Raw genomic sequence first — 55,978 nt, 5'->3', positions numbered from 1 at the left:
GCGCTGGAGCCCACCACCGTGGTCGACCTGAGCGGCGACGTGCCCGAGGTGCTGCGCCGCGGGCGCGGCGACCCGGCCGAACTGGGCTTGTGACGGTGCGCAAAGTCCTGAATTGATAGCTACCTGCGCAGTATCTGCGGCGATCAGAGCCTGATTTCTTCGAAAATCCTGTGTGGGAGCGGGCTTGCCCGCGATGCGGCATCGCGCACGTGTAGCGCTGCTTCGCGGGCAAGCCCGCTCCCACAGGCCCGCGATGCGGCCGCTGCCGGGCCCGCCGCCACGCAATGAGACAATCCAGCCCGTGGACATCGCCAACATCATCCAGACCATCGCCATCTACGCCCTGCCGGTGCTGTTCGCCATCACCGTGCACGAGGCGGCCCACGGCTACGTGGCGCGCCATTACGGCGATGGCACGGCCGCCTTCCTGGGCCGCGTCACGCTCAACCCGCTCAAGCACATCGACCCCATCGGCACCATCGCCATGCCGCTGTTCCTGTACGTGGCCACGGCAGGCAGCTTCCTGTTCGGCTATGCCAAGCCGGTGCCGGTGAACTTCGGCAACCTGCGCAACCCCAAGCGCGACATGATCTGGGTGGCGCTGGCCGGGCCAGCCAGCAACTTCATCATGGCGCTGGGCTGGGCCATCGGCCTGATCGTGCTGGCCGGCCTGGGCGTGCAGGAGCGCTTCTTCGTCGAGATGTGCCGCGCCGGCGTGCTGGTGAACGTGGTGATGTTCGCGCTCAACATGTTTCCGCTGCCGCCGCTGGACGGCGGTCGCATCGTCACCGGCCTGCTGCCGCCGCGGCTGGCCATTCCGTACAGCCGCGTCGAGCCCTGGGGCTTCTTCATCGTCATGGGCCTGATCGTGGCGGGCGTGCTCTCCACGCTGTGGATGCGCCCGGTGATGAGCCTGACCTACGGCGCGCTGAATCTGCTGCTCTCGCCCATCACGGCGCTGCTGCGCTGACGGCGCGCCGCCTCTTTCCTGTTTGCTCCTGTTTTCATTGCAGATGACTACCCGCGTCCTCACCGGCATCACCACCACCGGCACCCCGCACCTGGGCAACTACGTCGGCTCCATCCGCGCGGCGGTGCGCGCCAGCCGCCAGCCGGGCGTGCAAAGCTTCTATTTCCTGGCCGACTACCACGCGCTCATCAAGTGCGACGAGCCCGCGCGCATCCAGCGCAGCACGCTCGAGATCGCCGCCAGCTGGCTGGCCGCCGGACTGGACCCGGAGCACGTGACCTTCTACCGCCAGTCCGACATCCCCGAGATCCCGGAGCTGACCTGGCTGCTCACCTGCGTCACCGGCAAGGGCCTGCTGAACCGCGCCCACGCCTACAAGGCCATGCTGGACAAGAACGCCGCCGCGGGTGCCGACCCGGACAGCGACGTCAGCGCCGGCCTGTTCATGTACCCGGTGCTGATGGGTGCCGACATCCTGATGTTCAAGGCCCACCACGTGCCGGTGGGGCGCGACCAGATCCAGCACATCGAGATGGCGCGCGACATGGCGGCCAGCTTCAACCACCTGTACGGTGAACACTTGGTGCCGCCCGAGGCGCTGATCGACGACAACGTGGCCCTGCTGCCCGGCCTGGACGGCCGCAAGATGAGCAAGAGCTACGACAACACCATCGCCCTGTTCGGGCCGCGCGAGCAGCTGCGCAAGCAGATCATGGGCATCGTGACCGATTCGCGCGCACCGGGCGAGCCCAAGGACACCGAAGGCTCGGCGCTGTACCAGATCTACCGCGCCTTCGCCGACGATGCCGAGGCCGCGGCCTTTGCGCAGGCGTTTGCCGACGGCATCGCCTGGGGCGACGCCAAGCAGGCGCTGTTCGAGCGCATCGACGCCGAGATCGGCCCGATGCGCGAGCGCTACGAGCACCTGATGGCGCACCCCGAGGAAGTCGAGCGCCTGCTGCTGCGCGGCGCCGAGAAGGCGCGCGCCATCGCCACGCCTTTCATGGCGGCCTTGCGCCATGCCGTGGGCCTGCGGCCACTGCAGGCCACAAGCGGCGCCAAGCCGGCACAGCCAGCTACCAAAACCGCAGCAAGCTGCAGCTTCAAGCAATACCGCGAAGCCGATGGGCGCTTCTATTTCAAGCTGGTCGACGCCGCCGGCCAGTTGCTGCTGCAAAGCCGCGGCTTCGAATCGCCACGCGATGCCGGCCAGGCCGTCAAGCGCCTGCAGACCGAAGGTGCCGCGGCGCTGGCAACCCTGGCCGACCGGCTGGAGCTGCCCGCCGACGGCCCCGCACCGACGCTGCGCGAAGCCCTGCAGGCCCTGCAGGAAGCCCAGCAAGCGTGAACTATTGGGTACGCTGCCGTGCCCGGGCCCGCCTCACCCCGCCTCATGGCGCGACGGCTCAGGCACAATGGTTCGCACTAGAGAAAAAGTATTAGGAGAACCGGTTTGGCCATCTACGTTATCGATGATCACCCGCTGATGCGCGAAGCGGTGGTGATGCTGCTGCGGCGCGTTCGCCCCGGTTCCGATGTGGTGGAGCTGTCGCAGCTGTCCGAGCTGGACCGCGCGGTGGCCAGCAAGGGCGAGCCCGAACTGTTCTGCCTGGATCTGAAGCTGCCCGACACCGTGGGCATCTCCGGCGTCAAGCTGCTCAAGGGCCTGTTCCCCGACGTGCCGCTGGCCGTCATCTCGGCCACACCCGCCGCCGACGTGGAGGAATGGTGCCGCGAAGCCGGCGCCGATGTCTACATCGAGAAATCCGCCGGCGCCAGCGAGATCGCCACCGCGCTGCGCGCCATGCTGCTCACCGACAGCCAGTTCGGCGATCTCGAAGACGGCGAAGGCAAGGTCGACACCAAGCTGTCCAAGCGCCAGAAGCAGCTGATCTTGATGCTGGACGAGGGCCTGTCCAACCGCGACATCGCCGAGCGCCTGGGCATCAGCGAGCACACGGTGAAGGTGCACCTGTGGCGCCTGTTCCGCCGCCTGGGCGTCAAGAGCCGGACGCAGACCCTGCACTTTGCCCGGATGAATGGATTGCTGAGTTCCTGAAGCCCGGTGTCGCAGCCCGGGGCTCGGGCGGCACCAGCACGCGGAACACCGTGCCCAACCTCGGCTGCGAGCGCATCGACACCGGGTATCCCTGCCGGCTCGACAGCCGCTGCACGATGGACAACCCCAGGCCGAAGCCCTCCTCGGTACCGGCGGTCCTGACCTTGTAGAACTCGCCGAAGATCTGCCCCTGCTCGTGCGCGGCGATGCCGATGCCGGTGTCCCACACCTCGAACAGCACCGCATCGCCACGCCGGCGTGCCGCCAGCAGAATGCCGCCCTGCAGGGTGTAGCGGATGGCGTTGGCCACCAGATTGCCCAGGATGCGCCGCAGCAGGATCGGATCGGACTGCACCGTGAGCTGCGGCGACCGGATGCGCAGCGCCAGCCCCTTCTGTTGCGCCATCGGGCTGAACTGCACCTGCAGGTCGGACAGCAGTTCGGGCACGTCGATGGCGCGCACGTCGATGTCGAAGCGCCCCGCATCCAGCTTGACGAGGTCGAACAGCGAATCGAACAGCGCGTTGATGGCCTGGGTGGACTGCAGGATTTTCGGCCCCAGCTCGTGCACGAGCTCGGGCTCGTTGCTCAGCCACTCGGCGTAAATGCCCAGCGCGCTGACGGGCTGCTTCAGGTCGTGCGCGGCGCCGGCCAGGAAGCGGTCCTTGAAGCGCGAGGCCTCTTCGGCCAGGCCCTTCTGCTCGCGCAGCGAGTGGATGAGGCGCGCGTTGTGGTAGCTCAGGTCGATGCTCTCGCGGTACAGCTCGTGCAGCTGGCGCGCCATGCGCAGCAGCATCAGCCAGTAGACGCCCAGCACGGCCGGAAACCAGAAGTCGCGCCCCTGCGTCATGTGCTCGGGCCACACCACGATGATGGTGCCGACGCTGGCCGCCACGCAGGCCAGGAAGGTCCAGAGGAAAACGCGCGTGACTTGCAGGTGCGCCGACATCCAGGCCACGGCCACGCCGCCGACGCCTGCCGTCAGCATCCAGCACACCACTTCCGATTCGGGCGGCAGGCGGCCGTGGAACACCAGCGGCCACACGCCCCAGCTGATGGCGTTGAGCGGCCAGAACCAGCGGTGCCGGTGCAGATAGGCCAGCTGGTGGTCGATCTGGCCCTCGCGCGCCAGGCGCAGGAAGCCGCGCACCACGCGGTAGCGCACCACGGCCACCGCCAGCGAGGTGCCCAGCACGGCATACAGCACCGTGCGCAGCGCGTGCGACCAGCTCAGCCAGGCCAGCACCGCCACCACGGCCAGGGCCGCCCACTGCGAGGTGTCCACGCCGCGCATCACCGTGGCCATCTTGGTGGCCTCGACCCAGTCCGCCTCCGACACGCGGACGATGGCGTCGGCCGTCCGCCGCGCTGTCGTCGACGCCGAGTTCATGGTGCCCGCGCCCGCAGCCGCTGGCGCCCGGTCACGGCGCGGCGGCGCCGAAGCCCGCCGGCACGGCCACGTCGCCGCACTGCGCGCGGTGGCGCAGCGCGTGCTCCATCACCACCAGCGCCAGCAGCGCCTCGGCAATCGGCGTGGCGCGGATGCCGACGCAGGGGTCGTGGCGGCCCTTGGTGATCACCTCCACCGGCTGCCCCTCGGTGTTGAGCGAGGCGCGCGGCACCAGGATCGAACTGGTGGGCTTGATGGCGATGGCCACTTCCAGGTCCTGCCCGGTGCTGATGCCGCCCAGCACGCCACCGTCGCGGTTGCTCTCGAACGTGCCGCCGGGCAGCAGCGAATCGCCGTGCGCGCTGCCCTGGTGCGCCACGCTGGCAAAGCCGTCGCCGATCTCCACGCCCTTGACGGCGTTCAGGCCCATCAGCGCGTGCGCGATGTCGGCGTCCAGCCGGTCGTAGATCGGCTCGCCCAGGCCGACGGGCATGTGCCGCGCCGTCACGCGCAGGCGCGCACCGCAGCTGTCGCCGCGCTTGCGCAGGGCGTTCATGTAGTCCTCGATGGCGCTCACATCGGCCACGGGGGCGAAGAAGGGGTTGTTGGGCACGTGCTCCCAGCCTTCGAAGCCGATGGCCAGCTCGCCCACGTGGGTCATGCAGCCGTGGAAGGTGGTGCCGTGGCGTTCCTTCAGCCACTTGCGCGCCACCGCGCCAGCCGCCACCGTGGGCGCCGTCAGGCGCGCCGACGAGCGCCCGCCGCCGCGTGGGTCGCGCACGCCGTACTTACGCCAGTAGGTGTAGTCGGCGTGGCCGGGGCGAAAGCTCTGCGCGATGTCGCCGTAGTCCTTGCTGCGCTGGTCGGTGTTGCGGATCAGCAGGCAGATCGGCGTGCCGGTGGTCAGGCCCTGGTACACGCCAGAGAGAATCTCGACCTGGTCCGCCTCGTTGCGCTGGGTGACGAACTTGCTGGTGCCGGGACGACGACGGTCCAGCTCGGGCTGGATGTCGGCCTCGCTCAGGGGCATGCCGGGCGGGCAGCCGTCGATGACGCAGCCGATGGCCGGGCCGTGGGATTCTCCGAAGTTGGTGACGGCAAACAGGTTGCCGAGGGTGTTGCCGCTCATGCGCCGGATTATCGCCATCCGGCGGCGGCCGCAGCCGCCAGCTCAGCCCAGCCGCAGGTAGCGCGGCAGCAGCAGCGCCGCCTTGCGCAGGAATTCGTGCTCGTGCTGCGGCACCTCGATGGGCTCGAAGTCGAAATGGCACAGCGTGCCCTGCAGGTCGGCGCCGCTGTGCGTCAGCGGCAGGCCGATGTAGCTGTTCAGGATGCCCTGGTACGGGTGGCCGTTCAGCCGCGCGTCCTGCCCCGAATGGTCGATCAGCATGCAGCCGTCGCGCAGCACGAACTGGCAGAAGCTGCTCGTCAGCGGCACGGCCAGCAGCGCCTCGGGCGCGATTTCGCCAAGCTTGTCGAACAGGCCCACATTGTGCAGCGTGGCGTCGCGCAGCTGGTAGAAGCCAGTGAAGCGGTGCGGCACGCGCTGGTTCAGAAAGCGCAGGCCGGCGGCCAGGCCGTCCTGGTCCATGCAGGCGCGCAGGGCGAGCAGTGTGTGTCCATCTCGGGCTTGGCCATCCGCCGTGCCCTTCAGGCACGCTGCCGGCAGCGGGCGGGCAATATCGATATTGATAGCTGCCGGCGCCCGCTACAAGCCATTTTCAAAGCGATTTGGCTTGAAAGCATTGCATGGCGGGCGCAACCCACTATCAAAACAATACCAACGGATCAGGGCAGATTGGGCTCGGTGTGCTTCGAGCCGTCTTCCGGCCAGTCCTTGATGTAGGCCTTGAGCATGCGGTTCTCGAAGTTCTGCCGGTCCACCACCGTCTTGGCGACGTCGTAGAAGCTGACCACGCCCACCAGCTGGCGGTTCTCGATCACCGGCAGGTAGCGCGCGTGGTGGTCGAGCATCATGCGGCGCACCTCGTCCAGCTCGGTCTCCAGCGTGCAGATCAGCGGGCCGTCGTCCATGGCGCGGTAGACCGACGTGGTGCCGAAGCTGCCGCCGTTGCGCACCGTGGCCGCGATCACCTCGCGGAAGGTGAGCATGCCCACCACCAGCCCGTGCGACATCACCACCAGCGAGCCGATGTCCTTCTCGCTCATGATCTTCGCCGCGTCGGCCACGCTGTCCTCGGGCGTGATGGTGTAGAGCGCGTGGCCCTTCACCCGCAAAATATCGCTGACTTTCATTGCTGCTGCTCCGGTGTCGCCCGCGGGCGACTTTGGCCGGTGAATATAGCCCACAATGTCCGCTCGCCAAGGAGACAAGCCCATGCCCGGCCATGCCGATCCCGCCTTCGACACGCTGGCCATCCACGCCGGCGCCCAGCCCGACCCCGCCACCGGCGCGCGCGCCGTGCCCATCCACCTCTCGACCTCGTTCGTGTTCGATTCCAGCGACCACGCCGTGTCGCTGTTCAACCTGGAGCGCTCGGGCCACGTCTACAGCCGCATCAGCAACCCCACCTGCGCGGTGCTGGAGCAGCGTGTGGCGGCGCTGGAAGGCGGTATCGGCGCCATTGCCACCGCCAGCGGCCAGGCCGCGCTGCACCTGGCAGTCTGCACGCTGATGGGCGCGGGCGGCCACATCGTCGCCAGCACGGCGCTGTACGGCGGCAGCCAGAACCTGCTGCACTACACACTGCGCCGCTTCGGCATCGAGACCACCTTCGTCAAACCGGGCGACCTGGACGCATGGCGCGCCGCCATCCGCCCCAGCACGCGCCTGCTGTTCGGCGAGACGGTGGGCAACCCGGGGCTGGAGGTGCTCGACATCCCCGCCGTCGCGCAGATCGCGCACGACGCCGGCGTGCCGCTGCTGGTCGATTCGACCTTCACCACGCCGTATCTGCTCAAGCCCTTCGACCATGGTGCCGACCTGCTGTACCACTCGGCCACCAAGTTCCTCAGCGGCCATGGCACGGTGATCGGCGGCGTGCTGGTCGATGGCGGCAGCTTCGACTGGGACAAGGCATCGACAAGCGCCGCTGATGGCAGCGCGGGCAAATTCGCCGAACTCACCGAACCCTACGACGGCTTTCACGGCATGGTGTTCAGCGAGGAGAGCACCGTCGGCGCCTTCCTGCTGCGCGCGCGCCGCGAGGGCCTGCGCGACTTCGGCGCTGCCTTAAGCCCGCATTCGGCGTGGCTCATCCTGCAGGGCATCGAAACGCTGCCGCTGCGCATGGAACGCCATATCGCCAACACCGAAGCCGTGGTGCGCTTTCTGGCCGAACACTCCTTCGTCGCGCGCGTCGGCCACCCGCTGCTCGAATCGCACCCCAGCCACGCCATTGCCAACCGGCTGCTCAAGCACGGCGCCAAGGGTGCCGGCAGCGTGTTCAGCTTCGACCTGAAGGGCTCGCGCGAGCAAGGCAAGAAGTTCATCGAGACGCTGAAGCTCTTCAGCCACCTGGCCAACGTGGGCGACTGCCGCAGCCTGGTGATCCACCCCGCCAGCACCACGCATTTCCGCATGAGCGACGAGGCGCTGGCCGGCGCCGGCATCGGGCCGGGCACCATCCGTCTGTCGATCGGGCTGGAAGACCCGGCCGACCTGATCGACGACCTGAAGCGCGCCTTGAAAGCCGCGCAAAAGGCAGGAGCCTGACCATGCTCATCCAAGTCAACGGCGCCCCCGTCTACGCCTACACCGGCGGCAAGAGCTTCGATGCCGCCAAGCCCACCGTGGTCTTCATCCACGGCGTGCTGAACGACCACAGCGTGTGGATTCTGCAAAGCCGCTACCTGGCGCACCACGGCTGGAACGTGCTGGCCATCGACCTGCCCGGCCAGGGCAAGAGCGGCGGCCAGCCGCCCGCCAGCGTGGAAGAAGCGGCCGATGTCGTCCTCGCCCTGCTGGGCGCCGCCGGCATCGACCAGGCGGCGCTGGTGGGTCACAGCTTTGGCAGCCTGATTGCGCTGGAAGCCGCCGCGCGCTCGCCCGCGCACGTGAGCCACCTGGTGCTGGTGGGCACGGCCTTCCCGATGGCGGTGTCGCCGGCGCTGCTGGAGGCCTCGGTCAAGGCGCCCGAGAAGGCGATCGCCATGGTCAACACCTTCTCGCACAGCACGCTGTGCCCGCCGCCATCGGCGCTGGGGCCGGGCACCTGGCTGTACGGCGGCTCGCGCGCGCTGATGCGGCGCATGCTGGCCAGCAACACCGAGACCAACGTGTTCTACACCGGCTTCAAGGCCTGCGACAGCTACGCGGGCGGCGAGCAGGCGATGGCCGCGGTGCACTGCCCCACCCTGTTCCTGGTCGGCCGGCACGACCAGATGACGCCGCCGAAAGCCGCCAAGGCGCTGGCCGCGCACGCGCGGCTGTCGAAGATCGTCGAGGTGAACGCCGGCCACGCGCTGATGACCGAGGCGCCGGACGAGGTGCTGTTCGCGCTGCGCGACTTTCTGGCGGCCTGATCCTGTTTCGCGTCAAAAAAGACAGCTGCGCGCGCGCGGTGCGATGACGGAATGACCTCGCGGCGCTTCGATGACGGCGGCTGCGCCGCCATGATGCCAGCCAGGTGCGAGGCATTCCGCGCCTCACTGGTGTCATTTCGTCATTTCGTCATCACGCCGCGCAGCGGCGAAGTCATGGCGTCAGCCGTCAAAGGCCAACGCCTGGAGCACGAAACGGGCAGAGCTTGAAACGGCATGAACTGCGCAGGCGACACCATATACTCCCACACCACCACCCCGCCAGCGCCCGTTTTACTGGCGCTGGAGACATATACCCCACTATTTCACTGCCATCACGGCCGGGCGCAGCGCCACGCGCCGCGGCGCGCGTCACCCCGCCGGCGGCTTGGGCATGGGCGCGGCGGTCTCGCGCGGCGGCAGGATATCGGCCACCGTCATGCCGGCCAGAAAATCGTGCTCCCACCAGCCCGACAGCGCCTGGTCGGGCTTGAGCAGCAGCCGCTCGACCAGCGGCCGCAGCGGCTGCTGCGCGGGGTCGAACAGCAGCACGTGGCGCGGCTCCTCGTTCTCGGTGTGGGTGCCCAGCTGGCCCACCCAGTCCAGTTCGTCCAGCGCCTCCATCACCGGCGACAGTTGCAGCGTGTCCACCTTCAGCCAGTTGGCCAGCTGCGGCAGCGTCAGCCCGCGGGTCTGCGTGTCGCGCACGCGGGCCAGCGATTGCAGCACCTCGGTGGCGAGCTGAAAGTCCCACCCCGGCCCGCCGCCGCGGCGCGCCACGCCGCCCAGCAGGCTGGGCAGGTAGGCCGCGATGACGGCGCCGAACAGCACGATCAGCCACGACATGTAGATCCACAACAGCAGGATCGGCACCGTGGCAAAGGCGCCGTAGATCAGCGAATAGGTGGGAATGCGCGACAGATACAGCCCCAGCCCCCACTTGGCCAGCGCCATGCACACGGCCACGAACAGCGCGCCGGCCAGCGCGTGCTTCCACTTCACCGGCGTGTTGGGCACGAAGCGGTACAGCAGCGTCAGGCCGAACGTCATCAGCAGGAACTGCACCGTGTCCAGCGCCAGGTTCACGCCGCCGCCGATGTCGGGCAGCCAGCCGCGCGAGGCCGTGAGCACGTAGGAGCTGATGGCCAGGCTGGCGCCCATGACCAGCGGCCCCAGCGTGAGCGCCGCCCAGTACACCAGCACGCGCTGGCCCAGCGGGCGCTTGACCGTGACGCGCCAGATCTGGTTGAGCGTCTGGTCGATCGTCAGCACCAGCGACACGGCGGTGAAGGTCAGCACCGCAAAGCCCACCAGGCCCAGCTCGCTCGCCTTGCCGGCGAACTGCGTCAGGTAATCCAGCACGTTGCGCGCGATGCTGGCAGGGATCACGCTGCTGGCCAGCCACTGCTCCAGCGCCTCGCGCATCTGCGCAAAGACCGGAAACGCCGTGAACACCGACAGCACCACGGCAAAGAACGGCACCAGCGCCAGCGTGGTGGTGAAGGTGAGCGAGCTGGCCGTCAGCCCCAGGCGGTCCTGCTGAAAGCGCTCCCACAACGTGGCAGCGGTGGGCAGCACGGGGAAGTCCGTCACGTCGGTGACGAAGGACTGCGCGCGCGTCTTGAGCTGTTCCAGCTTCGACTTCATGCTGGGTATGATGCCACCGCCCATGCCGCCCCCCGCCGCCGCCGCACCCGCCACGCCCTCGCCCGCCGTCCGCGCCACCCGCAGCGTGGCCGTGGCCAGCCTGCTGGCGCTGTTCGCGCTGTGCCTGGCGTGGGAGCTGTGGCTGGCGCCGCTGCGGCCCGGTGGCTCGTGGCTGGCGCTGAAGGCACTGCCGCTGCTGCTGCCGCTGCCCGGCCTGCTGCGCCTGCGCATGCTGAGCTACCGCAAGACCGCGCTGTTCATCTGGCTGTATTTCGTCGAAGGCGTCGTGCGCGCCACCAGCGACCGCGCGCCCTCGGCGTGGTATGCGTGGGGCGAGGTGCTGCTGACCATCGTTCTGTTCGCTGCCTGCGCCGCGCATGTGCGGCTGCGCCAGCGGCAGGCGCGCGCGGCAGGGCTATCGGCAGCCTGCCCTCTTGACGGTTGCCAAAAGCATGACGGCGCGTGCCGCGCAAAGAAAGCCCCCTCTCCCTCTGGGAGAGGGTTGGGGTGAGGGCCGGCAGCGTGTCATGTATGACGGAATGGCCAACAGATTGATGAGACCTGTGGGAGCGGGCTTGCCCGCGATGGGGCGCCATGCTTCATGGATGCGCCCATCGCGGGCAAGCCCGCTCCCACAACATGATTTCAAGCCATTCAGGGCTCCAGCGCCCGTCCATCAAGCGCGAGCAGCTACTTATTTTGAAGCGCCATGACCACTGATACAGCTCTTCTCGACACCCTGCGCCAGGCCGTCGGCACCGGCCACGTGCTGACCGGCGATGGCCTGATCGGCTACGAGCAGGACTGGCGCCAGCGCGCGCGCGGCCGGGCGCTGGCGGTGGTGCGACCGGGCAGCACCGACGAGGTGGCGGCCGTGGTACGCGCCTGCGCGGCGGCCGGCGCCAGCATCGTACCGCAGGGCGGCAACACCGGGCTGGCGGTGGGCAGCGTGCCCGACGACAGCGGCACGCAGGTGGTGCTGAGCCTGCGCCGCATGGACGCCGTGCGCGCCATCGACGCCGCCAACCTGACGATCACGGTGGAGGCTGGCGGCATCCTGCAGAACCTGCAACAAGCCGCCGAGCAGGCAGGCTTCCTGTTCCCCCTCAGCATGGCCTCGGAAGGCAGTTGCACCATCGGCGGCAACCTGGCCGCCAACGCCGGCGGCACGCAGGTGGTGCGCTACGGCAATGCGCGCGAGCTGTGCCTGGGGCTGGAAGTGGTGACCGCGCAGGGCGAAGTGTGGAACGGCCTGAGCGGCCTGCGCAAGGACAACACCGGCTACGACCTGCGCGACCTGTTCATCGGCAGCGAAGGCACGCTGGGCATCATCACCGCGGCGACGATGAAGCTCTACCCGCTGCCCGCCGCCCGGCTCATCGCCTGGGCCGCCGTGCCCTCGATGCAGGCCGCCGTAGATCTGCTGGGGCTGGCGCACCAGCACCTGGGCGCGGGGCTGACAGGGTTCGAGGTGATGAACCAGTTTGCGCTCAGCCTGGTGGACAAGCACTATCCGCAGCAGCGCGTGCCGCTGTTCCGCACGTCGCCGTGGTGCGTCTTGCTGGAAAACTCGGATCACGAGAGCGAAGACCACGCCCGCACGCTGTTCGAGCGCCTGCTCGAAGCCGCGCTGGAAGCCGGCTGCATAAACGACGCCGTGGTGGCCGAGAGCCTGTCGCAGGCGCAGGCCCTGTGGCACATCCGCGAGAGCATTCCGCTGGCGCAGGCCGAGGAAGGACTGAACATCAAGCACGACATCAGCGTGGCGGTGTCGCGCATCCCCGCCTTCGTGGCCGAGACCGATGCGCTGCTGGCGCAGGCCATCGCCGGCGTGCGGCTGGTCGACTTCGGCCATCTGGGCGACGGCAACCTGCACTACAACGTGCAGGCGCCCGAAGGCGGCGATGCCAAGGCCTTCTTGCGCGAGCAGGAGGAGCGCATCAACACGCTGGTGTTCGACGCCGTGGCGCGGCACGGCGGCTCGATCAGCGCCGAGCACGGCATCGGCAGCCTGAAGGCCGCCAAGCTGCCGCACTACAAGTCACCGGTGGCGATGCGGATGATGCGCGCGCTCAAGCAGGCGCTGGATCCGCAGGGCATCCTGAATCCGGGGCGGGTGCTGGCAGAAAGCGCGTCCCGCCCGCTGTAGGTGCGGGCTGGCCCGCGATCGGCATCTCTGCGGGGCCGGCCGCCGGATCACGGCCAGGGCCGCGGCTACAGAACCGGCGTCAACGCCCGCGTCATGTACACCGCCTCGGCGCCATAGCTTTCCAGCGCAGCGTCCGCGACCGCAGGTGCGAAGCCGTGGCGTTGCCAAAAGGCGCCCGTGCCCTGCACCGATACCAGCGCGGCATGGTCCATGCCTTCGGCGCGCGCCTGCTGCCAGGCCGCGCCCAGCAAGGCCTGCGCCAGCCCGCGACCGGCGTGGGACGGGTGCACCGCCAAGTCGTGCAGGTACAAGGTATCGGGGGTATCGCGCGCGGCGAAGTCACCGTGCAGCGGCGTGACGGCGCCGCGCGCCGACCAGTAGGCAGCCAGGTAGGCCAGCAGCACGCCGTCGTCGCCGCGCACCGCCAGGCTGCATTGCGCGGAGTTTGCCAGGCGGCGGACATAGACCGCGGCGCCTTCCAGAAACTCGGCGTCATAGCAGGCCGCCTGCACAGCCAGCAAATCGGGCACGTCGGAGGGCCCCAGCGGCTGAGGCTGCCAGCGCATCGGCCTTGCCCTCATCGGCTCAGGCGCCCCCGCACCGCTGCGGCCAGCCGCGTTCAACGCCCGGCTTTGCCCGGTGCGTAAGGCTTGGCGCGCGGCGCACCGGCGCGCGCAGCAGGGCGGCCGGCCGGCTTGAAGGAACTCTCTTTTTTATAGCTGCCAGCGCCCGACGGACGGGCGTCGAAGGGCGATTTCTCTTTGAAGCCACCGCCGATCTGCTTGGGGCCGCGCGACTCGCCAAAGCCACGGCGCGGCGCACCGCTGCGTGCGCCGGGTCGACCACCACCGCCCTTGCGTGCGGGCGGGCGCTGCTCCTGGATCGGCGGGAAGAACTTGGTCGGCTCCAGCCCGTCGATGGTGAGCGGGCGGAAGTGCTGCTGCGTGTAGGCCTCGATGTCGGCCAGGCGGCGGCGGTCGCGGAACTCGGCCAACGTGATCGCCAGGCCGTCGCGCCCCGCGCGGCCGGTGCGACCGATGCGGTGGGTGTAATCCTCGGCCTTCATGGGCAGGCCGAAGTTGATCACGTGCGTGATGGTCGGCACGTCGATGCCACGCGCGGCCACGTCGGTGGCCACCAGGATCTGCACGCGGCCATCGCGCAGCGCGCCCAGGCGGCGGTTGCGCACGGCCTGGCTTAAAGCGCCGTGCAGCGACACGGCGGCAAAGCCGGTCTGCTGCAGTTCCTCGGCCAGTTGCTCGCATTCGATCTGCGTGCAGGCGAACACGATGGCCTGGTCGATGCCCGGATCGCGCAGCCAGTAGTCGAGCAGGCGGCGCTTGTGTTCGGGGCTGTCGGCCCAGTACAGCTCTTGCCGGATGTTGGCGTGGCTTTGCTGCGGCGTGTCCACCTGCACCTTCTGCACCTTGCTGCCGCCGTCGTGCATCACGCGCAGCGCCAGTTGCTGGATGCGCGGCGCGAACGTGGCGCTGAACATCATGGTCTGCTGGCGCTGCGACGTGAGCTGGTGCACCTCGGCCAGCGCGTCGGCAAAGCCCAGGTCGAGCATGCGGTCGGCCTCGTCCATGACGAGAAAGCGCACCTGGTCCAGCTTGATCTGGCCGCTGCCGGCCAGGTCGAGCAGGCGGCCGGGCGTGGCCACCACCAGGTTGGCGTTCTGCAGCTTGGCGATCTGCAACTGGTACGGCATGCCGCCCACGATGGTGGCAATGCGCACGCCGCGGCAGTGCTTGACCAGGTCGATGGCATCGGCCGCCACCTGCTGCGCCAGCTCGCGCGTGGGGCACAGCACCAGCGCGCCGGGCACGGCGGGCTTGAACTTGCGCGCATCCAGCGGGCTGCGGCGGCGCGGCTTCTTGGGCGCGGGCTCGCCGGCGGCCAGGGCGGCGGCGACCTTGGCGTCCCAGGCGGCTTTCTCGCGCGCGGCTTCCTCGGCCTGCATGCCGATCAGGGTGTGCAGCACGGGCAGCAGGAAGGCGGCTGTCTTGCCGCTGCCGGTCTGGCTGCTGACCATGAGGTCGTTGAAGCCTTCGGCGTGCGGCTCGAGCGCCAGCGGAATGGCGCGCTGCTGCACGGCGGTGGGCTCGGTGAAGCCCAGGTCGCGCACGGCGGCCAGCAGCTCGGGCGCCAGGCCCAGGGCGGCGAAGCGGTCTTGATTGGGTTCGTCAGCTGCGGTCTCGATGGCTGACGGCGTGGTGTCGGCGGTGGCCAACAGGTCTTTTTCCTCGAAAGAGGCCATTTTGAATCTCTGCTTTCCCGCATGCCACGGCACGCACACCAAAGGTGCGCGGGCCACGACAGGCGTCAAATGGTGGGCGATGAAAAACGCCCGGGTAACACGGATCGCGACCCACCATCTGACAACGCCGACCGGCTTGCCGCGCCCAAAAAGCGCGGCGGCGGTGCGGGAGACAGGCCACCGGAATCTGAAAAAACCCGGTGCCGATAACGTGGCTGCGCGGTGCGCACACCAAGGTGGTGTGCCTGCCCGGCAGCCCGTGCGAGAAGGAAGATTGCGGCTGCTCTCACGTCTTGCGACGTGCATCCGCGCCAAGCATGGCTGTCTGGCGCGAAGCCCACGATTCTCGCACGAATGCGCGCGGATGGCAAATGCGGCGAACACGGCCGCTCTGGATTCAGGAGCTTGCCGCGCTTGGCTGGCGCGGAACCGGCGGCCGGTGGATGGGTGTGGTGCAAGTGCCCCCATGGCGCGTTGCACATGCGGACGCACGTCGTGCCACCAAAAACAAGCGATAGCCATTTGGCGCGGCATGGCAGTCCTGAAAAAGAAGCTGCTAGCGCCCGATGTGCGGGCGCTGGGCGTTTTTTGCCATGTAAAAAATTTTCAGAGGTCCCCCCCTGTTCATCCGTGCCACTCGCGCGCACGGTGACGAATGGCCAATGACTTCGCTGCGCTTCAACGACCAATGGCAACGCCTCGTTTGTCATGCCGGCGCCAGCCGGCGTCATTCGTCATTCGTCATTCGTCATTCGTCATTCGTCATTCGTCATTCGTCATTCGTCATTTCAAGTCCGCCACCTGCCGCGCGTGCGCCACCAGCTTGCTCAGCATGCGGTCGAACTGGGCCTGCTCGGCGGGGCTGAGGCAGGCCACGATCTCGGCGTTGCGGCGGTGGATGACCTTCATCAGCCGGTGGTACAGCGCCTCGCCCTCGGGCGTGAAGCTCAGCACCACGCCGCGTGCGTCGTCCGGGTCGGGCTGCTTGCGCACCAGGCCGCGCAGCACCAGCGCCTGCGCGGCGCGGCTGGCCTGGCCCTTGTCCACGTTGGCGGCGTAGGCCAGGTGCTGCACCGACAGCGGCGCGAACGCGCCCACCGCCGTCAGGCAGCGGCCCTCGCCCAGCGACAAATCGGTCACCGCGCCGTAGGCCGCCAGCGTGACCTTGTCGGTCAGTTTCTGCAGGCTGTGCAGGCGGTGGGTGTAGGTGTCGCCCAGCGGGCGGGTGCCCTGGCGCGGCCGCGCCGGCGGCGCAGCAGGGGCGGTGGAACGCGGACCGGAACGGGGGCGTGAAGGCAAGGCTTGACCCATCTCAACAATGGTTGCGTGCGCAACCAATTACAGGAATAATAGTGCATCTTTGCACAAGCGCCGGCGCCGCGGCGCGCACCCCCAGGAGACACGATGCACCAGCCGACGACCGAGCCGCGCCCGTCGATCTATTACGACTACCGCGTGCATGCGCCCTGGCTACCCTCGCAGCACGGCGCGCAGCCGCGCCACAAGGTGGTGATCGCCGGCTCCGGCCCCGCGGGCATGGTGGCCGCGCTGGAGCTGGCGCGCCATGGCGTGCCCAGCGTGCTGGTCACGGCCGAGCTCCAGGTGTCGCAGGGCAGCCGCGCCATCGTGTTCACGCGCCGCTCGATGGAGATCCTGCAGCAGGTGGGCACCGCCCAGCGCATGACCGAGAACGGCCTGCCCTGGCGCTTCGGCAACTCGATTTACAAGGGCCAGACGGTGTTTCGCATGGAGGCGCCGCACAGCGCCGACGACCGCTTCTTTCCCATGCTGAACATCCAGCAGCAGTACATGGAGGAATACCTGATCGACGCCTGCGCCGCCAGCGGGCTGATCGACTTCCGCTGGGGCAACAAGGTGGTGAAGGTGGCGCAGCAGAGCGACCACGCCATCGTCACCATCGACACGCCCGAAGGCGAATACGTGCTGGCCACCGACTGGCTGATCGCCGCCGATGGTGGCCGCTCCAGCATCCGCGAAGGCCTGCAGCTGAAGATGGAAGGCGCCTCGTACGAGGGCCTGTTCGTCATCGCCGACATCCGCATCGACCTGCCCTTCCCCACCGAGCGGCTGGCCTTCTTCGACCCCACCTGGAACCCCGGCAACACCATCCTGATGCACCGCGAGCCGCACGGCATCTGGCGCGTCGACTATCAGCTGCCGCCGGGCGAGAAGCCCGAGGACGCACTGAAGCCCGAATCGCTGAAGGCCCGCATCGACGCGCAACTGGCCATGATCGGCCATGGCGGCACGCCGTGGGAGATGGACTGGTGCTCGGTCTATTCGGCCCGCACGCTGACGCTGCCCGACTACGTGGTCGGCCGCGTGCTGTTCACCGGCGATGCGGCGCACCTGCTGCCGATCTTCGGCGTGCGCGGCGCCAACACCGGCTTTCAGGACGCGCAATCGCTGGCCTGGCACCTGGCCTTCGTCATCAAGGGCCTGGCCAGCGAAAAGCTGCTGGCCAACCACAGCGCCGAGCGCGTGGGCGCCGCGCGCGAGATCATCGACGAGGCGGGCAAGAGCACGCGCTTCATGGCGCCGCCCACGCGCGGCTTTCGCGTCCTGCGCGATGCGGTGCTGTCGCTGTCGCGCACGCAGGACTTCGTGCGCCCGCTCTACCACTGGCGCACCTCGCGCCCGCACGAGTACACGCACTCCATGCTCAACAGCCCGGGCGACGACAACGCCCTGTTCACCGCCGGCCCGGCGCACGGCGCGCCGCCGCAGAACGTGCGCCTGGGCGCGGACGATTTCCTGCTCGACCACCTGGGCGGCGGGTTCGATCTGCTCTACTTCACCGACGCTGCCAGCCTGCCGCAGCCGCTGCAGGACGTGATCGCCGAAGTGCGCGGCCGTGGCGTGCCGGTGCGCGTGACCGCTGTGGGCAGCGCCACGCCAGTGCAGGGCGCCGATCAGACCTTCGCCGACGCCGACGGCCACTTCCGCCAGCGCTACGGCATCAGCGCCAGCGGCGGCGCCTACCTGCTGCGGCCCGACCAGCACGTGTGCGCGCGCTGGCTCACACTGGATGCCACGCGCCTGCAAGCCGCCTTCCACCAGGCACTGCCGCAATGAGAATGGAGACCCGCATGAACGCGAAAACCCAAGCCCTCAGCATCCCCGACCTGGAAACCGTGTACGACGTGCTGGCCCAGGCCATCGACCAGGCCGGGCCGGAGAAGGCCGAGCTGTTCCTCGTCAAGCTCGCCCTGCTCAACGCCAATGCGCTGGCCCAACCCGAAACCGTGCGGCAGCACATCCAGGCCGCGCTGCAAGACCTTTGACCCCCGCCACCCTCTCACCATCCGAAGGAGACAAACCCATGGCCCTCATCGAAAAAATCCACCACGTCGCCTACCGCTGCAAGAACGCCAAGCAGACCGTGGAGTGGTACCAGAAGTACCTCGACATGGACTTCATCCTGGCCATTGCCGAGAACGAAGTGCCGTCGACGAAGGAGCCGGACCCGTACATGCACATCTTCCTGGACGCCGGCAACGGCAACGTGCTGGCCTTCTTCGAGCTGCCCACCCGGGCCGAGATGCTGTCGCCCGCCGATGCCAACACGCCCGCGTGGACGCAGCACCTGGCGCTCAAGGTCGATTCGGTCGACACCATGCTGAAGGTGAAGCAAAAGCTCGAGGCCGACGGCATCGAAGTCATCGGCCCCACCGACCACACCATCTTCAAGTCGATCTACTTCTTCGACCCCAGCGGCCACCGCCTGGAGCTGGCCGCCAACACCTCGACGCCCGAGATGGACAAGGAACTGGACCGCGTGAAGTGGGACATGCTGAACGAGTGGGACCGCACCAAGAAGGCGCCCGAGCATGCGCGCTGGATGCACGACGGGACTGGCAAGGTCGGCGCGCATTGACCCGCCGGCGCGTCCGTCTTTCACCGATCTCACCACGCCCTGAAGCCCCCTCTCCCGCTCGCGGGAGAGGGTTGGGATGAGGGCTCGGCATCCACCGCCCCCGCGGCCCCATGCCCAGCTCACCCCGCCTTTCTGCGAGTCCCCCATGACCCCACTGAACGAAACCCACGACCCCAATCTGACCAGCTGGGTCGCCTCCGCCAACGACGGCCAGACCGACTTCCCGATCCAGAACCTGCCCTTCGCCATCTTCCGCCGCCAGGGCAGCAGTGAGGCGTGGCGCGGCGGCGTGGCCATCGGCGACCAGATCGTCGACATGGCCGCCGCCGTGCAGGCCGGCGTGTTCAACGGCGAGGCCCTGGCAGCGGCGCAGGCCGCGGCTGAACCGACGCTGAACAATCTGATGAGTCTGGGCCCGCAGCCCTTGTCCCACCTGCGCAAGGTGCTATCGAAAGCATTGCAAACTGGCTCGTCGCAGCAAGCCGCGCTGCAAGCCTGCCTGGTGCCGCAAGCGCAGGCCGAATACAGCCTGCCCGCGCGCATTGGCGACTACACCGACTTCTACACCTCGGTGCACCACGCCACCAACATCGGCAAGCAGTTCCGCCCCGACAACCCGCTGCTGCCCAACTACAAATGGGTGCCCATCGGCTACCACGGCCGCAGTTCCAGCATTGGCATCTCGGGCCAGGCCTTCAAGCGCCCCAAGGGCCAGGTCAAGCCGCCCGACGCCGACGTGCCCGTGCTGAAACCCAGCGCGCGCATGGACATCGAGCTGGAAATGGGCGTGTTCGTCGGCCAGGGTAACGCGCTCGGCGAGCCGGTGACGATGGCCGAGGCCGAAGACCACATCTTCGGCCTGGTGCTGTTCAACGACTGGTCGGCGCGCGACATCCAGCCATGGGAATACCAGCCGCTCGGCCCCTTCCTGGCCAAGAACTTCGCCTCCACGGTGTCGCCCTGGGTGGTGACGATGGAAGCGCTCGCCCCCTTCCGCGCCCCCTTCAGTCACCCGGAAGGCGACCCGCAGCCCCTGCCCTACCTGAGCAGCGCCGCCAACAGCGCGCAGGGCGGGCTCGACATCGAACTCGAAGCACTGATCCTGACCGACAAGATGCGCGCCGCCGGCGCCGCGCCCGAGCGCATCACCCGCACCAACTACAAGCACGCCTACTGGACCGCCGCGCAGATGGTCACGCACCACACCGTGAACGGCTGCAACCTGCGGCCCGGCGACCTGCTGGGCACCGGCACGCTGAGCGGCCCCACCCTGGACCAGGCCTGCGCGCTGATCGAGCTGACCACCGGCGGCAAGAACCCGATCCAGCTCGCCAACGGCGAAAGCCGCACCTGGCTGGAGGACGGCGACACCATCGTGCTGCGCGGCTGGTGCCAGAAGGAAGGCGCCGCGCGCATCGGCTTTGGCGAATGCGTGGGCACGGTGCTGCCCGCGGCGGCCTGACGGCGCAGCCCACCCGCTCGCCTTCGGGGCGGTGACGAGCCATGTTGGAGAGCGGGGCGCCAGCGCTGCAGGGATCACATACTCCCTGCATAGATACCCGCTGGCGCCCGACTGACGGGAGCTTGACATTGATACCCCCTATTGACTGACTGAGAACCTATGGGAGCGGGCTTGTCCGCGTGAAGCACTATTGCTGGCGATGCGCCCATCGCGGGCAAGCCCGCTCCCACAAAAGAAACTGGCCCGGCCCAGAGCCACCCACATTTGACCGCCAAGTCCAGCTCTCTTAAACTAGTCATCTACCTAGTTTGATTGGAGGTGACCATGCACGCTTGGCCGGTTCAGGATGCGAAGGCGCGCTTCAGCGAGTTTCTGGACGCCTGCCTGTCTGAAGGCCCGCAGATGGTGACCCGGCGCGGCGCAGAAGCGGCCGTGCTGGTGCCCGTCGACGAATGGCGGCGCCTGCAGCACGCCGCGCGTCCTTCGCTGAAGCAGTTGCTGCTGTCCGACGAGGCACGCACCGATCTGCTGCTGCCCCCGCGTGGCCGCGCGCGGCGCCGCCCGGTGCCGGTGGCCGAGTGATGTACCTGCTCGACACCAACGTCGTCTCCGAGCTGCGCCGACCGCGGCCGCACGGCGCGGTGCTGGCGTGGCTGCAGTCGGTGGACGATGCACAACTGTTTCTCTCGGCCGTCACGCTGGGCGAGATCCAGGCCGGCATCGAACTGACGCGCGAACAGGACGCGACCAAGGCCAGCGAGATCGAGACCTGGCTCGACCAGGTGGCGGCTGCCTACAACGTACTGCCGATGGACGCGGCGCTGTTGCGCGACTGGGCCAGGCTGATGCATCGCCGTTCGGACACACTGTACGAAGACGCCATGATCGCCGCCACGGCGCGCGTGCACGGCCTGACGGTGGTCACGCGCAACGTGGCCGATTTCAAGGCGCTGGGCATGGATGTGCTGAACCCCTTCGTCACGCCCCGCTCCCCTGGTGCAGCGCCTTGACACTAGCCACGCCACCCCGCCGCATCGCCCACCTCGACATGGACGCCTTCTACGCGTCGGTCGAATGGCTGCGCTATCCGCAGCTGAAGGGTTTGCCGATGGTGATTGGCGGCGGGCGGCGGCGCGAGGATGAACTGATCGCACGCCTGAACACCGAGCGCCCCGAACGCAGCTGGACCGCCGCCGACCTGGCCGACATTCCGGTCGATTTCTTCCCGCTGCTGCGCGACTACGTGGGCCGCGGCGTCATCACCACGGCCAGCTACGCCGCGCGCCCGTTCGGCATCGGCTCGGCCATGGGCTTGATGAAGGCCGCCAGGCTGTGCCCGCAGGCCATCCTGCTGCCAGCCGATTTCGACGAATACCGGCGCTGTTCGCGCGCCTTCAAGCAGGTCATCCAGGGCATCGCGCCGGTGATGGAAGACCGCGGCATCGACGAGGTGTACATCGACTTCACCCACGTGCCCGGCGGCCAGCGCGAGGGCGGGCGCGTGCTGGCGCGGCTGATCCAGAAAAGCATCTTCCAGGCCACGGGCCTGACCTGCTCCATCGGCGTGGCGCCCAACAAGCTGCTGGCCAAGATGGCGAGCGAGTTCAACAAGCCGAACGGCATCAGCATCGTGCACGAGGCCAATCTGCAAACACTGATCTGGCCCCTGCCCTGCCGCAAGATCAACGGCATCGGCCCCAAGGCCGACGCGAAGCTGCAAGCCCACGGCATCACCACCATCGGCGAGCTGGCCGCGCGCGAGCGGTCGTGGCTGGTCGAGCACTTCGGCCGCAGCTACGGCGCCTGGCTGCACGACGCCGCGCACGGCCGCGACGAGCGCCCGGTGGTGACCGAAAGCGAGCCCGTCAGCATGAGCCGCGAAACCACCTTCGACCGCGACCTGCACGCCGTGCACGACAAGGCCGAACTGGGGGCCATCTTCACGCGGCTGGCCGAACAGGTGGCGGCCGACCTGCAGCGCAAGGGCTACGTCGGCAAGACCATCGGCATCAAGCTGCGCTACACCGACTTCAAGATCGCCACGCGCGACACCACCGTGGCCGAGCACACCAACGACGCGCGCCGCATCCGCCAGGTGGCGGGGCAGTGCCTCAAGCGCGTGCCGCTCGACCGCCGCCTGCGCCTGCTGGGCGTGCGTGTGGGCTCGCTGGTGAAGGCTGCGGAGCTGGCGGGGGCCAAGTCTTCAGAAGAAGACCTGGACCTGCCGCTGTTTCAGTAAGCGCTGACAGCTATCTTTTTACAAGCATCCAGGCGCTGCAAGCACTGCGGGAGCACTGTGCCTGGCCGCGTAGTCCCTCACGCGATTGCGCCCGCCCCGCCAAGCGCACTACAGTGCGCGCATGAACACTCCCACCCTCACCTGCTTCCAGCTCACCATCACCGACCACGTCGCCCACCTGGTGCTCAGCCGCCCCGAGGCGATGAACACCATGGGCCCCGTCTTCTGGCGCGAGCTGGACGAGGTGCTCGACCACATCAACAAACGCGGACAGGCGCGCGCCCTGGTGCTCTCCAGCACCGGCAAGCACTTCTCGGCCGGCATGGCGCTTGACGTGTTCGGCGGCGCCATCCAGATGGACGACGCCAGCCCCGAAGGCCGCGCCGCCATCGCCGACCTGCTCGGCGGGCTGCAGGCCACCTTCACCAGGCTGGAGACACTGCGCATCCCCGTCATTGCCGCCATCCACGGCGGCTGCATCGGCGGCGCGGTCGATCTGGTCACGGCCGCGTGCATCCGCTACGCCACGGCGGACGCCTTCTTCTGCATCCAGGAGATCAACATCGGTATGGTGGCCGACGTGGGCACGCTGCAGCGCCTGCCGAAGCTTGTGCCGCTGGGCGTGGTGAAGGAACTGGCCTACACCGGCCGCCGCATGCCCGCCGCCAGGGCGCGCGAGGTGGGCCTGGTCAACGAAGTGTTCGACACGCCCGAGGCCTGCCTGGCCGCCGCCCTGCAGTGCGCGAAAGAGATCGCCGCCAAGCCGCCCGTGGCCATCTGGGGCACCAAGCAGGTCATTCACTACGCGCGCGACCATTCGGTGGACGATGCCCTGCGCCAGATGGGCTGGGTGCAGGCCGCCATCTGGAGCAACACCCACGTGTGCGAGGCCGTGACGGCGATGAAGGACAAGCGCGAAGGGCGCTTTCCGCCGCTGGCCGAGCTGCGCGACTTTGGTGCCTGAGGCACGTTGACCAAGGAGACCAACAGATACTCCCCATATAGGCATACCTTAGCGCCCGAATTTTCTGAGCAAAAAGCACATACTCCCCCATAAGACAATACAGTCACCCCTTGTGGGAGCGGGCTTGCCCGCGATGGGGCGCATCTGTTGAAACCATCGCCCATCGCGGGCAAGCCCGCTCCCACAGAAAAAGAACGGGGCGGACACTTGACCTGCTACAGGGACACCACCGGTGCGCGCGCCGTCCCGCCACGAAGAAGCGCCAGCCACCGCGACACTTGGGCCAGCGCGCCCAGCGGCATCAACCCGCGCGCGGCGCCGAGCCCTCGACGCGCAGCTTCATCACCGTGATGGCGCCGGTGGGCACCACCATCACCGCGTTGGCCACCATCAGCGGCAGGTCTCCGCGCAGCCAGCCATACACCAGCCGCAGCACCGGGGCGATGGTGATGATGACGTAGGTGGACAGCGAGACGCCCGAGACGTCGCGCGTCTTCCAGGCGCGCCACAACTGCGGCACGAAGGACGATGTGGTGAAGCAGGTGGCCACCAGGCCCAGAACATCGAGTGCCGTCACAACGCTCCCTCCACGCTTCCGGGTATTGACAGGATGATCGACCCACTATGTGATCGCTGCATGCCGGTTTTTCTACGTGAATGCACTTCGCTGCGATGACTGCATCTGCCTCCCCACCGCCGCGCGCCTTCGTGCTGGGCAATTTCGTGCAGGCCTGCTGCTGGCAGGTAGCACGCCTGCCGGCTCCGGGCGAGACGCTGCAGGCGCACGGCTTTCACAAGGAGGCCGGTGGCAAGGGGCTGAACGTGGCGGTGGGCCTGCAGCGGCTGGGCGCGCGGGTGCAGACGCTGATCGGCTGCGGCCAGGACGCCGCGGCCGACGAGCTGCTGGCGCTGCTGGCCACCGAGGGCGTGGATGCCACGCACGTGCATCGCCTGCCCGGCCCCTCGGGCTGGGGCGCAGGGCTGATCGGCGCTGATGGGCACAACACCATCGCGGTGTACCCCGGCGCCAACGGGCTGCTGACGGCGGCGCATGCCGAGGCGGCGCGCAGCGCCATCGAAGCGGCGGCGCTGGTCTGCGGCCAATTCGAGACCGCGCTGCCCGCCGTGCAGGTGGCGCTCGAGATCGCCCACCGGCAAGGCGTGCCCACGGTGCTGAACCCCTCGCCCTGGCAGGCGCCGCCGGCCGCGCTGCGGTCGGCCACGCACACGCTGATCGTGAACGAGTTGGAGGCCGCAGGCCTGCTGGATGCGCCTGCACTGCTGACACTGGCCGTGGCCGACATCGCGCGTGCCGTGCGGCAGCGGCAACAAGCGCTGGCCATCGCTTGGCCGGCGCTGCGGCGGCTGGTGGTGACGCTGGGCGCGCGCGGCGCGCTGGGCGCCGAACGCGGCGACGATGGCGGCTGGCGCCTGGTGCACGTGCCCGCGCCCGCCGTCGACGCGCTGGACACGGTGGGCGCTGGCGACGGCTTTGCCTGCGGCTACGTCACGGCCGTGCTGGCCGGGCAGGCGCTGGGCACGGCGCTGGTGTGGGGCAATCTGTGCGGCGCCCATGTGGCGGCGCGGCGCGGCGTGCTGGATGCGCTGCCGTTCGCGGCACAACTGGAAGGGCTGCTGGCCGGCCCCTGGCCGCCGCCCGAGAAACTCACTTTTTAGGAGCTGCCTGTGCATGCCCCATCAGGGGTTGAGCTGCATCCGATACACATAGGCATCGCCGCGGAAAGTGCCTTCGACGTACTCGACCAGCGCGCCGCCCACGTCGCGCGTCATGCGCTTGAACAGCAGGCAGGGCTGGGGCTGCTCGAAGCCGAAGGCGGCCGATTCGGCGTCGGAACTGAGCACGGCCTCCACCGTCTGCTCGGCGCCGCCCAGGGTGACGCCGCACAGCTGCTTGAGCCGCTCGTAGGCCGAGCCGCCGCCGTCCCACTCGGCCATGATGGGGGCCAGCGTGAGGTCGTACCAGGCCAGCTCGCGCGTCATGGGCACGCCGTCGGCCTCGCGGACGCGCTCGATGTGCAGGAACAGCGCGTTGGACGGGCGCTGGAAGATCGAGGCCATGCGCCGGTCGTGCACCACCTCGCACACCAGCAGCGTGGTGGAGGCGAACTTGCCCAGCTCGCGCATTTCCTCGGTGAAGCCCTTGAGCCGGCCCAGCGTGGGCTCCACGCGCTCGGGGCGGCGCACCACGCTGCCGGCGCGGCCACGGCCGCCGATGCGCTGGTCGTGGCGCAGCTGGTCGTAGCTGCGCTTGACGGTGGAGCGGCTGACGCCCAGCGTCTCGGCCAGTTCGCGCTCGGGCGGCAGGCTGGTGCCCGCCTGCAGGGTGCCGGAGGTCAGCAGGTCATCCAGCTGGATGTAGAGCTGGCGCCACAGGGGCTCGGGCGCGTGGTTGTCGATGTGGAGCGAAGCAAAGTGGGCAGACATGAAGACCAAAACCTCGTGATACTTCCAACGGATTGGTGAAGATCGTGCCGGAGCCGGCCCGCGGCGCGTTTTGGCACGATCACGCGATTATCCCCGCTTGTGTCAGTTTGACGTAACGCGCCCGGCTGGCCACCCCATGAAACAGTGCACGGACTTGGCCCCGAACGTCGTTTATTGGCGCGCCGTGCGCACGTTGGCGGGGGGCTTGGCCGGATGGCTGGTGCGCCAGGGGTTGATGTCGAGCCCGCCGCGGCGCGTGTAGCGCGCGGTCACGCTCAGCTTGGCGGGCCGGCAGCGTTGCCAGATGTCCATGAACATGCGCTCGACGCAGTGCTCGTGGAAGTCGTTGTGGTTGCGAAAGCTGATGATGTAGCGCAGCAGCCCGGCCTGGTCGATCTGCGGGCCGGCGTAGCGGATCTGCACGCTGCCCCAGTCGGGCTGGCCGGTGACGGGGCAGTTGCTTTTCAGCAGGCGGCTGGTCAGCGTTTCTTCCACCGGCTGCTCGTCGAACACTGCGGTCAGCAGCTCGGGCGCCGGCTGCTCATACACGTCGCAGTCGATGTCGAGGCGGTCGAGGCTCAGGCCGTCCAGCTCATGCACCGCCTCGCGGTCGAAGTCTTCCGGCGCGATCAGGCGCACGCTGGCGCTGGCGCGCACCGGGCCGCCCTGCCACAGCGCGGCGCTCACGTCGGCCTGGATGCGGCGCTGCACCTCCTGCGCATCGCCGATGCGCGTGCCGTTGAAGCTGTTCAGGTACAGCTTGAACGACTTGCTCTCGACGATGTGCGTGCTCTCGCACGGCACCATGATGTGGGCGATGGCCACCTGCGGCTTGCCGCGGGCGTTGAGCCACGACAGTTCGAACGCCGTCCACAGGTCGGCACCGAAGAAGCCGGGCTGGCCGGTGATGCCCAGCTGCGCGCGCTGCGGCGCGCGCGGGATGGGGAACAGCAGCGCCGGGTCGTACTGGTCGGCATAGCGCACGGCCTTGCCGAGCGGGGAATGGTCGGCGCTGGCGCTCATGCGCGCTCCTCGTCGTGGTCTTGCAGAAAGGGCAGCAGCACGGCCAGCACGCGGCGCACGATCTCGGGGTGCGCCACGGGGGCCAGGTCGTGCCCCATGTCGGGGATGATGGCCAGCCGCGCGCCGGGGATGCGGCGTGCGGTGTCCTCACCGCACACCGGCGGCACCCAGGGATCGTCGGCGCCGTGCACCACCAGCGTGGGGCGCTGGATGCGCGCCAGCTGGTCGGCGCGCTCGCCATCGGCCAGGATGGCGGCCAGCTGCCGGTAGGTGGCGGCGTTGTCGGGCGCATGGCGCTGCGCGGTGCGGCGGAACATGGCCAGCAACGCCTCGTCGCTCGGGCCGAAGCGCGGGCTGGCGATGGCCTGCAGAAAGCGCACGTAGTACGCGGCCAGCGCCGCGTCGCCGCGCGCCTTGGATTTGCTGGCGGCCACGCGCAGCAAGGCCGGCTTGGGCTTGAGCAGGCCGCGCGCGCCGCTGCTGCCCATGATGGACACCAGGCTGCGCACGCTCTGCGGCGCCGCCAGCGCCACGCGCTGCGCCACCATGGCGCCCATGCTCAGGCCCACGATGTGGGCGTTGGGCACGGCCAGCGCATCCAGCACGCCCACGGCATCGGCCGCCATGTCGGACAGCGTGTAGGGCACGCGCGGCCGGCGGCCCAGCCAGGCCTGCGTGGCAATCCACGGGATGCGCGGCGTGCCGTGCGCCGTGAAGTGCGTCGACAGGCCGGCATCGCGGTTGTCGAAGCGCAGCACGCGGTAGCCGGCATCGGCCAGGCCCTGCACCAGGCCGGCCGGCCAGTGGATCAGCTGGCCGCCCAGCCCCATCACCAGCAGCACGGCGGGGCCGGGGCCGCCGCTGTCCTCCAGCGCCAGCTCGATGCCGTTTGCTTTTATTTTCATAGCTGGTTGCGCTTGCTGGGCGGGCGCTGAGGGACGATTTGGCTCTTCAACGGAACTCGCCTTCGCGCAGCCACTTGGTGGCGATCCACTTCTCGCCGGCGATGACGGGGGCACCGCCGTGCAGGGTCTTGGTGCTGGGGTGCGGCCGCTCGTAGCTGAAGAACACGGCGTTGCCGCGCTTGGGCGCCACTTCGAAGAACACGCTGGGGAAGGTGGTGCCGCCGCCCTTTTCGGGCTCGTTCAGGTACATCACCACCGTGCCCACGCGCTGGCCGCCGCGCTTGAGAATGGTGGGCGTGCCGGGCTCGGCGGGGTCGAAGTAGTCGTAGTGCGGCTTGTATTCGGTGCCCGGCACGTACTGCAGGATCTGCAGCCCCTCGCCGTTCTCGATGGGCCAGTTCACCAGCCTGGCGATGCGCGCCTCGATGGTCTTCACCAGTTCGTTTTCGCCACGCTGGAAGAACATGCCCTGGCTGGTGCGGTCTTCGTTGACCTCTTCGCCGCCGGTCTTGGTGGCCACGGTGAGCGAGCGGCTCATGCGCGGCCTGGCCAGCGCGATCAGCGCGTCGCATTCCTCGTCGGACAGCAGGCCGCCGAACACCACCACGCGCGGCAGCGCCATCACGCCCAGCACGGCCACCTGGCGGTCACCGCCGTCCAGGTACAGGGGCGAATCGCCCACGGCCGGCTCGGGCACCTTCACCGCCGGCGGCAGGCCCTGCGCCACGGCCTGCTGGTTCAGGTGGCCGCGCAGGGTGCTCTCCATGGCCTCGATGGCCACGTCCTCGTCCCAGCCGGAGGCCTTCATCGACTGCAGCACGCTCTCGGCGCTGTGGCCGGCCTGCGCCTGGTCGACGATCCACTGGCGCAGTTCGGGGGTGATCTGTTGGGTCATGGTCGCGGGGTGATGATGATCAAAAACAATAGCTGCTGGCGCTTGTAATTCAATGATTTCAGATGGTTTTGTCTTGAAACCTTTGTGCAGCAAGCGCAACCCACTATCAATTCATGAGTTGAAGCTTCAGCGGCCGGCTTACCGCTTGCGCCGGAACACCAGCCGGTCCGGCTCCGACGCGGCGGGCGCGAAGGCATAGCCTTCCAGGTCGAAGCCTTCCAGCTTCTTCGGCGTGGCCACCTTGTGCTGCGCGGCGTAGCGCGCCATCAGCCCGCGCGCGCGCTTGGCCAAGAAGCTGATGACCTTGTACTGCCCGCCCTTGTAGTCCTCGAACACGCAGTCGATCACGCGCGCCTGCAGCACCTTGCGGTCGACCGACTTGAAGTATTCCTGCGAGGCGAGGTTGACCAGGATGGGCGCCTTGTCGCCCGCCAGCCGCTGGTTCAGGTAGTCGGCGATCTGCGTGCCCCAGAACTGGTACAGGTTGGCGCCCTGGTCGGTCTTCAGTCGCGTGCCCATCTCCAGCCGGTAGGGCTGCATCCAGTCCAGCGGGCGCAGCACGCCGTACAGGCCGCTGAGAATGCACATGTGATCCTGCAGCCAGTCGAGCTGCGCGGGTGTCAGGCTGGCGGCGTCCAGGCCGCCGTACACGTCGCCGTTGAAGGCCAGCACGGCCTGCTTGGCGTTCTTCGCCGTCACCTTCGGCCGCCAGGCCTCATAGCGCGCCACGTTCAGGCTGGCCAGCGGGTCGCTCAGCTTCATCAGCTCGGCGATCTGCTGCGGTGATTTCTCGCGCAGCACGGCGATCAGCGCCGCCGACTGCTTGCCGAACAACGGGGGCGTGTGCGGCACCTCGGGCGCCACCGGCGTTTCGTAATCCAGCGCCTTGGCTGGTGACAATACAAACAGCATGCTGCCGATTCTCCATCAAGACGCACACCTGATCGCCATCGACAAGCCCGCCGGCCTGCTGGTGCACCGCACGGGGCTGGATGCGGGCGAGACGCGCTTTGCCGTGCAACTGTTGCGCGACCAGATCGGCCAGCCGGTGTGGCCGCTGCACCGGCTGGACAAGGGCACCAGCGGCGTGCTGCTTTTTGCCCTGAGCGCCCAGGTGGCCGGCGCTGTCAGCTCACTTTTCGAGAGCAACGAGGGCATCGCCAAGACTTACCGCGCCGTGGTGCGCGGCTGGCCGCCCGCCGAGGGTGTGATCGACCACCCGCTGACCCGCCTGGCCGACGACGCGCGCGCCACGGCGCGGGCGCTGACGGTGCAGCCGGCGCGCACGCGCTTTCGCACCCTGGGGCGCTGGGCGGTGCCCCTGCCCTATGGCGACTTTGCGCAGACGCGCTGCGCGCTGCTGGAACTGCAACCCGAGACCGGCCGCCGCCACCAGCTGCGCCGCCACTGCAAGCACATCGGCCACCCGATCATCGGCGACGCCACGCACGGCAAGGGCCCGCTGAACCGCGCGCTGGCCGGCTGGCTGGGGCTGCAGCGCCTGTGGCTGCATGCGTCCACGCTGGCGCTGCCGCACCCGGTGACGGGCGCGCCGTTGCTGATCAAAGCGGCGCTGGGCGCGGAATGGGCGCGCTGGGATGCCGCCGCCGAACCCGTCGGTGCCGGCGGGTGAGGCTCAGGTGCTGGCGGTGTCGCGCCCGGCCACCACGAACTCGTACAGCAGCACGCTGAAGCTGGCGGGCACGTAGTCGAGCACGCAGTCCAGCAGCATGGGCAGGTCGCCCGGCGGCAGCAGGCGGCCCACGCGCATGGCCACGCGCAGGGTCACGTCTTCGCCCGCCACGTCGTAGGTCTGGCCCAGGCCCTGCGCCAGATAGAGCAGGATGTCGACCTCGTGCCGCACGTTGCCGTGGGTTTCGACCAGCGTGGTGGCCGGCGCGCTGTTCAGCGCCAGCAGCACCTGCGTCATGTAGGCCTGCGCGGCCACGGGCGAGCGCACCATCACCTGCTCGGCGTCGATGCTGTTGACCATGGCGGCCACCTGCTCCACCGCGTCGGGGGCGGGCGCGGGCGCGGGCTCGCTGTCGGCCAGGGCCTGGCGCACCGGCGCCACCACGGCGGCGTCCACCGGGGGCACGTCGGCCAGCGCGGCCAGCTCCTGCAGCGACATGCGGGGCAGCGTCTCGCGCTGAGGCGCCGGCGGTTGTGTGGTGGTGATGCGGCTGGCGACGAAGCTGTCGGGCGGGTGCGCGCCGGCGGCGTCTGCCGCCGCGTCGGCGATCTGCGGGCTTTCGGCCAGCACGGCCTTCAGCGCCGGCGGCCTGGTGTGGCTGAGTTGGGCAGCCAGCAGGCCGCGCCGCTCCAGGCGGTCGATGTCTTCGGAAATGGCCCGGCCGAACAGGTCGATCAGCTCGGCATCGGTCCGCACGCCGTTGCACAGCACCATCACCTGGCGCTCGCGCACGCTCAGCAGATCATGCTGCAGCAGCGCAGTCCGGCCTTTTTCGGTCTTGATGTAAATCATGGAATCGGGTTGACCCCTGGGCGCTTTCAGCCGCCTGATCCCCGTCAGGCCAGCGCCGGCGCGCCGCGCCCGCGCCGCATGCGCAGCGCCTGCAGCCACATCACCAGGGCCAGCAATGCGAGCGCCGGAACGAAGAACCATTCCTTGGCCGGGCGGGCGGCGGGCAGTTCGATGGCCTTGATCCGGAAGCCCTGCTCCAGCCCCAGCTTCTCGGCCACGCTGCCGAAGCGCACGCCCACCACCATCAGTTCGTCGCCGTCGGGCATCACGGTCACGCCGGCGTCGGCCAGGCGCTGGCGATAGTCGCCCTCCTTGGCGCCCAGCGGCAGCAGCACGCCCTTGCGCACGTCATTGCCTTCCAGGCTGATGCCTTCGATCCAGATGCGCTTGCCGGTGTTGGCCGGCGCATCGGCAATCTCCTGCTGCATGGCCTGGCCACGCACCTCGTCGAACGGCGGGTACACCATGTCCATCCAGAAGCCCGGGCGGAACAGGGTGAAGCACACCAGCAGCAGCGCGAGGGTTTCCCACCAGCGCGTCTTGGTGAGGAAGTAGCCCTGCGTGGCCGCCGCGAACACCAGCATGGCGATGATGGCCGTGCCGATGGTGATGACGGTGTGGATCGGCCCCGTCAGCCCGATCAGCAGCAGCTGCGTGTTGAAGATGAACAGGAACGGCAGGATGGCCGTGCGCATGCTGTAGTAGAAAGCCGTGATGCCGACCTTGATCGGGTCGTGCTTGGCAATGGCGGCAGCGGCGAACGAGGCCAGCCCCACCGGCGGCGTCACGTCGGCCATGAGGCCGAAATAGAACACGAACATGTGCACCGCGATCAGCGGCACGATCAGTCCGCTTTGCGCACCCAGCTCCACCACCACCGGCGCCATCAGCGTGGACACCACGATGTAGTTGGCCGTGGTGGGCAGGCCCATGCCCAGGATCAGGCTGATGACGGCCACCAGGATCAGCATCAGCATCAGGTTGCCGCCCGACAGCAGCTCGACGATCTCGGTCATCACCAGCCCCACGCCGGTGAGCGAGACGGTGCCGACGATGATGCCCGCGGCGGCGGTGGCCACGCCGATGCCGATCATGTTGCGCGCGCCCGTGACCAGGCCGTCGATCAGATCGCGCACGCCGGCCTTGAAGGCCGTGCCCAGCGCGCCGCTGCCGCGCAGCGCGGCTAGGATGGGCTTTTGCGTGACCATGATGAAGATCATGAACATGGTGGCCCAGAACGCCGACAGCCCGGGCGAGAGCTGCTCCACCATCAGGCACCACACCAGCACCACCACCGACAGCAGGTAGTGCAGGCCCGAACGTACCGTGGGGCCGGTTTCGGGCAGTTCGAACACGGGGGAGTTCGGATCGTCGATCTCCAGCTCCGGCTGGCGCGATCCCACCCACAGCAAAAACAGGTAGGCGGCCAGCAGGACGATGGCGATGATGGGCGCCGCGCTGCTGCCGAACAGCGTCTTGATGAAGCCGATGCCGTAATAGGTGATGGCGGACAGGATGATGAAGCCGCTGACGGTCATCACGAAGGAGATCAGCCGCTGCTGGCCGCTCGACTGCTGGCGCCGCGGCAGCCCTTCCATGCCGGCCTTCAGCGCCTCCAGGTGCACGATGTAGAACAGCGCGATGTACGAAATCAGCGCCGGCAGGATGGCGTGCTTCATCACCTGCACGTAGGGGATGCCCACGTACTCCACCATCAGGAAGGCCGCTGCGCCCATCACCGGCGGCATGATCTGGCCGTTGACCGAGGACGACACCTCCACCGCGCCGGCCTGGTCGCCGCGGTAGCCCACGCGCTTCATCAGCGGAATGGTGAAGGTGCCGGTGGTTACCACGTTGGCGATCGACGAGCCGGAGATGATGCCAGTGGCCGCCGACGACACCACCGCCGCCTTGGCCGGCCCCCCGCGCATGTGGCCCAGCAGCGCGAACGCGCTCTTGATGAAGTAGTTGCCGGCGCCGGCTTTGTCGAGCAGCGAGCCGAACAGCACGAACAGGAAGATGAAGCCGCTGGACACGCCCAGCGCGACGCCGAATACGCCCTCGGTGGTGAGCCAGAAGTGCGAGGCCGCCCGCTCCAGCGAGGCGCCGCGGTGCGCCAGCATGTCGGGCATGTGGGGCCCGGCAAAGGTGTAGACCAGGAACAGCGTGGCCACGATGACCATGGGCAGGCCCAGCACGCGGCGCGTGGCCTCCAGCAGCAGGACGATGCCGACGATGAAGACGTACACGTCCATCTGCGTCGGGCTGCCGGGCCGGGTGGCCAGCTCGCGGTAGAACAGGAACAGGTAGCCGGCGCAGAAGGCGCCGACCAGTGCCATCACCCAATCGGTGACGGGCACCCGGTTGGACGGCGAACGCGTGCTGGCCGGGTACGCCATGAAACCCAGGAAAACGGCGAACGCCAAGTGGATGGCACGGCTCTCCGTGTCGTTGAAGATGCCCACGCGCAGCGTGAACGGCAGCGGTGAGGCGATCCACAACTGGAACAGCGACCAGGCAATGGCCACCAGCAGCAGCAGCCTGGCCACCAGCGGACCGGGCTCCCGGCCGCCGGTGTCCGTCTCCTCGACCAGCCTGTTGACATCGACCTGGTCCACCGCCACGTCCTTGCTCTTGCTCATGCTGCCTCTCCGTACCCGGCTCTTTGGTTGCTCACACCGTGCGTCGCGCCACGAAAAAACGCCCCATGCCGACACGATCCAGCATGGGGCGCGCGGTGCGCGTGGCGCACCCTCTCAGGCCCAGTTACTTGAGCCAGCCCTTTTCCTTGTAGAACTTGGCGGCGCCCGGATGCAGCGGCGCGGACAGGCCGTCCTTGACCATGTGCTCGGCGCTCAGGTGGGCGAACGCCGGGTGCAGCTTCTTGAACTCGTCGAAGTTGTCGAACACCGCCTTGACCAGGGTATAGACCTGATCGTCCGGCGCCTTGGCCGAGGTGACGAAGGTGGCCAGCACGCCATAGGTCTGCGTGGCCTGGTCGTTGCCCTTGTACAGGCCGGCCGGAATGGTGGCCTTGGCGTAGTAGGAGTTGTCGGCCACCAGCTTGTCGATCGCCGGGCCGGTGATGTTGACCAGCTTGGCGCCGCAGGTGGTCACCGGGTCCTGGATGTTGGCGCTGGGGTGGCCGACGCCGTAGAAGAAGGCGTCGATCTTGTTGTCGCACAGGGCGGCGCCGTGCTCGTCGGCCTTCAGTTCGGAGGCCAGCGAGAAGTCGCCCATCTTCCAGCCCTTGGCGGCCAGCAGCTGCTCCATCGACGCGCGGGTGCCGGATCCGGGGTTGCCGACGTTGACGCGCTTGCCCTTGAGGTCATCGAAGCTCTTCACGTTCGCCTCGGCGCGCGCCACCACGGTGAATGGCTCGGGGTGCAGCGAGAACACCGAGCGCAGGTCGGAAAACGCCCCGTTCTTCTCGAAGCTGCTGGTGCCCTTGTAGCCGTGGTAGTTCCAGTCGGACTGGGCCACGCCGAAGTCCAGATCGCCCGCGCGCACCGTGTTGATGTTGGCCACCGAGCCGCCCGTGGATTCGACCGTGCAGCGGTAGCCGTGTTTCGACCGGTCCTTGTTGACCAGGCGGCAGATGGCGCCGCCGGCGGCGTAGTACACGCCGGTGACGCCACCGGTGCCGATGGTCATGAATTTTTGCTGTGCCATGGCCGGCGCCGACAGCATGGCCGTGGAAGCCGCCGCGGCGGCGGCCAGGGTTTTCAGAACGGTCTGGATTCGCATCAAAGTCATCTCCGCAAAAAACAAAGGGAACGGGGGTCAGCCCTGCGCCAGCGCCGCATCCAGCGCTTCGGCCAGACGCGACACGATCTGTGCCAGTTCGTCTTGCGACGCGATGAAGGGCGGTGCCAGCAGGATGTGGTCACCATAACAGCCATCGACGGTTCCGCCCATGGGATAAACCAGCAATCCGCGCGCGAAGGCCGCCGCCTTCACCTTGGCATGCAAGCGCCGTGCCGGGTCGAACGGCGCCTTGCTGGCACGGTCCTGCACCAGTTCGATGCCCCAGAAGAAGCCGCGCCCGCGGATGTCGCCCACGTGCGGGTGGTTTTTGAACTTATCAGCCAGCAGCGCTTTCAGGACGGACGCATCGCGCTTCACTTTTTGAAGCAACCCGTCACGTTCGATGACCTGCTGCACCGCCAGCGCCGCCGCGCACGCCACGGCGTGCCCCAAATAGGTGTGGCCGTGCTGGAAGAAGCCGCTGCCCGAGGACATGGCATCGACGATCTTCTGCTGCGCCAGCACCGCGCCGATGGGCTGGTAGCCGCCGCCCAGGCCCTTGGCGATGGTCATCAGGTCGGGCACCACGCCGTCCTGTTCGCACGCGTGCAGCGTGCCGGTGCGGCCCATGCCGCACATCACCTCGTCCAGGATCAGCAGCACGCCGTGCCGGTCGCACACCTCGCGCACCGCCTTCAGGTAGCCCGGCACCGGTACCAGCACGCCGGCGGTGGCACCGCCCACGGTTTCGGCGATGAAGGCCAGCACCTTGGCCGGCCCGACGCGTTGGATCGCCTCGTCGAGTTCGCGTGCCAGGCGCTGGCCGTAAGCCTCGGGCGTTTCGCCGGGCTGCAGGTCGCGGTAGGGGTAGCAGGGCGACACGTGAGTCACATCGATGAGCAGCGGCGCGAACTGGCGCCGCCGCCATTCGTTGCCGCCCACCGCCAGCGCGCCCAGCGTGTTGCCGTGGTAGCTCTGGCGCCGGGCGATGAAGTGGCTGCGCTCAGGCTGGCCGATCTCCAGGTAGTACTGGCGCGCCATCTTCAGCGCCGCCTCCACCGCCTCGGAGCCGCCGCTGACGAAGTAGGCGTGGCTCATGCCGGCCGGCGCGGTGCGCACCAGCTGGTCGGCCAGTTGTTCGGCCACCTCGGTGGTGAAGAAGCTGGTGTGCGCGTAGGCCAGCTGGTCGATCTGCCGGTGCATGGCGGCCAGCACGTCAGGGTGACCGTGGCCCAGGCAGGAGACGGCCGCACCGCCCGAGGCGTCGATGTAGCGCTGGCCGGCGGCATCTTCGAGCCACAGGCCCTGTCCGCGCACGGCCACCGGGGGCGTGGTGAGGAGACTGCGGTGAAAAACGTGGGTGTTCATCTCGGAGGGCCTTTGCATCGATCCAGGCCGACCACTCGCGCCCCAGACATGAGGCGCCCAGTTCGCTCGTCGGCGCGGTACAGGCTAGCACGGTGCGGCCAAGCCGGGCAGCCGCATTAACACCGAGAGGCGGCGTGGCCGCTGGCTCATGACGTTCTGCGTTCAAAACGATGACCAATGACGAATGACGTCTTGGTCACTGAAGCGCAGCGAAGTCATTGGTCTTTCTTGCTGGATGACTCACCCCTCCCACACAGCGGATGTGATCCGCGCGGCATCTGAAACTTCTTGATGGTCAAGCATGCTTGAAAGCCCATCCGTATCAGCGGCGCGTGCGCACGGGGCGCTGCTCCACGTCGGTGCGGCCGTCGGCCCATTCGGTGATGACGGTTTCCACCGCCGGTCGGCCGGCCGCGGGCACCACGGGGTGCACCAGCGGCGCGCGCTCCCACACTTGCTCGGCGTGCGCAGGCGCCACCACGGCGATGCCGCTGCCCACCACGGCGTAAGGGGCCTGCGCCGCGGCGGCGTTCGCCACATGGGTCAGCAACGGGGCACTGGCCGGCTCGCGGGCCGGGGCTGGCGCGATCTGCCCGGCCATCGCCACCTCGCGTGCGCAGGCATCACCGTTCAACACCACGCGCCCACCTGCGGGCACGCTGGCCGCCTGCGCCGCGCTGGCCGGTGGCGCATCGGCCTGCTGCACCACGCCACCTTGGGCGTCGTACACGGTATAGCAGGCGGCGCTGGCCTGGGCGGCGGGCAGGGTCAGCAGCGAGGCGGTGAGGCAGTGCAGGGCAAGGCGGGCGTGGTGCACGGTCGGCTCCTGGCGCACCGGGTGAACAGTGGCACGCCGTGGCGCCATGGTGGCCCGCCGCCCGGCCGGCACGCGCCAGCGGCCGCAGCATGCGCCTGTCGGCAGCGGCCGACATGGCATGAAAAAAAGCGCTGACAACTATCCAATTGATAGCTGTCAGCGCTTGATGGACGGGCGCTAAAGCCCGATTTGACTAGAAATTCGTTACTGCGCCGTCCAGCCGCCGTCGTGGGCCCAGGCCTGGCCGCGCACGTTGGCAGCAGCATCGCTGCAGAAGAATACCGCCATGGCGCCCAACTGCTCGGGCGTGGTGAACTGGTGCGACGGTTCCTTCTCGCTCAGCAGATCCCTTGTGGCCTGCTCCACGCTGATCTTCTGCTCGGCGGCGCGGGCGTCGATCTGCTTTTGCACCAGCGGCGTCAGCACCCAGCCGGGGCAGATGGCGTTGGCGGTGACGCCGGTGGTGGCCAGCTCCAGCGCCGTCACCTTGGTCAGACCCACGATGCCGTGCTTGGCCGCCACGTAGGCCGACTTGTCCTTCGACGCCACCAGCCCGTGCACCGAGGCGATGTTGATGATGCGGCCCCAGTTCTTCTGCGTCATGTACGGAATCGCCAGGCGCGTGGTGTGGAAGGCCGAGGTGAGGTTGATGGCGATGATGGCGTCCCAGCGCTCGACCGGGAAGTCCTTGATGCTCGACGTGTGCTGGATGCCGGCGTTGTTGACCAGGATGTCGACGCCGCCGAACTTCTCGGCCGCGAACTGCATCATGGCTTCGATCTCGGCCGGCTTGCTCATGTCAGCGCCGTGGTATTCCACCTTCACGCCGTGCGCGGTGATCTGCGCCTTGGGGCCTTCGACGTCGCCGAAGCCGTTCATCACGATGTTGGCGCCCTGCTTGGCCAGCTCGATGGCGATGCCCAGCCCGATGCCGCTGGTGGAGCCGGTGACGAGGGCCGTCTTGCCTTTCAGTGTGCTCATGAATCTCTCCTGAGTGAAATTGAATGATCGGATGTGGGAGCGGGCTTGCCCGCGATGGGGCGTGTCGTTGCTCACGGCGCCGTCATCGCGGGCAAGCCCGCTCCCACACCAGGGTGCTTATTGCTTGAGCGGCACGCCGGTCTTGCCTTGCGCCTCTTCCAGCGTCACGCCGTCGGCCAGCTCCACCACCTTCAGGCCCTCGGGCGTCACGTCGAACACGCCCAGGTCGGTGATGATGCGGTCGACCACGCCCACGCCGGTCAGCGGCAGCGTGCACTCGGGCAGGATCTTCATGTCGGTGCTGCCGTCCTTCTTCCGGGCCACGTGCTCCATCAGCACGATCACGCGCTCGACGCCCGCCACCAGGTCCATGGCGCCGCCCATGCCCTTGACCATCTTGCCGGGGATCATCCAGTTGGCGAGATCCCCCTTGTCGGTGACCTGCATGGCGCCCAGGATGCTGAGGTTGATCTTGCCGCCGCGGATCATGGCGAAGCTGTCGTGGCTGCCGAAGATGCTGCTGCCCTTGAGCGTGGTCACGGTCTGCTTGCCAGCGTTGATGAGGTCGGCGTCCACCTCGTCCTCGGTCGGGAAGGGGCCGATGCCCAGCATGCCGTTCTCGGACTGCAGCCACACCTCCTTGTCGGCGGGCACGTGGTTGGCCACCAGCGTGGGAATGCCGATGCCCAGGTTGACGTAGAAGCCGTCCTGCAGCTCTTGCGCGGCACGGGCCGCCATTTGGTCTTGTGTCCAGGCCATGGTTTGACTCCTTGCTTACTTGTGCTCGCGCAGCGTGCGCTTCTCGATGCGTTTCTCGGGCGTCGGGTTGTGCACCAGGCGGTGCACGTAGATGCCGGGCAGGTGGATGTCGTCGGGCGCCAGCTCGCCGTTGGGCACGATGCGCTCGACCTCGACGATGCAGACCTTGCCCGACATGGCGCAGGCCGGGTTGAAGTTGCGCGCCGTCAGGTTGAAGCGCAGGTTGCCGCTGCGGTCGGCCACGTCGGCCTTGACCAGGGCCACGTCGGCCACCAGCGAGCGCTCCATCACGTAGGTGTGGCCGTCGAACTCGCGCAGCTCCTTGCCCTCGGCCACCAGCGTGCCCACGCCGGTCTTGGTGAAGAAGGCCGGAATGCCGGCGCCGCCTGCTCTCAATTTCTCAGCCAGCGTGCCCTGCGGCGTGAACTCCAGCTCCAGCTCGCCGGCCAGGTACTGGCGCTCGAACTCCTTGTTCTCGCCCACGTAGCTGCTGATCATCTTCTTGATCTGGCGCGTGTCCAGCAGCTTGCCCAGGCCAAAGCCGTCCACGCCGGCGTTGTTGCTGATCACGGTCAGGTCCTTCACGCCCGAATCGCGCAGGGCGTCGATCAGCGCCTCAGGGATGCCACACAGGCCGAAGCCGCCCACGGCCAGCATCTGGCCGTCTGCGACGACGCCCTTGAGCGCCTCGGCGGCCGAGGGGTAAATCTTGTTCACGGGATGTCTCTCCTGAATAGGTGGATGCGTAAGGGGAAACCGGGGTACAGCCCTGAAAGATACTACGTATCCAGCTACGTAGTATTTCGTAATGGACTTCCCTGCCCCCGGCCCTGCCGCACCCGATTACCGCCTGGCCTTCCAGCTCGCGCCCGTGGGCCTCATTCTCTCGCGCCAGCGCCACATCGTGGACTGCAACGAGCGCGTGTGCGAGATCTTCGGCGCCACGCCGGCGCAGCTGGTGGGGCAGAGCTTTCGCATCCTGTACCCCAGCGCCGACGAGTACGAGCGCATCGGCGAACGCATGGCTCCGATCCTGAACGCGCACGGCGTGTACGCCGACAACCGGGTGATGCAGCGCGTGGGCGGTGCGCACGCGGGCGAGCCGTTCTGGTGCCACGTCACCGGCCGCGCCATCGACCGCGCCGCGCCGCACGCGGCCGGCATCTGGACCTTCGAGGACCTGAGCGCGCAGCGCCCCGTCACCGCGCCGCTCACGGCGCGCGAGCGCGAGGTGGCCGCGCAGCTGATGCAGGGCCTGACCAGCAAGGCCATCGGCCGCGTGCTCGGCATCAGCCACCGCACGGTGGAGATCTACCGCGCGCGGCTGATGCGCAAGTACGGCGCCAGCACCGCGGCCGACCTGGTGCAGAAGCTGATGGGCGGGGTGTAAGGGCACGCCAGCGGCGAGGCCGCCGCGCGCTGGCGGTCCGCCGTCAACCGGTCGCCGAACCCGCCGCCCGCCTGGCGCGAGCCCACAGGCCCAGCGCCACGCCCAGCGCCGCGATGCCCAGCAGCGCCCACACGGTGAAGTCAGGCACATGGTAGGTCGTGTAAACCTCCCAGCCCAGGTGGCGCAGCAGCTTGGACAGGTCGGTCGGGGCGCTCATCAGGTGCCCGCCCAGCGTGCCGGTGATGGCCAACAGCACCGCGCCCAGCAGCGCCAGCGCAGCCATCGCCCAGCGCATTCCGCCTTCCCACACGGCCTCGCCACGGCGCCAGCGCAGCCACCAGACCACGGCCCACAGCGCCACGGTCCAGGCGGCCAGCATCAGGTGGTTGCGCCCCAGCGGCGACGCGCTGATGCTCTCCCAATCCCAGACCTGCGTGCCGGTGGCGTAGGCCGCCAGCCCGAACAGCAGCGCCACCGTGAGCAGGGGCACCAGCGCCTGGTCGAGCCGGCGCGCCAGCGGTCCGGCGCTCAGCACCCGCAGCAGGATGACCGCCATCGCCAGCGTCCAGAGTGCGATCGGGAAATGGGTCAGGACGATGTGATACGGGCCCATGGTCAAGCTCCCCGGCGCTGTGCCAGCGCCATGTTCAGTGCAAAGCCGATGCCCAGAATCAACGCCAGGCCGGACCACAACGTCCACAGCCATTGGCGCCGCATCTCCTGCGCGAACTCCACCTCGATGCCGTAGTGCTTGAGCTGCTCGACGCTGTGGCGCGTGTGCACCGGCAAGCGGCGTGCGATGGCCTCCGCGCCGGCATGCGCCTTGCTGTGCAGGTGCGGCCAGCTCACCTGACCCGGATAGAACAGCGTGACCTCGCGCCCGGGGCCGGACCAAGTCGGCTCGGCCACGTCGAACTGCATGGCCACGATGTCGGCATCGCGCCCGAGGCCCAGGCTCATCGGCAGCGACACGTAGTGCCAGCGTCCGCCGGTGGCATGGCGATGGATCGCAAAGGCCACGTCGTACAGGCCGTGGTCGCGCAGGATCTTGTCGTCCAGCGGATGGCCGGTATCGAGTGCGCGGCTGAGGGTGACGTCCCAGTGGCCGTCGGCCCAGCGCCCCTTTCCCTGCACCGTGATGTCAGCCTTGGAGCCCTCGGGCTGGCGCAGGAAGCGGCGCGGCAGCGTATCGCCCTCGACCCAGCCGGCCTGCGGATCGAACGGCACCGCCTGACCTTCCACCAGGTAGTAGACCGATTCCTGGTCGATGCGTCCAGCGACCACATCGGCCCATTGGAGCGCCTTGTGGCGGACTGCCGCGGCATCGAACATCAGGCGCGGCTGCTGGCGCTCGCCGTCCCAGTTTGTGCCGGCGGCGCTCTTGCCGTCATCGCCGCCACGCACCTCGGCAACCATCTGGTCGTCCGACATCCCGATCGGGTTGGCGCGGTGGCTGCGCCAGTGCCACAGGTCGAGGAAGTAGCCCGCCCGCCGTTGTGCCCCGAGCACTTCCTCGGAGCGCAGGCTGGCCCAGTCGTTGATGTCGCTGCGGGTGCCGGGCAGCGACTTGCTGACCTCCTCCTGCTTCAGCTTGCCGCCCAGGTAGGGGTGCGCCTTCACGGCGTCCTCGCTGGCCTCGTTGGTAAAAGTCAGGATGCCATCGCCCACCGTGATGTAGCCGCCGTAGCGCGCGAACTCCGGCACGCCGCCGTCGTCCAGCATCATCGCCACCCGATCCTCATGCATGCCGTCCGGCTGCGAGCCCGGCGTGGCCCGCCCCTTGACGACCCACCGACCGCCCTCATAGACCAGCACGTCGTGGAACAGACCCGGCCGGTCGGCCGGCCAGCGGTAGTTGACGAAGATTTTCTCGGCGTTGTAGGCCGCGCGCACCTGCAGCGGCACGGTGAGCGTCTTGGGGACGCTGATGTTGCGCTTTGGATCGTCTCGCACCACGCCGCGGCCATGCGTGAGCCACGACAACAGCACGCCGCCGACCAGCAGCAAGATGGCCAGCGCGATTGCCAGGCCCTGTCGGTTTGATCGCTTCATGTCTCCTCCTTGTTCAAGAACTTGCGGATGGCAGTGCTCTTTTTGTTTTGATCAAGGATGGCACACCCCCATGCAAAAGGTACGAATTGACCTCATCTTTGATACAGGTCAAGGTTCGTCCCCTCGCCAGGTCGCAACGCGCCGATGCCGCGCGGGTGCCAGGGTTTCGGTTCTGCCCTACATGCAGGCGGCGGCACAGGTGCTAGGGTGCACCCGTTCATGTCCCAACGCCGCTGCCAGCGGGTTCGCGTGGGCCTTGCAAGTCACTGCACGGCGTCACCGGGGCAATCCAAGCAGAGGCATCCGAGGAAGACCAGACCATGCTCGACACCCTTCAGCATGCACCCCGCGTGGCCCACGGCGCGCCGCCATCCACACTGCAATGGCGCGATGCCTGCCAGGAGTTGCGCTGGGGCCTGCTGGCCACGCCGCCGTCCATCGCGCCCAAGTTCCTCTACGACGCGCACGGCTGCGCGCTGTACGAGGCCATCACCACGCTGCCCGAATACCACCTGCCGCGCGTCGAACGCGCCATTCTCGACCGGCACCAGGGCGCCATGCTGCAGCTGCTGCCGCGCGGCGCCGAGCTGATCGACATCGGCAGCGGTGACGGCGCCAAGGCCCGCCGCTGGCTGGATGCCGGCATCGTGCGGCGCTACATCGGCCTGGACATCGCCGAGGACTGGCTGCGCGAGGTGCTGCGGCGGGGCCGCCAGCGCTATCCCGGCGTGCAGTTCGACGGCGTGGTGACCGACCTGACCTGGGGCCTGCAACTGCCGCTGCCTCGCGAGGCCGAGCGCCCGCGCATCTTCTGGTATCCCGGCTCGTCCATCGGCAACTTCGAGCCCGCGGCCGCCACCGCACTGCTGGCGCAGATGCGCGCCCACATGCGGCCCGGCGACGCGCTGGTGCTGGCGGTGGATGGCCCGGTGGAGCACGCCCGCATGGTGCACGCCTACGACGATGCGGCCGGCGTCACCGCCGCCTTCAACCTGAACGTGCTGAACGTGGTCAACCGCACGCTGGGCGCCAGCTTCGATGCCACCGCCTTTCGCCACCGCGCCGTGTTCAACGCCGAGGCCAGCCGCATCGAGATGCATCTGGTCAGCCAGCATGCGCAAGCCATTGCGCTGGGCACGGGCCAGGTGTTGCGGCTGCAGGCGAGCGAGCACATCGTCACCGAGCATTCCTACAAGCACGCGCCGGCGCGCGCCGAGCAGCTGTTGCGGGGCGCAGGCTTCGATCAGCTGCAGCGCTTCGGCATCGACGGCGAAGCCTATGGCGTGTACCTCGCGAGGATCGGCCATGCAGAGTCTGAACGCTGAAACGCAGGACGCGCGCGGCTGCACCGTGGACGCGTTCCACGCCGTGCGCGCCACCACCGAGCGGCTGGTGCAGGGCCTGACGCCCGACGACTGCATGGTGCAGTCGATGCCCGACGCCAGCCCCGTCAAATGGCACCTGGCACACACCAGCTGGTTCTTCGAGCAGTTCATCCTGGGCCCGGCGGGCGTGGCGCCGTTCGACGAGCGCTATGCGGCGCTGTTCAACTCCTACTACGTCGGCGCCGGCACGCGCCACCCGCGCGCACGGCGCGGCGACCTGTCGCGCCCGCCGCTGGACGAGGTGCTGGCCTACCGCCGGCACGTGACGCGCGCCGTCGCCGACCTGCTGCCGCGCGCCGACCCCCACGCCACGGCGCTGGCGCGCCTGGGTATCGAGCACGAACAGCAGCACCAGGAGCTGATCCTCACCGACCTGAAGCACCACCTGTTCTCGCAGCCGCTGACGCCGGCGTACCGGCCGGTGCCGGCGCACGACGGCGCAGAGCCGGCCGCGCTCCAATTCACCGCCGTCGACGGCGGCCTGTGCGACATCGGCCACGCAGGCGGGGCCTTCGGCTTCGACAACGAATTTCCGCGCCACCGCGTGTGGCTGGAGCCGTTCGAGATCACCGACCGGCTGGTCACCGAAGCCGAGTACCTGGCGTTCATGCACGATGGCGGCTACGCGCAGGCCACGCTGTGGCTGTCCGACGGCTGGGCCACGCGCGAGGCCGAGGGCTGGCAGGCCCCCCTGTACTGGCGCGCCGATGAAGACGGCGCCTGGCAAGTCTTCACCCTGGGTGGCTGGCGCGCGCCGCGCGCCGACGTGCCGGTGTGCCACGTCAGCCATTACGAGGCCGATGCCTTCGCCCGCTGGGCCGGCGCCCGCCTGCCCACCGAAGCCGAATGGGAACACGCCGCGGCAACCTCGGCCGACGGCACATGGCATGGCGCGTTGCTGGAAGACGAGGCCTTTCACCCCACGCCCGCCGCGCATGGGGCGGGCCTGCGGCAGCTGCTGGGCGACTGCTGGCAATGGACGGCCAGCGCCTACCTGCCCTACCCCGGCTACCGCGTGCCCGCAGGCACCGTGGGCGAATACAACGGCAAGTTCATGTCGGGGCAGATGGTGCTGAAGGGCGCCTCGTGCGCCACGCCGCGCAGCCACGCGCGGCCGAGCTACCGCAATTTCTTTCCGCCCGGCGCGCGCTGGCAGTTCTCTGGCATCCGGCTGGCGCGCGATGGCGTTGCGCGGTCAGCGTTGGCTGAACAGGAAGTACTCGGACCCGCATCCGCTTTGTAGAAGCGGGCGTGCCCGCGATCCAGGGTTCGTGGCACCCAGTCGTCTCATCGCGGGCACGCCCGCTCCTGCAGCGCCCTCCAGGATGTGTGGCCAATCAATAACATTTTGATAGCGCCTGGCGCACGTCACCAAACGATTTCAGATACAAAAATCACATTAAATCGTTATATAACAAGCGCAAGCAGCTTCTTTTTTTGTAGTAAAGGGCGACGACGCGGCTCAGGCCTTGACCGGCCCATCCACCACCTCGGCCGCGCTGCGGAACGCCTCCACCGCGCACGGCACACCGCAGTAGATGCTGGCGTGCAGCAGCACTTCCTGAATCTCCTCGACGCTCGCGCCGTTGTTCAGCGCGCCGCGCACGTGCCCCTTCAGCTCGTGCTGTCGACCCAGTGCGGTGAGCATGGCCACGGTGACCAGGCTGCGCGTCTTCAAGTCCAGCCCCGGCCGCTGCCACACATCGCCCCAGGCGTTGCGCGTGATGGCGTGCTGCATCGGCTCGGTGAACGGCGTCATGCCGGCGAAGGCACGGTCGACGAAGTCGTCGCCCATCACCTGGCGGCGCGTCTTCAGGCCGTTCTGGAAGTCGGGATCGTCGGGCAGGTTCATGGCTGTCGCTTTCGTGGTCGTGGGTGAATAACAGGCGCAGCATAATGAATCCGTTGCCACGCATATAAAAGGAGACATGCCATGAGCCGCTACCCCCTCGCCGACATCAACGCCCTGCCCGATGACATCAAGGCCAAGGTGCTCGAAGTGCAATCCAAGGTCGGCTTCGTGCCCAACGTGTTCCTGGGCCTGGCGCGCCGCCCGGCCGAATGGCGCGCCTTCTTCGCCTACCACGACGCGCTGATGGAGCCCGAAAGCGTGGGCCGCACCAGCAACCTGAGCAAGGGCGACCGCGAGATGATCGTCACCACCACCAGCGCCGCCAACCAGTGCCTGTACTGCGTGGTGGCGCACGGCGCGCTGCTGCGCATCTACGAGAAAAAGCCGATGGTGGCCGACCAGGTGGCCGTGAACTACCGCAAGGCCACCGACATCACCCCGCGCCAGCGCGCCATGCTCGACTTCGCCATGAAGGTGTGCGAGCGCTCGCACGAGATCAGCGAGGACGACTTCGCCCCCCTGCACGCGCACGGCTTCGACGACGAGGACATCTGGGACATCGCCGCCATCACGGCCTTCTTCGGGCTGTCCAACCGCATCGCCAGCTTCAGCGGCATGCAGCCGAACCCCGAGTTCTATCTGATGGGGCGCGTTCCGCGCGAGAAGAAGCCGGCGTGAGTGGGCCACTGCGATGGCACGCCACGAAATCCGGCCAGGCCGTTCGGGCTGAGTCTGTCGACGCCTCGCACACGCCTGCACTTTGACAAACTCCGCGCGCACGGCGCCTGATTACCGACCGGTAATTTTAATGCGTGCAAATCTGTTGAAATCGGAATAAATTACCGACCGGTAATTTATTCCTTGACACTCGGCATGACTCAGAATAAATTACTGACCGGTAATTTCGTTATTCTGACCGTGTCCACCCCCCACCTGCCCGCCCCTGCCACCCTCCTGCCCACCGTCGTCCGCACGGCCGCCGACCTGGGCCGCATCGCGCAGGCCCAGCGCATCGCCCTCGGCCTGCGCCAGATCGACCTGGCGGGCATCGGCAACACCGGCAACCGCCTGATCGTCGACATCGAGAAGGGCAAGCCCACCGTGCAGTTGCAGAAGGTGCTCGACGTGCTCGACCTGCTGGGGCTTGAAGTGGTGCTGCGCCCCAAATCCGCCGGGCCGCTGTGATGCCGCGCGCCGCCGCGCTCGACGTGTTCTACGGCACCGAGCCCATGGGCACGGTGCATGACACCACGCCGCTCGGTTTTGAATACGCGCCCACCTGGCTGCAGCGCGCCGACGCCTTCGCGCTGTGTGCCATCGGCCTGGCACCCGGCCGCATCGATTCGCCCGAAGTCCACGCCTTCTTCGAGAACCTGCTGCCCGAAGGCGACCTGCGCGCCTACATGGCGCAGCAGCGCAAGGCGTCCACGCTGTTCTCGCTGCTGCTGGAGGTGGCGGGCGACACGGCCGGCGCCTTCGTGCTGCTGCCGCAGGGCCATCGGCCCGAACCACCGCGCTACCAGCGCACCACCTGGAAGACACTGGCCGACACCATTCGCCAGCAGTCGGCCGCCGCCATCCAGTCTCAGGGTGGCCGCACGCGCATCTCGCTGGCGGGCGCGCAGGACAAGGCGTCCATCGCCCTGCTCGACGGCCCCGAGCCGTGGCTGCCCCAAGGCGCCGCGCCCTCCACCCACATCCTCAAGCCCGACATCCGCCGCCTGCCCAAGGTGCGCGACTCCGCCGCCAACGAAGCCATCGTCATGCGTGCCGCGCACCACTGCGGGCTGAACGTGGCCCCCGTGTTCTACGAACCCACCACCCGCGCCTGCATCGTCGAACGCTTCGACCGCGTGCGCCAACCCGACGGCAGCCTGCGCCGCCTGGTGCAGTACGACTTCTGCCAGCTCTCCGGCCTGGGCTCGGAGCGCAAGTACGAGAAGGAAGGCGGCCCCAGCCTGGCGGCCTGCGCCGCCCTGGTGCGCCGCTACAGCGCCCGCCCCGCGCTGGACTTGCAGGCGCTGGCGCAGTGGGTGCTGTTCAACCTGTACGTCGGCAACAACGACAGCCACGCCAAGAACCTCTCCATCTACCACCGCCCCGGCGAAGGCGTGCGCCTGACGCCCTTCTATGACCTGATGTGCACGCGCATCTATCCCGGACTGTCAGACGAATTCGCGTTCAGCCTTGGCGGCGAAACGCGCCCTGGGCAGTTCGGCGGCGAGCATCTGGAGGCCCTGGCGGCGCAATTGGGCATGGGGGCTCGCTATGTCCGCGGGATGGCAGGCGAGTTGGCTGCGCGGGTGCCGGAGGCACTGAACCTTGGCCTTGAAGAAGTCATGCCCTTCCTCCCTGCCAGCGGGCAAGGTTTGGCTGACAGGCTGGCCATGAAGGTGAAGTCCATCACACGGCGCACGGTCGAGCGTTTCAGGTAGCGGCGTTTCGCTGCTCAGGCTCGCCCATAGGCCGCTGGGCGACTGCCCGTCATCCCCCTTTCACACTCCCGCATTCCAATCGTCACATGCACCCACGCGCTGGCAGCGCCGGGCGATGACGCGCGGCATCGGTTACCTGATCGCGGCACAGTTCGTGTCGGGGCTGGCCGACAACGCATTGCTCATCGTCGCCATCGCGCGGCTGGCGGAGCTGGGCGACCAGCCGTGGATGGCGCCGCTGCTCAAGGGCGTGTTCACGCTGGCCTATGTGGTGCTGGCGCCGCTGGTGGGCGCGCTGGCCGACCGCTGGCCGAAGGCGCGGGTGATGCTGGCCGCCAACGCGCTGAAGGGCGCCGGCTGCGCGCTGATGCTGGCGGGCGCCGACCCGCTGCTGGCCTACGGGCTGGCGGGCGTGGGCGCGGCGGTGTATTCGCCCGCCAAGTACGGCCTGGTGGTGGAGCTGGCGCCACCGCAGCAACTGGTGAACGCCAATGGCTGGCTGGAGGTGACGACGGTGGCCGCCATCATCCTGGGCACGGCGCTGGGCGGCGTGCTGGTGGGGCCGACGCTGGTGCAGGCGCTGGGCACCGCGCCGGCCGGCGCGGGCCTGGCGGTGGGCGGCGCGCTGGTGGTGGCGCTGGGCGTGGTGCTGGTGCTGTACGGGCTGGCCGGGGCGCTGAACCTGGCGATTCCGCGGCCCGCGGCCAGCGTGGCCGAGCGGCACGCGCTGCCACCCGGCGCGCTGCAATTTTTGCAGCGCTTTGCGCACGCCCAGCGCACGCTGTGGCGTGATGCGCTGGGTGGCGCCTCGCTGGGCGTGACGACGCTGTTCTGGGGTGCGGGGGCCACGCTGCAGTTCGTGGTGCTGGCCTGGGCACAGCAGCGGCTGGGCTTGTCGCTGTCGCAGGCGGCGTACCTGCAGGGCGTGGTGGCGGTGGGCATTGCGCTGGGCGCGCTGGCCGCCGGGCGCTGGGTGGCACTGGGGCAGGCGCTGCGCGTGCTGCCGCTGGGCGTGGCGATGGGCCTGGCCGTGCCGCTGCTGACGCTGGTGCACAGCGTGGCGCTGGCGGCGCCGTTGCTGGCGGCGGTGGGTGCGCTGGCGGGCTTGTTCGTGGTGCCGATGAACGCGCTGCTGCAGCACCGCGGCCAGCGGCTGCTGGGCAGCGGCGAATCCATCGCGGTGCAGAACTTCAATGAAAACGCGGCCGTGCTGGCGATGCTGGGCACGTATGCGGGGCTGCAGGCCGCGGGCTGGCCGCTGCCGTGGCTGGTGGGGCTGCTGGGCACGGCGGTGGCCGCCGGGGTGGCGCTGGTGATGTGGCGCCTGCGCCAGCGGGCCGCGCGCGGGTTGATGTGGAGCGCACCTTGAAGCCGTTGAGATTTCCGCCGTCCCTGACACGCTGCCGGCCCTCACCCCAACCCTCTCCCAGAGGGAGAGGGAGCTTTCTTTGGCGCAGCACGCGCTGTCGAGCCTCGAGAAGCCGCCCTCCAGGAAAACGCCGACAGGTTGAAGCCGCCTGGCTTATCTGCACCCGACAAACGACGCATGACTTGGCTTCGCCTCCATGACGAAGCGCGTCGTCATTTGTCATGCCGGCACCCGCCGGCAGTCATTCGTCATTTGTCATCGCAAGCCTTGAAGGAGCCAACATGAAGATCATGATCGTCACCGACGCGTGGGAGCCGCAGGTCAATGGCGTGGTGCGCACGCTGAAGATGACCACGCGCCACCTGCAGGAGATGGGGCACAGCACGCACATCCTGTCGCCGCTGGATTTCAGGTCGTTCCCCTGCCCCACCTACCCCGAGATTTCCCTCGCGGTGGTCACGCGGCGCGCGGTGGCGCGGCACATCGACGCCGTGGCGCCCGACTGCCTGCACATCGCCACCGAGGGGCCACTGGGCTGGGCCGCGCGGGCGGTGGCGGTCAAGCGTGGCTGGCCGTTCACCACGGCGTACCACAGCCGCTTTCCCGAGTACGTGCATGCGCGCGTGCGGGTGCCGGTGGGCTGGAGCTACGCGCTGCTGCGCAAGTTCCACAACGCCGGCCGCGCCACGCTGGCGCCCACGCCGGCCATCGTCGATGACCTGCGGGCGCGCGGCTTCACCCAGGCGCGGCTGTGGTCGCGCGGGGTCAATCTGGAAGCCTTCAGCCCCGAGGGGCCGAGGCTGCCGCGCGACAGCTCTCCGGTGTTCCTCTACGTCGGCCGGCTGGCGGTGGAGAAGCAGGTGCACAAGTTTCTCGAACTCGATCTGCCGGGCGAGAAGTGGGTGGCCGGCACGGGGCCGGAAGAAGCCAGGCTGAAGGCGCAGTACCCCCACGCGCGCTGGTTCGGCGTGCTGAGCGGCGACGATCTGGCCACCGTGTACCGCAGCGCCGACGTGATGGTGTTCCCCAGCGTGACCGACACCTTCGGCCTGGTGATGGTGGAGTCGATGGCCTGCGGCACGCCGGTGGCCGCCTACCCGGTGCCGGGGCCGATCGACGTGGTGGGCCACGATTCGGCCGGTGGCGTGATCGACGACGACCTGCGCGCCGCCTGCCTGGCCGCGCTGGCCAAGCCGCGCGACGGCGTGCGGCGGCACGCCGAACAGTTCAACTGGCCCACGGCCACGCGGCAGTTCGAGCAGGCGCTGGTGCGCATCGCACGGACCAGCGACGTGGACAAGCAGGCGCCGCGCGAGTCGCTGCAAAGCCCGTGAGGGGCGGCGGCCCGGTGCGTGCCGTGCGGGTCCACGCCCCTTGCTTTGCAGGCCGCGAGCGAACGCGCCGGATACTACAAAAAAAATAGCTGCCAGCGCTTGTCAGGCAAGCGCTGGCAGCCATTTTCACATCAAAGCCCTGCGCTGCAGGGCGGGCGCCCATCAGCCTTCGGGATTGGCCTTCTTGTAGGCGGCGATGCCGTCGGTGATTTCCTTGCGGGCGGCGTCGGGGCCTTCCCAGCCCAGCACCTTGACCCACTTGCCCGGCTCCAGGTCCTTATAGTGCTCGAAGAAGTGCGCGATGGAGGCGGTGCGCGCGGGGTTCAGGTCTTCCGGCTTCTGCCAGCTGCTGTAGAGCGACAGCACCTTCCTGATCGGCACGGCCAGCACCTTGCCGTCTTCGCCCGCTTCGTCCTGCATCTTCAGGATGCCGATGGGGCGGCAGGTGACCACCACGCCGGGGATCAGCGGCACGGGCGTGACCACCAGCACGTCCACCGGGTCGCCGTCGCCCGACAGCGTCTGCGGCACGTAGCCGTAGTTGGTGGGGTAGTGCATCGCCGTGCTCATGAAGCGGTCGACGAAGATGGCGCCGGTGTCCTTGTCGACCTCGTACTTGATGGGGTCGGCGTTCATCGGGATCTCGATGACGACGTTGAACTCGTCGGGCGCCTTGGCGCCAGGGGAAACGTGGTCGAGGGACATTGTTGGTTCTCGTGGGTTGATGTGGATTAAGACAGCGGGTAAGACTGGCTGGGATTAACCCTGATTTTACTTTCGCCCCCCTTGCACCCGCGGATTCGTCACGTTTTCCGGCTAAATTCGCGCTGTTGGCCAATCGACTGTCCCTTTCTGATCAGAGGGAACGAGGAAGCAACGCAGTGGAGGGCCGGGCTGCGTTGCACCGCTGGCAGACGGCCCCTCCGAAGCGCAACCGCTTTTGTGAGGAGATATCAATGACAGGCAACTCGGCGCTGATACTGGCGCTCGTCTGCGGTCTGATCGCCGTCGTGTACGGCTTCTGGGCCCGCGGATGGATTCTTTCGCAGGACGCGGGCAACGCCCGCATGCAGGAAATCGCGGCCGCCATCCAGACCGGCGCGGCGGCCTACCTGGCCCGGCAATACAAGACCATCGCCATCGTCGGCGTGGTGCTGGCGATCCTGATCGCCATGGTGCTGGACGTGACCACCGCCATCGGTTTCGTCGTCGGCGCGGTGCTCTCGGGGGCCTGCGGCTTCATCGGCATGAACGTCTCGGTGCGCGCCAACGTGCGCACCGCGCAGGCGGCCACCAAGGGCATCGGCCCGGCGCTGGACGTGGCCTTCCGCGGCGGCGCCATCACCGGCATGCTGGTGGTGGGCCTGGGGCTGCTGGGCGTGGCGGCGTTCACCTGGTTCCTGGTCGGCAACGGCCAGCTGTCGCCCACGGCCAAGCTGTCCACCCTGCTCAACCCGCTGATCGGCTTTGCCTTCGGCTCGTCGCTGATCTCGATCTTCGCGCGTCTGGGCGGCGGCATCTTCACCAAGGGCGCCGACGTGGGCGCCGACCTGGTGGGCAAGGTCGAGGCCGGCATCCCGGAGGACGACCCGCGCAACCCCGCCGTGATCGCCGACAACGTGGGCGACAACGTGGGCGACTGCGCCGGCATGGCCGCCGACCTGTTCGAGACCTACGCCGTCACGCTGATCGCCACCATGGTGCTGGGCGCGCTGATGGTGGCCACGGCCCCGTGGCAGGCGGTGATGTACCCGCTGGCGCTGGGCGCGGTGTCGATCATCGGCTCGATCATCGGCACCTTCTTCGTCAAGGCCTCGCCCGGCATGAAGAACGTGATGCCGGCGCTCTACAAGGGCCTGGCGATCGCGGGCATCCTGAGCCTGATCCTGTTCTACTTCGTTACCGCCTGGATCATCCCCGACAACGCCATTGCCCCCAGCGGCAGTGTGATGCGCCTGTTCGGCGCCTGCGTGGTCGGCCTGCTGCTGACCGCGGCGCTGGTGTGGATCACCGAGTACTACACCGGCACGCAGTACAAGCCGGTGCAGCACGTGGCGCAGGCCAGCACCACCGGCCACGCCACCAACATCATCGCCGGCATCGGCGTCAGCATGAAGTCCACTGCCTGGCCGGTGATCTTCGTCTGCATCGCCATCATCGCCGCCTACTGGCTGGCCGGCCTGTACGGCGTGGCGGTGGCCGCCATGTCGATGCTGAGCATGGCCGGCATCATCGTCGCGCTGGACGCCTACGGCCCCATCACCGACAACGCCGGCGGCATTGCCGAGATGGCCGAGATGCCGCCCGCCGTGCGCGACATCACCGACCCGCTGGACGCCGTGGGCAACACCACCAAGGCCGTCACCAAGGGCTACGCCATCGGCTCGGCCGGGCTGGCGGCGCTGGTGCTGTTCGCCGACTACACGCACAAGCTGGAAAGCTTCGGCCAGGCCATCAGCTTCGACCTGAGCGACCCGATGGTGATCGTGGGCCTGTTCATCGGCGGCCTGATCCCCTACCTGTTCGGCGCCATGGCGATGGAAGCCGTGGGCCGCGCCGCCGGCAGCGTGGTGGAGGAAGTGCGCCGCCAGTTCCGCGAGATCCCCGGCATCATGGCCGGCACGGCCAAGCCCGAGTACGGCCGCGCGGTCGACATGCTCACCGGCGCCGCCATCAAGGAGATGATGATCCCCAGCCTGCTGCCCGTGGTGGTGCCGATCCTCGTCGGCCTGGCACTGGGGCCGAAGGCGCTGGGCGGCCTGCTGATGGGCACCATCGTCACTGGCCTGTTCGTGGCCATCAGCATGTGTACCGGCGGCGGCGCCTGGGACAACGCCAAGAAGTACATCGAGGACGGCCACCACGGCGGCAAGGGCAGCGAGGCGCACAAGGCCGCCGTCACCGGCGACACCGTGGGCGACCCCTACAAGGACACCGCCGGCCCCGCCGTCAACCCGCTGATCAAGATCATCAACATCGTGGCGCTGCTGATCGTGCCGCTGGTGGTGGGCATGCACCCCACCACGCGCGATCTGGCGCCCAGCGCCCCGGCGGCGGCCACCGCTGCCAGCAGCGCGGCGACCGGCGTCTCGGCCGCGCCCACGGGCACGGTGTACGGCGTGCCGTCGGCCGGCACGGCCCTGGCCACGCCGCCGGCGCCCGCCGCGGCACCGGCACCGGCCGCCGCCCCGGCACCCGCACCCGCCGCCGCACCTGCGTCGGCACCGGCGTCGGCAGCGTTCAGCCCCGCATCGGCGCCCGCCGCGGTGGTGGCCGAGGATGCCAGCGCGGTCGCCGTCGAAGGCGAGAAGGTGGTGTTCTACTTCGCCACCGGCAAGACCGAGCCACACCCCGACGGCGCGCAGACCCTGCAGCGCATCGTCGATGGCGTGAACGCCGGCAACAAGGCCGTCATCAGCGGCTACGTCGACAGCACGGGCAGCGCCGCCGCGAACGAGGAAATCGCCAAGCAACGCGCCTTCGCCGTGCGCGACCTGCTCAAGAGCCTGGGCGTGGCCGAAGACAGGATCGACCTGCAGAAGCCCGCCGATATCCAGGCCGGCGCCGGTGCGCAGGCACGCCGGGTGGAGGTGGCGCTGCAATAAGCCGCGCCGCACGCCCCTGCTGCCAGGCCCGCCGCATCGGCGGGCCTTTTTGTATCTGCTCCAGGTGACCCAGCCACATACTCCCAATCTACATGGCCGCCAGCGCCCTATGGACAAGCGCTACAACAAGATACTCCCCCAAAAACCTGATGCAGGTGCTGATTGTGATGCCGCCGCGGGTACCGCCGCCCCGCCACCCGCGCACCGCTGCGTGCGCCCGGCAGACGTGCCGCGCTGGAATACCGCTTCACCCCGGGCGTTGTCAACCAAGAGTGATCGCCCCGCACCGATCCCCTCAGGGTCGGCCGATACCCGGCGTTTCAATGCGCACATTAGTATTAGGATTTGACCTACAAGCCCGCGTCGACAGCGCCGCCATAGTCCACACGAGCAGCGCAGCCTTGCCTGACACGACACCCGCTTCATGACCTTGCCCCCCTCCGCCCCTTCTGCCCCCGCCGCCGACGAGCAGTTGGTGACAACCGCCAACAGCCTGCCCGCCGGCACGCGCCTGGCCGAGTTCGAGCTGCGCGGCGTGCTGGGCGAAGGCGGTTTTGCCACGGTCTACCGTGCGCACGACCACTCGCTGCGGCGCACTGTCGCCATCAAGGAATACATGCCCGGTGCACTCGCCACGCGCGCGCCCGACGGCAGCGTGATCGCGCGCGAGCCGCAGATGCAGGCCACCCTGGCGCGCGGGCTGGACAGCTTTTTGAACGAGGCGCGCCTGCTGGCGCAGTTCGACCACCCGGCGCTGATCCGCGTCTACCGCTTCTGGGAGCAGAACGGTACCGCCTACATGGCCATGCAGCTGTGCCAGGGCCGCACCCTGCGCGCGCTGCGCCAGGCCGAGCCCCGGCTGGTGGCCAGCGAGCCCTGGCTCAAGCACATGCTGTCGCCCATCCTCGACGCGCTGGAGCTGCTGCACGCCAACGACTGCTACCACCGCGACATCTCGCCCGACAACATCATGGTGCTGGACTCCGGCGTGCCGATGCTGCTGGACTTCGGCGCCGCGCGGCAGGCCATGGGCGACGCCACGCAGGCGCTGACGGTGATCGTCAAGCCCGGCTTCGCCCCCATCGAGCAGTACGACAGCGTGCTGGAGCAAGGCCCCTGGACCGACGTCTACAGCCTGGGCGCGGTGCTGCACTTCCTGGTCACCGGCCAGCCCGTCACCGCCTCGGTGTCGCGGCTGCTGAAGGATCCGCTGCCCCGGCTGGCCGACACCCCCGGGCTGGCGCTGTCGCCCGCCTTCGCGCGCGCCATCGACCGCGCGCTGACGGTGCACCCCGAAGACCGCATCCGCAGCATCGCCGAATTCCGCGAGGCGCTGGAGCTGCCCACCTTCTGGGCCGAGATGCAGCGCCAGAGCGTCGAGCTGGGCGCCCTGCGCAGCCACTCGGGCACCACCGGCTTCGGCGCGCTGGCCGAGCTGGGCGACGACGACGCTGCGCCCAGCGACCTCGGCCCCGCCACGCTGCCGCCGCCCGAAGAGCGGGCCATGCCCGCTGCGGCGCCGCGCCGCCCGCGCCCCGACGCCGCCGAACGGGCGCGCACCCCGGCCGAGCGGCCGCGGCCACCCGCCCCGGCAACCCGGTCCGGCACGCC

54 protein-coding genes (1 of these 54 cut by a window edge) are annotated in these 55,978 nt (G+C 68.6%); 28 read left to right on the top strand and 26 right to left on the bottom strand.

What is annotated here, in order from left to right; translation table 11 throughout:
• The 4 genes from ACFSCU_RS14250 to ACFSCU_RS14235 form a co-directional block, all read left to right on the top strand.
• Positions 1–93, top strand: the final stretch of a protein-coding gene (locus ACFSCU_RS14250) for an L-threonylcarbamoyladenylate synthase (RefSeq protein ID WP_180549536.1). Its footprint begins 531 nt before the window's first position; only the last 93 of its 624 coding nucleotides appear in the window; the start codon falls outside the window, past its left edge; its stop codon occupies positions 91–93.
• A 208-nt stretch (positions 94–301) separates the two neighbouring features.
• Positions 302–970, top strand: a complete 669-nt coding sequence (locus tag ACFSCU_RS14245; protein WP_180549537.1) for a site-2 protease family protein — start codon at positions 302–304, stop codon at positions 968–970.
• Between the two features lie 43 nt (positions 971–1,013).
• Positions 1,014–2,318: a tryptophan--tRNA ligase gene (locus tag ACFSCU_RS14240; protein WP_180549538.1), complete on the top strand. Its 1,305-nt coding sequence runs from the start codon at positions 1,014–1,016 to the stop codon at positions 2,316–2,318.
• A 105-nt stretch (positions 2,319–2,423) separates the two neighbouring features.
• Entirely contained in the window at positions 2,424–3,029 is a 606-nt protein-coding gene (locus ACFSCU_RS14235; RefSeq protein ID WP_180549539.1) for a response regulator transcription factor, read from the top strand.
• Here ACFSCU_RS14235 and ACFSCU_RS14230 read toward each other — a convergent pair.
• The 4 genes from ACFSCU_RS14230 to ACFSCU_RS14215 form a co-directional block, all read right to left on the bottom strand.
• Positions 2,971–4,419 carry a sensor histidine kinase gene (locus ACFSCU_RS14230; protein WP_180549540.1) on the bottom strand — a complete coding sequence of 483 codons (1,449 nt, stop codon included), beginning with the start codon at positions 4,417–4,419 and terminating at the stop codon, positions 2,971–2,973. The genes ACFSCU_RS14235 and ACFSCU_RS14230 overlap by 59 nt on opposite strands.
• 31 nt (positions 4,420–4,450) lie before the next feature.
• Entirely contained in the window at positions 4,451–5,548 is a 1,098-nt protein-coding gene (aroC, locus tag ACFSCU_RS14225; protein WP_180549541.1) for a chorismate synthase, read from the bottom strand.
• A gap of 42 nt (positions 5,549–5,590) precedes the next feature.
• Positions 5,591–6,010 (bottom strand): guanylate cyclase, encoded by a 420-nt coding sequence (locus ACFSCU_RS14220; protein ID WP_180549542.1) that lies wholly within the window; start codon positions 6,008–6,010, stop codon positions 5,591–5,593.
• Positions 6,011–6,207: 197 nt separating this feature from the next.
• Positions 6,208–6,675 (bottom strand): CBS domain-containing protein, encoded by a 468-nt coding sequence (locus ACFSCU_RS14215; RefSeq protein WP_180549543.1) that lies wholly within the window; start codon positions 6,673–6,675, stop codon positions 6,208–6,210.
• An 82-nt stretch (positions 6,676–6,757) separates the two neighbouring features.
• Between ACFSCU_RS14215 and ACFSCU_RS14210 the strand changes: the two genes are divergently transcribed.
• Both ACFSCU_RS14210 and ACFSCU_RS14205 read left to right on the top strand, forming a co-directional pair.
• A complete protein-coding gene (locus ACFSCU_RS14210; RefSeq protein WP_377561002.1) occupies positions 6,758–8,095 on the top strand; it encodes an O-acetylhomoserine aminocarboxypropyltransferase in 1,338 nt (445 codons plus the stop codon).
• A gap of 2 nt (positions 8,096–8,097) precedes the next feature.
• Entirely contained in the window at positions 8,098–8,904 is an 807-nt protein-coding gene (locus ACFSCU_RS14205; RefSeq protein ID WP_180549545.1) for an alpha/beta fold hydrolase, read from the top strand.
• A gap of 369 nt (positions 8,905–9,273) precedes the next feature.
• On the opposite strand, the gene ACFSCU_RS14200 is transcribed toward ACFSCU_RS14205, so the two are convergent.
• Positions 9,274–10,548, bottom strand: coding sequence for a YihY family inner membrane protein (locus ACFSCU_RS14200; protein ID WP_180549546.1), 1,275 nt, complete (start codon positions 10,546–10,548; stop codon positions 9,274–9,276).
• A gap of 22 nt (positions 10,549–10,570) precedes the next feature.
• Between ACFSCU_RS14200 and ACFSCU_RS14195 the strand changes: the two genes are divergently transcribed.
• Entirely contained in the window at positions 10,571–11,059 is a 489-nt protein-coding gene (locus ACFSCU_RS14195; protein WP_377561001.1) for a DUF2069 domain-containing protein, read from the top strand.
• Between the two features lie 198 nt (positions 11,060–11,257).
• Positions 11,258–12,697: an FAD-binding oxidoreductase gene (locus ACFSCU_RS14190; RefSeq protein WP_377561000.1), complete on the top strand. Its 1,440-nt coding sequence runs from the start codon at positions 11,258–11,260 to the stop codon at positions 12,695–12,697.
• A 65-nt stretch (positions 12,698–12,762) separates the two neighbouring features.
• Here ACFSCU_RS14190 and ACFSCU_RS14185 read toward each other — a convergent pair whose 3' ends face one another.
• The 3 genes from ACFSCU_RS14185 to ACFSCU_RS14175 all read right to left on the bottom strand — a co-directional run bounded on the left by ACFSCU_RS14185 (position 12,763) and on the right by ACFSCU_RS14175 (position 16,256).
• Complete coding sequence (locus ACFSCU_RS14185) at positions 12,763–13,263, bottom strand: GNAT family N-acetyltransferase (protein WP_377560999.1); 501 nt, start codon at positions 13,261–13,263, stop codon at positions 12,763–12,765.
• 53 nt (positions 13,264–13,316) lie between these two features.
• Entirely contained in the window at positions 13,317–14,957 is a 1,641-nt protein-coding gene (locus tag ACFSCU_RS14180) for a DEAD/DEAH box helicase (protein WP_377560998.1), read from the bottom strand.
• A 783-nt stretch (positions 14,958–15,740) separates the two neighbouring features.
• Complete coding sequence (locus tag ACFSCU_RS14175; RefSeq protein WP_307776764.1) at positions 15,741–16,256, bottom strand: MarR family winged helix-turn-helix transcriptional regulator; 516 nt, start codon at positions 16,254–16,256, stop codon at positions 15,741–15,743.
• Positions 16,257–16,361: 105 nt separating this feature from the next.
• Here ACFSCU_RS14175 and ACFSCU_RS14170 point away from each other — a divergent pair, with 105 nt between their 5' ends.
• From ACFSCU_RS14170 to ACFSCU_RS14135, 8 genes are all read left to right on the top strand, one after another.
• Entirely contained in the window at positions 16,362–18,053 is a 1,692-nt protein-coding gene (locus ACFSCU_RS14170; protein WP_180549549.1) for an FAD-dependent monooxygenase, read from the top strand.
• Between the two features lie 14 nt (positions 18,054–18,067).
• Positions 18,068–18,262, top strand: coding sequence for a DUF2783 domain-containing protein (locus ACFSCU_RS14165; RefSeq protein ID WP_180549550.1), 195 nt, complete (start codon positions 18,068–18,070; stop codon positions 18,260–18,262).
• A gap of 38 nt (positions 18,263–18,300) precedes the next feature.
• Positions 18,301–18,855, top strand: a complete 555-nt coding sequence (locus ACFSCU_RS14160; protein ID WP_333705373.1) for a VOC family protein — start codon at positions 18,301–18,303, stop codon at positions 18,853–18,855.
• 145 nt (positions 18,856–19,000) lie between these two features.
• A complete protein-coding gene (gene fahA, locus ACFSCU_RS14155; protein ID WP_377560997.1) occupies positions 19,001–20,317 on the top strand; it encodes a fumarylacetoacetase in 1,317 nt (438 codons plus the stop codon).
• Positions 20,318–20,641: 324 nt separating this feature from the next.
• Positions 20,642–20,899 carry a type II toxin-antitoxin system Phd/YefM family antitoxin gene (locus ACFSCU_RS14150; protein ID WP_180551671.1) on the top strand — a complete coding sequence of 86 codons (258 nt, stop codon included), beginning with the start codon at positions 20,642–20,644 and terminating at the stop codon, positions 20,897–20,899.
• Complete coding sequence (locus tag ACFSCU_RS14145; protein ID WP_180549551.1) at positions 20,899–21,327, top strand: type II toxin-antitoxin system VapC family toxin; 429 nt, start codon at positions 20,899–20,901, stop codon at positions 21,325–21,327. Before ACFSCU_RS14150 ends, ACFSCU_RS14145 begins: the two co-directional genes overlap by 1 nt.
• Before the next feature lie 38 nt (positions 21,328–21,365).
• Positions 21,366–22,556 (top strand): DNA polymerase IV, encoded by a 1,191-nt coding sequence (dinB, locus tag ACFSCU_RS14140; RefSeq protein ID WP_180551672.1) that lies wholly within the window; start codon positions 21,366–21,368, stop codon positions 22,554–22,556.
• A 121-nt stretch (positions 22,557–22,677) separates the two neighbouring features.
• A complete protein-coding gene (locus tag ACFSCU_RS14135; protein WP_180549552.1) occupies positions 22,678–23,520 on the top strand; it encodes an enoyl-CoA hydratase-related protein in 843 nt (280 codons plus the stop codon).
• A 301-nt stretch (positions 23,521–23,821) separates the two neighbouring features.
• On the opposite strand, the gene ACFSCU_RS14130 is transcribed toward ACFSCU_RS14135, so the two are convergent.
• Positions 23,822–24,097 (bottom strand): SemiSWEET family sugar transporter, encoded by a 276-nt coding sequence (locus ACFSCU_RS14130; protein WP_180549553.1) that lies wholly within the window; start codon positions 24,095–24,097, stop codon positions 23,822–23,824.
• A 95-nt stretch (positions 24,098–24,192) separates the two neighbouring features.
• Here ACFSCU_RS14130 and ACFSCU_RS14125 point away from each other — a divergent pair, with 95 nt between their 5' ends.
• Positions 24,193–25,197, top strand: coding sequence for a PfkB family carbohydrate kinase (locus tag ACFSCU_RS14125; protein ID WP_377560996.1), 1,005 nt, complete (start codon positions 24,193–24,195; stop codon positions 25,195–25,197).
• Between the two features lie 21 nt (positions 25,198–25,218).
• Here ACFSCU_RS14125 and ACFSCU_RS14120 read toward each other — a convergent pair whose 3' ends face one another.
• The 5 genes from ACFSCU_RS14120 to yaaA all read right to left on the bottom strand — a co-directional run bounded on the left by ACFSCU_RS14120 (position 25,219) and on the right by yaaA (position 29,700).
• Positions 25,219–25,965 (bottom strand): GntR family transcriptional regulator, encoded by a 747-nt coding sequence (locus ACFSCU_RS14120; protein WP_180549556.1) that lies wholly within the window; start codon positions 25,963–25,965, stop codon positions 25,219–25,221.
• 171 nt (positions 25,966–26,136) lie between these two features.
• Positions 26,137–26,988, bottom strand: coding sequence for an NADPH-dependent 7-cyano-7-deazaguanine reductase QueF (gene queF / locus ACFSCU_RS14115; protein WP_377560995.1), 852 nt, complete (start codon positions 26,986–26,988; stop codon positions 26,137–26,139).
• Positions 26,985–27,893 (bottom strand): alpha/beta fold hydrolase, encoded by a 909-nt coding sequence (locus ACFSCU_RS14110; protein WP_377560994.1) that lies wholly within the window; start codon positions 27,891–27,893, stop codon positions 26,985–26,987. Before ACFSCU_RS14110 ends, queF begins: the two co-directional genes overlap by 4 nt.
• A gap of 46 nt (positions 27,894–27,939) precedes the next feature.
• Complete coding sequence (locus ACFSCU_RS14105) at positions 27,940–28,788, bottom strand: 2OG-Fe(II) oxygenase (protein WP_333705381.1); 849 nt, start codon at positions 28,786–28,788, stop codon at positions 27,940–27,942.
• A 138-nt stretch (positions 28,789–28,926) separates the two neighbouring features.
• Positions 28,927–29,700 (bottom strand): peroxide stress protein YaaA, encoded by a 774-nt coding sequence (yaaA, locus tag ACFSCU_RS14100; protein ID WP_377560993.1) that lies wholly within the window; start codon positions 29,698–29,700, stop codon positions 28,927–28,929.
• Here yaaA and ACFSCU_RS14095 point away from each other — a divergent pair.
• Complete coding sequence (locus ACFSCU_RS14095) at positions 29,699–30,421, top strand: pseudouridine synthase (RefSeq protein ID WP_333705383.1); 723 nt, start codon at positions 29,699–29,701, stop codon at positions 30,419–30,421. The two genes, yaaA and ACFSCU_RS14095, sit on opposite strands and share 2 nt — an antisense overlap.
• A gap of 3 nt (positions 30,422–30,424) precedes the next feature.
• On the opposite strand, the gene ACFSCU_RS14090 is transcribed toward ACFSCU_RS14095, so the two are convergent.
• From ACFSCU_RS14090 to ACFSCU_RS14055, 8 genes are all read right to left on the bottom strand, one after another.
• Entirely contained in the window at positions 30,425–31,273 is an 849-nt protein-coding gene (locus ACFSCU_RS14090; protein ID WP_377560992.1) for a hypothetical protein, read from the bottom strand.
• Between the two features lie 44 nt (positions 31,274–31,317).
• On the bottom strand, positions 31,318–33,915 hold the full coding sequence (locus ACFSCU_RS14085; protein WP_377560991.1) for a TRAP transporter permease: 2,598 nt from the start codon (positions 33,913–33,915) through the stop codon (positions 31,318–31,320).
• 124 nt (positions 33,916–34,039) lie between these two features.
• Positions 34,040–35,020, bottom strand: coding sequence for a TAXI family TRAP transporter solute-binding subunit (locus ACFSCU_RS14080; protein WP_333705386.1), 981 nt, complete (start codon positions 35,018–35,020; stop codon positions 34,040–34,042).
• 36 nt (positions 35,021–35,056) lie between these two features.
• A complete protein-coding gene (locus tag ACFSCU_RS14075) occupies positions 35,057–36,388 on the bottom strand; it encodes an aspartate aminotransferase family protein (protein ID WP_377560990.1) in 1,332 nt (443 codons plus the stop codon).
• Positions 36,389–36,710: 322 nt separating this feature from the next.
• The gene (locus tag ACFSCU_RS14070; protein ID WP_377560989.1) at positions 36,711–37,205 is read right to left on the bottom strand and encodes a hypothetical protein; all 495 of its coding nucleotides are present in this window, start codon (positions 37,203–37,205) and stop codon (positions 36,711–36,713) included.
• A gap of 204 nt (positions 37,206–37,409) precedes the next feature.
• Entirely contained in the window at positions 37,410–38,186 is a 777-nt protein-coding gene (locus tag ACFSCU_RS14065) for a 3-hydroxybutyrate dehydrogenase (RefSeq protein ID WP_180549560.1), read from the bottom strand.
• Positions 38,187–38,303: 117 nt separating this feature from the next.
• A complete protein-coding gene (locus tag ACFSCU_RS14060; RefSeq protein ID WP_180549561.1) occupies positions 38,304–38,945 on the bottom strand; it encodes a CoA transferase subunit B in 642 nt (213 codons plus the stop codon).
• 15 nt (positions 38,946–38,960) lie between these two features.
• The gene (locus ACFSCU_RS14055; RefSeq protein ID WP_180549562.1) at positions 38,961–39,662 is read right to left on the bottom strand and encodes a CoA transferase subunit A; all 702 of its coding nucleotides are present in this window, start codon (positions 39,660–39,662) and stop codon (positions 38,961–38,963) included.
• Between the two features lie 91 nt (positions 39,663–39,753).
• Between ACFSCU_RS14055 and ACFSCU_RS14050 the strand changes: the two genes are divergently transcribed.
• A complete protein-coding gene (locus ACFSCU_RS14050; protein ID WP_377560988.1) occupies positions 39,754–40,335 on the top strand; it encodes a LuxR C-terminal-related transcriptional regulator in 582 nt (193 codons plus the stop codon).
• 43 nt (positions 40,336–40,378) lie between these two features.
• Here the strand turns inward: ACFSCU_RS14050 and ACFSCU_RS14045 are convergent, their stop codons facing one another.
• Together ACFSCU_RS14045 and ACFSCU_RS14040 are read right to left on the bottom strand one after the other, a co-directional pair.
• Positions 40,379–40,948 carry a DUF2231 domain-containing protein gene (locus ACFSCU_RS14045; protein ID WP_180549563.1) on the bottom strand — a complete coding sequence of 190 codons (570 nt, stop codon included), beginning with the start codon at positions 40,946–40,948 and terminating at the stop codon, positions 40,379–40,381.
• 2 nt (positions 40,949–40,950) lie between these two features.
• The gene (locus ACFSCU_RS14040) at positions 40,951–42,387 is read right to left on the bottom strand and encodes an ethylbenzene dehydrogenase-related protein (protein WP_180549564.1); all 1,437 of its coding nucleotides are present in this window, start codon (positions 42,385–42,387) and stop codon (positions 40,951–40,953) included.
• 320 nt (positions 42,388–42,707) lie between these two features.
• Between ACFSCU_RS14040 and egtD the strand changes: the two genes are divergently transcribed.
• Complete coding sequence (egtD, locus tag ACFSCU_RS14035) at positions 42,708–43,712, top strand: L-histidine N(alpha)-methyltransferase (protein WP_180549565.1); 1,005 nt, start codon at positions 42,708–42,710, stop codon at positions 43,710–43,712.
• The gene (egtB, locus tag ACFSCU_RS14030; RefSeq protein ID WP_377560987.1) at positions 43,693–45,015 is read left to right on the top strand and encodes an ergothioneine biosynthesis protein EgtB; all 1,323 of its coding nucleotides are present in this window, start codon (positions 43,693–43,695) and stop codon (positions 45,013–45,015) included. Before egtD ends, egtB begins: the two co-directional genes overlap by 20 nt.
• A 219-nt stretch (positions 45,016–45,234) precedes the next feature.
• Here the strand turns inward: egtB and pcaC are convergent, their stop codons facing one another.
• A complete protein-coding gene (pcaC, locus tag ACFSCU_RS14025; RefSeq protein WP_180549566.1) occupies positions 45,235–45,624 on the bottom strand; it encodes a 4-carboxymuconolactone decarboxylase in 390 nt (129 codons plus the stop codon).
• Positions 45,625–45,705: 81 nt separating this feature from the next.
• Between pcaC and ACFSCU_RS14020 the strand changes: the two genes are divergently transcribed.
• From ACFSCU_RS14020 to ACFSCU_RS14000, 5 genes are all read left to right on the top strand, one after another.
• Complete coding sequence (locus ACFSCU_RS14020; protein ID WP_377560986.1) at positions 45,706–46,302, top strand: peroxidase-related enzyme; 597 nt, start codon at positions 45,706–45,708, stop codon at positions 46,300–46,302.
• A 240-nt stretch (positions 46,303–46,542) separates the two neighbouring features.
• Positions 46,543–46,809, top strand: a complete 267-nt coding sequence (locus ACFSCU_RS14015) for a helix-turn-helix domain-containing protein (RefSeq protein WP_333705397.1) — start codon at positions 46,543–46,545, stop codon at positions 46,807–46,809.
• Positions 46,809–48,059: a type II toxin-antitoxin system HipA family toxin gene (locus tag ACFSCU_RS14010; RefSeq protein WP_180549567.1), complete on the top strand. Its 1,251-nt coding sequence runs from the start codon at positions 46,809–46,811 to the stop codon at positions 48,057–48,059. The genes ACFSCU_RS14015 and ACFSCU_RS14010 overlap by 1 nt, the downstream gene beginning before the upstream one ends.
• A gap of 115 nt (positions 48,060–48,174) precedes the next feature.
• Complete coding sequence (gene lplT, locus ACFSCU_RS14005) at positions 48,175–49,428, top strand: lysophospholipid transporter LplT (RefSeq protein WP_180549568.1); 1,254 nt, start codon at positions 48,175–48,177, stop codon at positions 49,426–49,428.
• Between the two features lie 281 nt (positions 49,429–49,709).
• Positions 49,710–50,762: a glycosyltransferase family 4 protein gene (locus ACFSCU_RS14000; protein WP_377560985.1), complete on the top strand. Its 1,053-nt coding sequence runs from the start codon at positions 49,710–49,712 to the stop codon at positions 50,760–50,762.
• A gap of 162 nt (positions 50,763–50,924) precedes the next feature.
• Here the strand turns inward: ACFSCU_RS14000 and ppa are convergent, their stop codons facing one another.
• The gene (gene ppa, locus ACFSCU_RS13995) at positions 50,925–51,467 is read right to left on the bottom strand and encodes an inorganic diphosphatase (RefSeq protein ID WP_180549569.1); all 543 of its coding nucleotides are present in this window, start codon (positions 51,465–51,467) and stop codon (positions 50,925–50,927) included.
• Between the two features lie 251 nt (positions 51,468–51,718).
• Here ppa and ACFSCU_RS13990 point away from each other — a divergent pair, with 251 nt between their 5' ends.
• Together ACFSCU_RS13990 and ACFSCU_RS13985 are read left to right on the top strand one after the other, a co-directional pair.
• Positions 51,719–54,367 carry a sodium-translocating pyrophosphatase gene (locus ACFSCU_RS13990; protein WP_377560984.1) on the top strand — a complete coding sequence of 883 codons (2,649 nt, stop codon included), beginning with the start codon at positions 51,719–51,721 and terminating at the stop codon, positions 54,365–54,367.
• A 424-nt stretch (positions 54,368–54,791) separates the two neighbouring features.
• A partial coding sequence (locus ACFSCU_RS13985; RefSeq protein WP_377560983.1) for a serine/threonine-protein kinase occupies positions 54,792–55,978 on the top strand: 1,187 nt, incomplete at its 3' end.

The sequence above is a fragment of the Ottowia beijingensis genome, from assembly GCF_042680925.1.
Taxonomy (GTDB): domain Bacteria; phylum Pseudomonadota; class Gammaproteobacteria; order Burkholderiales; family Burkholderiaceae_C; genus Ottowia; species Ottowia beijingensis.
The sequence above is the reverse complement of the archived record's forward strand: the minus strand, read 5'-3'. Positions and strand labels throughout refer to the sequence as shown.

Excerpts from the sequence above, each read along its gene's own strand:
- ACFSCU_RS14240 (WP_180549538.1), top strand. The coding sequence starts at position 1,014 with ATGACTACCCGCGTCCTCACCGGCATCACCACCACCGGCACCCCGCAC.
- ACFSCU_RS14230 (WP_180549540.1), bottom strand. The coding sequence starts at position 4,419 with ATGAACTCGGCGTCGACGACAGCGCGGCGGACGGCCGACGCCATCGTC.
- aroC (WP_180549541.1), bottom strand. The coding sequence starts at position 5,548 with ATGAGCGGCAACACCCTCGGCAACCTGTTTGCCGTCACCAACTTCGGA.
- ACFSCU_RS14220 (WP_180549542.1), bottom strand. The coding sequence starts at position 6,010 with ATGGACCAGGACGGCCTGGCCGCCGGCCTGCGCTTTCTGAACCAGCGC.
- ACFSCU_RS14215 (WP_180549543.1), bottom strand. The coding sequence starts at position 6,675 with ATGAAAGTCAGCGATATTTTGCGGGTGAAGGGCCACGCGCTCTACACC.
- ACFSCU_RS14210 (WP_377561002.1), top strand. The coding sequence starts at position 6,758 with ATGCCCGGCCATGCCGATCCCGCCTTCGACACGCTGGCCATCCACGCC.
- ACFSCU_RS14205 (WP_180549545.1), top strand. The coding sequence starts at position 8,098 with ATGCTCATCCAAGTCAACGGCGCCCCCGTCTACGCCTACACCGGCGGC.
- ACFSCU_RS14200 (WP_180549546.1), bottom strand. The coding sequence starts at position 10,548 with ATGAAGTCGAAGCTGGAACAGCTCAAGACGCGCGCGCAGTCCTTCGTC.
- ACFSCU_RS14195 (WP_377561001.1), top strand. The coding sequence starts at position 10,571 with ATGCCGCCCCCCGCCGCCGCCGCACCCGCCACGCCCTCGCCCGCCGTC.
- ACFSCU_RS14190 (WP_377561000.1), top strand. The coding sequence starts at position 11,258 with ATGACCACTGATACAGCTCTTCTCGACACCCTGCGCCAGGCCGTCGGC.
- ACFSCU_RS14185 (WP_377560999.1), bottom strand. The coding sequence starts at position 13,263 with ATGCGCTGGCAGCCTCAGCCGCTGGGGCCCTCCGACGTGCCCGATTTG.
- ACFSCU_RS14180 (WP_377560998.1), bottom strand. The coding sequence starts at position 14,957 with ATGGCCTCTTTCGAGGAAAAAGACCTGTTGGCCACCGCCGACACCACG.
- ACFSCU_RS14170 (WP_180549549.1), top strand. The coding sequence starts at position 16,362 with ATGCACCAGCCGACGACCGAGCCGCGCCCGTCGATCTATTACGACTAC.
- ACFSCU_RS14165 (WP_180549550.1), top strand. The coding sequence starts at position 18,068 with ATGAACGCGAAAACCCAAGCCCTCAGCATCCCCGACCTGGAAACCGTG.
- ACFSCU_RS14160 (WP_333705373.1), top strand. The coding sequence starts at position 18,301 with ATGGCCCTCATCGAAAAAATCCACCACGTCGCCTACCGCTGCAAGAAC.
- fahA (WP_377560997.1), top strand. The coding sequence starts at position 19,001 with ATGACCCCACTGAACGAAACCCACGACCCCAATCTGACCAGCTGGGTC.
- ACFSCU_RS14150 (WP_180551671.1), top strand. The coding sequence starts at position 20,642 with ATGCACGCTTGGCCGGTTCAGGATGCGAAGGCGCGCTTCAGCGAGTTT.
- ACFSCU_RS14145 (WP_180549551.1), top strand. The coding sequence starts at position 20,899 with ATGTACCTGCTCGACACCAACGTCGTCTCCGAGCTGCGCCGACCGCGG.
- dinB (WP_180551672.1), top strand. The coding sequence starts at position 21,366 with ATGGACGCCTTCTACGCGTCGGTCGAATGGCTGCGCTATCCGCAGCTG.
- ACFSCU_RS14135 (WP_180549552.1), top strand. The coding sequence starts at position 22,678 with ATGAACACTCCCACCCTCACCTGCTTCCAGCTCACCATCACCGACCAC.
- ACFSCU_RS14125 (WP_377560996.1), top strand. The coding sequence starts at position 24,193 with ATGACTGCATCTGCCTCCCCACCGCCGCGCGCCTTCGTGCTGGGCAAT.
- ACFSCU_RS14120 (WP_180549556.1), bottom strand. The coding sequence starts at position 25,965 with ATGTCTGCCCACTTTGCTTCGCTCCACATCGACAACCACGCGCCCGAG.
- queF (WP_377560995.1), bottom strand. The coding sequence starts at position 26,988 with ATGAGCGCCAGCGCCGACCATTCCCCGCTCGGCAAGGCCGTGCGCTAT.
- ACFSCU_RS14110 (WP_377560994.1), bottom strand. The coding sequence starts at position 27,893 with ATGAAAATAAAAGCAAACGGCATCGAGCTGGCGCTGGAGGACAGCGGC.
- ACFSCU_RS14105 (WP_333705381.1), bottom strand. The coding sequence starts at position 28,788 with ATGACCCAACAGATCACCCCCGAACTGCGCCAGTGGATCGTCGACCAG.
- ACFSCU_RS14095 (WP_333705383.1), top strand. The coding sequence starts at position 29,699 with ATGCTGCCGATTCTCCATCAAGACGCACACCTGATCGCCATCGACAAG.
- yaaA (WP_377560993.1), bottom strand. The coding sequence starts at position 29,700 with ATGCTGTTTGTATTGTCACCAGCCAAGGCGCTGGATTACGAAACGCCG.
- ACFSCU_RS14090 (WP_377560992.1), bottom strand. The coding sequence starts at position 31,273 with ATGATTTACATCAAGACCGAAAAAGGCCGGACTGCGCTGCTGCAGCAT.
- ACFSCU_RS14085 (WP_377560991.1), bottom strand. The coding sequence starts at position 33,915 with ATGAGCAAGAGCAAGGACGTGGCGGTGGACCAGGTCGATGTCAACAGG.
- ACFSCU_RS14080 (WP_333705386.1), bottom strand. The coding sequence starts at position 35,020 with ATGCGAATCCAGACCGTTCTGAAAACCCTGGCCGCCGCCGCGGCGGCT.
- ACFSCU_RS14075 (WP_377560990.1), bottom strand. The coding sequence starts at position 36,388 with ATGAACACCCACGTTTTTCACCGCAGTCTCCTCACCACGCCCCCGGTG.
- ACFSCU_RS14065 (WP_180549560.1), bottom strand. The coding sequence starts at position 38,186 with ATGAGCACACTGAAAGGCAAGACGGCCCTCGTCACCGGCTCCACCAGC.
- ACFSCU_RS14060 (WP_180549561.1), bottom strand. The coding sequence starts at position 38,945 with ATGGCCTGGACACAAGACCAAATGGCGGCCCGTGCCGCGCAAGAGCTG.
- ACFSCU_RS14050 (WP_377560988.1), top strand. The coding sequence starts at position 39,754 with ATGGACTTCCCTGCCCCCGGCCCTGCCGCACCCGATTACCGCCTGGCC.
- ACFSCU_RS14045 (WP_180549563.1), bottom strand. The coding sequence starts at position 40,948 with ATGGGCCCGTATCACATCGTCCTGACCCATTTCCCGATCGCACTCTGG.
- ACFSCU_RS14040 (WP_180549564.1), bottom strand. The coding sequence starts at position 42,387 with ATGAAGCGATCAAACCGACAGGGCCTGGCAATCGCGCTGGCCATCTTG.
- egtD (WP_180549565.1), top strand. The coding sequence starts at position 42,708 with ATGCTCGACACCCTTCAGCATGCACCCCGCGTGGCCCACGGCGCGCCG.
- egtB (WP_377560987.1), top strand. The coding sequence starts at position 43,693 with ATGCAGAGTCTGAACGCTGAAACGCAGGACGCGCGCGGCTGCACCGTG.
- pcaC (WP_180549566.1), bottom strand. The coding sequence starts at position 45,624 with ATGAACCTGCCCGACGATCCCGACTTCCAGAACGGCCTGAAGACGCGC.
- ACFSCU_RS14020 (WP_377560986.1), top strand. The coding sequence starts at position 45,706 with ATGAGCCGCTACCCCCTCGCCGACATCAACGCCCTGCCCGATGACATC.
- ACFSCU_RS14010 (WP_180549567.1), top strand. The coding sequence starts at position 46,809 with ATGCCGCGCGCCGCCGCGCTCGACGTGTTCTACGGCACCGAGCCCATG.
- lplT (WP_180549568.1), top strand. The coding sequence starts at position 48,175 with ATGACGCGCGGCATCGGTTACCTGATCGCGGCACAGTTCGTGTCGGGG.
- ACFSCU_RS14000 (WP_377560985.1), top strand. The coding sequence starts at position 49,710 with ATGAAGATCATGATCGTCACCGACGCGTGGGAGCCGCAGGTCAATGGC.
- ppa (WP_180549569.1), bottom strand. The coding sequence starts at position 51,467 with ATGTCCCTCGACCACGTTTCCCCTGGCGCCAAGGCGCCCGACGAGTTC.
- ACFSCU_RS13990 (WP_377560984.1), top strand. The coding sequence starts at position 51,719 with ATGACAGGCAACTCGGCGCTGATACTGGCGCTCGTCTGCGGTCTGATC.